Annotated in this window: 42 protein-coding genes and 2 pseudogenes; 21 read left to right on the top strand and 23 right to left on the bottom strand. The window is 70.6% G+C overall.

Going from position 1 to position 57,075, the window contains the following annotated elements:
- Nucleotides 1-326 precede the first annotated feature (326 nt).
- Nucleotides 327-659 (bottom strand): hypothetical protein, encoded by a 333-nt coding sequence (locus tag CA983_RS03455; RefSeq protein WP_086599386.1) that lies wholly within the window; start codon nt 657-659, stop codon nt 327-329.
- Nucleotides 660-728: 69 nt separating this feature from the next.
- Entirely contained in the window at nt 729-1,646 is a 918-nt protein-coding gene (locus tag CA983_RS03450; protein ID WP_208636872.1) for a heme o synthase, read from the bottom strand.
- Nucleotides 1,647-2,029: 383 nt separating this feature from the next.
- Between CA983_RS03450 and tkt the strand changes: the two genes are divergently transcribed.
- From tkt to pgl, 5 genes are read left to right on the top strand one after another with little or no spacing between them, the layout of a single operon-like run.
- Entirely contained in the window at nt 2,030-4,117 is a 2,088-nt protein-coding gene (gene tkt / locus CA983_RS03440; protein ID WP_086599384.1) for a transketolase, read from the top strand.
- A gap of 34 nt (nt 4,118-4,151) precedes the next feature.
- Complete coding sequence (gene tal, locus CA983_RS03435) at nt 4,152-5,270, top strand: transaldolase (protein WP_086599383.1); 1,119 nt, start codon at nt 4,152-4,154, stop codon at nt 5,268-5,270.
- A gap of 4 nt (nt 5,271-5,274) precedes the next feature.
- Nucleotides 5,275-6,798, top strand: coding sequence for a glucose-6-phosphate dehydrogenase (gene zwf, locus CA983_RS03430; RefSeq protein WP_086599382.1), 1,524 nt, complete (start codon nt 5,275-5,277; stop codon nt 6,796-6,798).
- On the top strand, nt 6,795-7,943 hold the full coding sequence (opcA, locus tag CA983_RS03425; RefSeq protein WP_086599381.1) for a glucose-6-phosphate dehydrogenase assembly protein OpcA: 1,149 nt from the start codon (nt 6,795-6,797) through the stop codon (nt 7,941-7,943). Before zwf ends, opcA begins: the two co-directional genes overlap by 4 nt.
- The gene (pgl, locus tag CA983_RS03420) at nt 7,940-8,725 is read left to right on the top strand and encodes a 6-phosphogluconolactonase (protein ID WP_086599380.1); all 786 of its coding nucleotides are present in this window, start codon (nt 7,940-7,942) and stop codon (nt 8,723-8,725) included. Before opcA ends, pgl begins: the two co-directional genes overlap by 4 nt.
- A gap of 66 nt (nt 8,726-8,791) precedes the next feature.
- Here the strand turns inward: pgl and CA983_RS03415 are convergent, their stop codons facing one another.
- A complete protein-coding gene (locus CA983_RS03415; RefSeq protein WP_086599379.1) occupies nt 8,792-13,720 on the bottom strand; it encodes a DUF3320 domain-containing protein in 4,929 nt (1,642 codons plus the stop codon).
- A 158-nt stretch (nt 13,721-13,878) separates the two neighbouring features.
- Nucleotides 13,879-14,718, bottom strand: coding sequence for a carbohydrate ABC transporter permease (locus CA983_RS03410; RefSeq protein WP_086599378.1), 840 nt, complete (start codon nt 14,716-14,718; stop codon nt 13,879-13,881).
- A gap of 179 nt (nt 14,719-14,897) precedes the next feature.
- On the opposite strand from CA983_RS03410, the pseudogene CA983_RS03405 reads away from it, so the two are divergent.
- Nucleotides 14,898-15,980: pseudogene (locus CA983_RS03405) on the top strand (RNA-guided endonuclease InsQ/TnpB family protein); the annotation flags it as partial.
- On the opposite strand, the gene CA983_RS03400 reads toward CA983_RS03405, so the two are convergent.
- The 4 genes from CA983_RS03400 to CA983_RS03385 form a co-directional block, all read right to left on the bottom strand.
- Nucleotides 15,946-17,307: an ABC transporter permease gene (locus CA983_RS03400; protein ID WP_086599377.1), complete on the bottom strand. Its 1,362-nt coding sequence runs from the start codon at nt 17,305-17,307 to the stop codon at nt 15,946-15,948. The pseudogene CA983_RS03405 and the gene CA983_RS03400 sit on opposite strands and share 35 nt — an antisense overlap.
- A gap of 6 nt (nt 17,308-17,313) precedes the next feature.
- Complete coding sequence (locus CA983_RS03395; RefSeq protein ID WP_086599376.1) at nt 17,314-18,639, bottom strand: ABC transporter substrate-binding protein; 1,326 nt, start codon at nt 18,637-18,639, stop codon at nt 17,314-17,316.
- 49 nt (nt 18,640-18,688) lie between these two features.
- Nucleotides 18,689-20,347, bottom strand: coding sequence for a glycoside hydrolase family 13 protein (locus tag CA983_RS03390; RefSeq protein WP_208636871.1), 1,659 nt, complete (start codon nt 20,345-20,347; stop codon nt 18,689-18,691).
- Nucleotides 20,348-20,487: 140 nt separating this feature from the next.
- A complete protein-coding gene (locus CA983_RS03385) occupies nt 20,488-21,759 on the bottom strand; it encodes an ABC transporter substrate-binding protein (RefSeq protein ID WP_086599374.1) in 1,272 nt (423 codons plus the stop codon).
- A 121-nt stretch (nt 21,760-21,880) separates the two neighbouring features.
- Here CA983_RS03385 and CA983_RS03380 point away from each other — a divergent pair, with 121 nt between their 5' ends.
- The 3 genes from CA983_RS03380 to CA983_RS03370 are packed head-to-tail and all read left to right on the top strand — an operon-like array spanning nt 21,881 to nt 25,602.
- On the top strand, nt 21,881-22,396 hold the full coding sequence (locus CA983_RS03380) for a PadR family transcriptional regulator (RefSeq protein WP_086599373.1): 516 nt from the start codon (nt 21,881-21,883) through the stop codon (nt 22,394-22,396).
- A complete protein-coding gene (locus CA983_RS03375; protein ID WP_107500193.1) occupies nt 22,393-23,148 on the top strand; it encodes an ABC transporter ATP-binding protein in 756 nt (251 codons plus the stop codon). The genes CA983_RS03380 and CA983_RS03375 overlap by 4 nt, the downstream gene beginning before the upstream one ends.
- Nucleotides 23,149-23,187: 39 nt before the next feature.
- Nucleotides 23,188-25,602, top strand: coding sequence for an ABC transporter permease (locus tag CA983_RS03370; RefSeq protein WP_086599371.1), 2,415 nt, complete (start codon nt 23,188-23,190; stop codon nt 25,600-25,602).
- A 514-nt stretch (nt 25,603-26,116) separates the two neighbouring features.
- Here CA983_RS03370 and pgi read toward each other — a convergent pair.
- The 12 genes from pgi to uvrC form a co-directional block, all read right to left on the bottom strand.
- The gene (gene pgi / locus CA983_RS03360) at nt 26,117-27,769 is read right to left on the bottom strand and encodes a glucose-6-phosphate isomerase (RefSeq protein ID WP_086599370.1); all 1,653 of its coding nucleotides are present in this window, start codon (nt 27,767-27,769) and stop codon (nt 26,117-26,119) included.
- A 69-nt stretch (nt 27,770-27,838) separates the two neighbouring features.
- A complete protein-coding gene (locus tag CA983_RS03355; protein ID WP_244206612.1) occupies nt 27,839-29,083 on the bottom strand; it encodes an MFS transporter in 1,245 nt (414 codons plus the stop codon).
- A 159-nt stretch (nt 29,084-29,242) separates the two neighbouring features.
- Entirely contained in the window at nt 29,243-29,578 is a 336-nt protein-coding gene (locus CA983_RS03350; RefSeq protein ID WP_003976875.1) for an RNA polymerase-binding protein RbpA, read from the bottom strand.
- 238 nt (nt 29,579-29,816) lie between these two features.
- A complete protein-coding gene (gene secG, locus CA983_RS03345; RefSeq protein ID WP_010039685.1) occupies nt 29,817-30,053 on the bottom strand; it encodes a preprotein translocase subunit SecG in 237 nt (78 codons plus the stop codon).
- 95 nt (nt 30,054-30,148) lie between these two features.
- Nucleotides 30,149-30,925 (bottom strand): triose-phosphate isomerase, encoded by a 777-nt coding sequence (tpiA, locus tag CA983_RS03340; protein ID WP_086599368.1) that lies wholly within the window; start codon nt 30,923-30,925, stop codon nt 30,149-30,151.
- 5 nt (nt 30,926-30,930) lie between these two features.
- The gene (locus CA983_RS03335; protein ID WP_086599367.1) at nt 30,931-32,142 is read right to left on the bottom strand and encodes a phosphoglycerate kinase; all 1,212 of its coding nucleotides are present in this window, start codon (nt 32,140-32,142) and stop codon (nt 30,931-30,933) included.
- Between the two features lie 142 nt (nt 32,143-32,284).
- Nucleotides 32,285-33,292 carry a type I glyceraldehyde-3-phosphate dehydrogenase gene (gap, locus tag CA983_RS03330; RefSeq protein WP_086599366.1) on the bottom strand — a complete coding sequence of 336 codons (1,008 nt, stop codon included), beginning with the start codon at nt 33,290-33,292 and terminating at the stop codon, nt 32,285-32,287.
- A gap of 257 nt (nt 33,293-33,549) precedes the next feature.
- Complete coding sequence (locus tag CA983_RS03325; RefSeq protein ID WP_086599365.1) at nt 33,550-36,504, bottom strand: M14 family metallopeptidase; 2,955 nt, start codon at nt 36,502-36,504, stop codon at nt 33,550-33,552.
- A 151-nt stretch (nt 36,505-36,655) separates the two neighbouring features.
- Nucleotides 36,656-37,645 carry a DNA-binding protein WhiA gene (whiA, locus tag CA983_RS03320; RefSeq protein WP_086599364.1) on the bottom strand — a complete coding sequence of 330 codons (990 nt, stop codon included), beginning with the start codon at nt 37,643-37,645 and terminating at the stop codon, nt 36,656-36,658.
- On the bottom strand, nt 37,636-38,715 hold the full coding sequence (locus tag CA983_RS03315; RefSeq protein ID WP_086599363.1) for a gluconeogenesis factor YvcK family protein: 1,080 nt from the start codon (nt 38,713-38,715) through the stop codon (nt 37,636-37,638). The genes whiA and CA983_RS03315 overlap by 10 nt, the downstream gene beginning before the upstream one ends.
- Entirely contained in the window at nt 38,712-39,671 is a 960-nt protein-coding gene (gene rapZ, locus CA983_RS03310) for an RNase adapter RapZ (protein ID WP_086599362.1), read from the bottom strand. The genes CA983_RS03315 and rapZ overlap by 4 nt, the downstream gene beginning before the upstream one ends.
- Complete coding sequence (uvrC, locus tag CA983_RS03305) at nt 39,668-41,824, bottom strand: excinuclease ABC subunit UvrC (protein WP_086599361.1); 2,157 nt, start codon at nt 41,822-41,824, stop codon at nt 39,668-39,670. The genes rapZ and uvrC overlap by 4 nt, the downstream gene beginning before the upstream one ends.
- A 262-nt stretch (nt 41,825-42,086) precedes the next feature.
- On the opposite strand from uvrC, the gene CA983_RS46590 reads away from it, so the two are divergent.
- The 4 genes from CA983_RS46590 to CA983_RS03290 all read left to right on the top strand — a co-directional run bounded on the left by CA983_RS46590 (nt 42,087) and on the right by CA983_RS03290 (nt 45,634).
- Entirely contained in the window at nt 42,087-42,239 is a 153-nt protein-coding gene (locus CA983_RS46590) for a hypothetical protein (RefSeq protein WP_162501109.1), read from the top strand.
- A 285-nt stretch (nt 42,240-42,524) separates the two neighbouring features.
- The gene (locus tag CA983_RS03300; RefSeq protein WP_086599360.1) at nt 42,525-43,472 is read left to right on the top strand and encodes a hypothetical protein; all 948 of its coding nucleotides are present in this window, start codon (nt 42,525-42,527) and stop codon (nt 43,470-43,472) included.
- Between the two features lie 177 nt (nt 43,473-43,649).
- Nucleotides 43,650-44,732 carry a LacI family DNA-binding transcriptional regulator gene (locus CA983_RS03295; RefSeq protein ID WP_086599359.1) on the top strand — a complete coding sequence of 361 codons (1,083 nt, stop codon included), beginning with the start codon at nt 43,650-43,652 and terminating at the stop codon, nt 44,730-44,732.
- Complete coding sequence (locus CA983_RS03290; RefSeq protein ID WP_086599358.1) at nt 44,729-45,634, top strand: carbohydrate kinase family protein; 906 nt, start codon at nt 44,729-44,731, stop codon at nt 45,632-45,634. Before CA983_RS03295 ends, CA983_RS03290 begins: the two co-directional genes overlap by 4 nt.
- A gap of 51 nt (nt 45,635-45,685) precedes the next feature.
- Here the strand turns inward: CA983_RS03290 and CA983_RS03285 are convergent, their stop codons facing one another.
- Complete coding sequence (locus CA983_RS03285; RefSeq protein ID WP_086599357.1) at nt 45,686-46,549, bottom strand: helix-turn-helix domain-containing protein; 864 nt, start codon at nt 46,547-46,549, stop codon at nt 45,686-45,688.
- Nucleotides 46,550-46,650: 101 nt separating this feature from the next.
- On the opposite strand from CA983_RS03285, the gene CA983_RS03280 reads away from it, so the two are divergent.
- Nucleotides 46,651-47,202, top strand: a complete 552-nt coding sequence (locus CA983_RS03280) for a YceI family protein (RefSeq protein ID WP_086599356.1) — start codon at nt 46,651-46,653, stop codon at nt 47,200-47,202.
- A 96-nt stretch (nt 47,203-47,298) separates the two neighbouring features.
- Here CA983_RS03280 and uvrA read toward each other — a convergent pair whose 3' ends face one another.
- Complete coding sequence (gene uvrA, locus CA983_RS03275) at nt 47,299-50,310, bottom strand: excinuclease ABC subunit UvrA (RefSeq protein WP_086599355.1); 3,012 nt, start codon at nt 50,308-50,310, stop codon at nt 47,299-47,301.
- Between the two features lie 223 nt (nt 50,311-50,533).
- Here uvrA and CA983_RS03270 point away from each other — a divergent pair, with 223 nt between their 5' ends.
- From CA983_RS03270 to CA983_RS03250, 5 genes are all read left to right on the top strand, one after another.
- Complete coding sequence (locus CA983_RS03270; protein ID WP_086599354.1) at nt 50,534-51,223, top strand: maleylpyruvate isomerase family mycothiol-dependent enzyme; 690 nt, start codon at nt 50,534-50,536, stop codon at nt 51,221-51,223.
- Nucleotides 51,224-51,258: 35 nt separating this feature from the next.
- Nucleotides 51,259-51,915, top strand: a complete 657-nt coding sequence (locus CA983_RS03265; RefSeq protein ID WP_086599353.1) for an MBL fold metallo-hydrolase — start codon at nt 51,259-51,261, stop codon at nt 51,913-51,915.
- A gap of 345 nt (nt 51,916-52,260) precedes the next feature.
- Nucleotides 52,261-53,136, top strand: a complete 876-nt coding sequence (locus CA983_RS03260; protein ID WP_086599352.1) for an ABC transporter substrate-binding protein — start codon at nt 52,261-52,263, stop codon at nt 53,134-53,136.
- A complete protein-coding gene (locus tag CA983_RS03255; RefSeq protein ID WP_086599351.1) occupies nt 53,133-54,023 on the top strand; it encodes an amino acid ABC transporter permease in 891 nt (296 codons plus the stop codon). The genes CA983_RS03260 and CA983_RS03255 overlap by 4 nt, the downstream gene beginning before the upstream one ends.
- Nucleotides 54,020-54,772, top strand: a complete 753-nt coding sequence (locus tag CA983_RS03250; protein ID WP_086599350.1) for an amino acid ABC transporter ATP-binding protein — start codon at nt 54,020-54,022, stop codon at nt 54,770-54,772. Before CA983_RS03255 ends, CA983_RS03250 begins: the two co-directional genes overlap by 4 nt.
- Before the next feature lie 31 nt (nt 54,773-54,803).
- Here CA983_RS03250 and aroQ read toward each other — a convergent pair whose 3' ends face one another.
- Nucleotides 54,804-55,277, bottom strand: coding sequence for a type II 3-dehydroquinate dehydratase (aroQ, locus tag CA983_RS03245; RefSeq protein ID WP_086599349.1), 474 nt, complete (start codon nt 55,275-55,277; stop codon nt 54,804-54,806).
- Between the two features lie 104 nt (nt 55,278-55,381).
- Here aroQ and CA983_RS03240 point away from each other — a divergent pair, with 104 nt between their 5' ends.
- Both CA983_RS03240 and CA983_RS03235 read left to right on the top strand, forming a co-directional pair.
- The gene (locus tag CA983_RS03240) at nt 55,382-56,428 is read left to right on the top strand and encodes a S66 family peptidase (RefSeq protein ID WP_086599348.1); all 1,047 of its coding nucleotides are present in this window, start codon (nt 55,382-55,384) and stop codon (nt 56,426-56,428) included.
- A gap of 61 nt (nt 56,429-56,489) precedes the next feature.
- Nucleotides 56,490-57,075, top strand: a pseudogene (locus tag CA983_RS03235) (MFS transporter); the annotation flags it as partial.

Below are 57,075 nucleotides of genomic sequence, written 5' to 3'. Positions count from 1 at the left end.
ATCGAAACGCCGTCCCTAGTGGACCAGTACTGCCACGGAGTACTCCGCACGGAGCTGGGCCTCGAAGGTGCCGAGGCCCAGCTCCGTGCGGAGTACTCCGTGGCAGTACTGGTCCACTAGGGACGGCGTTTCGATCATCCGGGCTCCCCGGTGTGGACCCTGTTGTTTCTAAGGGTCCTAACGGGTGAACCGGGTTCAGGTCGCGGTCCCGAAGGGGGGTGCGGGTGTTCTGGCGACCGCGGGTCGTGCGTGGCTGATCACGCCCACGCGGCGGAGCCGCACATCGATACAGCCCCGCGCCCCCAAGACACAAGAAGGCCGGCTGCTCAGCCGTTCTTGGGGCCGCCCACCTGGATCCCCGCCATGCGCGACCACTCGTAGCGGCCCGTCTTCACCTTCGCGGCGAATTCGCCGTCGAAGGACTCGTGGCGAGTGACGCCGGACTTCTCCACGGCCTTCTCGGCGATCTCGAAGGACGGGGCCACCAGGTCGCCCCAGTTGCCGTCCTCGCCGACCAGGACGATGCGGGCGCCGCGCTCGCCGAGATAGGCGACCTGGCCCTCGGCGCCGCCGTGGGCCTTGGAGAAGGAGCTGATCTGCTGGGCGAGCCGGGCCGCCTTGCGCTCGGCCTTCGGGTCAACCTGCTGCGTGTCTGCCATGACAGGGATGCTACTCACGAGTAGATCGACTGGCGAGAGCAGGGCCCTGTGACGTACGTCAGCGCTGCGTCAGCGCAGGAAGGGGTCGACCGCGACCGCCACGAAGAGCAGCGAGACGTAGGTGATCGACCAGTGGAACAGGCGCATCTCCTTCAGCTTCGCGCCCGTCACCTCCGCCTTCGCGCGGTTCTGGAGGCCGTGCGCCTCCCAGAGCCAGAAGCCGCCCGCCACCAGGGCGACCGACGTGTAGAACCAGCCGGTGTAGCCGAGCGGGGTCAGCAGGAGCGAGACGGCGACCATGACCCAGCTGTAGATCACGATCTGCTTGGCGACCACCTTGTTGGAGGCGACCACCGGCAGCATCGGCACGCCCACGCGCGCGTAGTCCTCCTTGACCTTCATGGACAGCGGCCAATAATGCGGCGGCGTCCAGAAGAACATGACGAGGAACAGGATGATCGGCGCCCACGACATGGAGTTCGTGACCGAGGACCAGCCGATCAGCACGGGCAGGCAGCCGGCGATGCCGCCCCACACGATGTTCTGCGAGGTACGGCGCTTGAGGATCATCGTGTAGACGACGACGTAGAAGAGGAGCGCGCCGAGGGAGAGCCAGGCGCTCAGCCAGTTCACCGTGAGGCCGAACAGCAGCGTCGAGGCGACGGCCAGGGTGATGCCGAAGACGAGGCACTCGCGCGGGCTGACCATGCCGGTGACCAGCGGCCGCTGCGAGGTGCGGTCCATCAGCGCGTCGATGTCGCGGTCGATGTACATGTTGAGCGCGTTGGCGCCGCCCGCGGACATGTAACCGCCGACGCAGGTCAGCAGCACCAGCGTCAGGTCGGGCACGCCCTGCTGCGCCAGGAACATCACCGGGACGGTGGTGATGAGCAGCAGCTCGATGATCCGCGGCTTGGTGAGAGCCACGAACGCCTTGACACGGGCCCCGAACGGCCGGTGGGCCGGGCTCTGGTCCGTCCCGATCATCCCCGCTGGACGGGATTCAACGGCCGTCACGCACACCCCTACAGAGACATCCCAGCAAGCCTCACCCGTGTGAAGTCCCGGTAAAGGCTCGCGCGTACCACGCCACTTTAGACGTTGCCCAGAGTCGGACATTCGCGGGGGTCGGCTCGTGTTGGAGGGCGGCTTCGGAAGGGCGTGCGGAAGCTCGATTGAGCACCCGGATGAGCGGCTCCGTATTCACCTGTCGAATGGGATACGGCCCAGTCAGGAGGCGGATCGAAACGTGTCCCGGCACTCTGGAGTGACTCGAAAGAACGCACGTCCCACGGGGGTAGGCTCGGCTGCGGCCGGTGGACGCCCCGATACACCGGCATCCGACATGTGGAGAGGAGCCCTGACCCAGGGTGAGCACCAAGCCGACCACAACAGACCTCGAGTGGACCGAGTTGGACCAGCGGGCCGTCGACACCGCGCGTGTCCTGGCCGCCGATGCCGTACAGAAGGTCGGTAACGGCCATCCGGGTACGGCGATGAGTCTCGCGCCTGCCGCCTACACCCTCTTCCAGAAGGTGATGCGGCACGACCCGGCGGACGCCGACTGGGTCGGGCGGGACCGCTTCGTGCTGTCCGCCGGCCACTCGTCCCTGACCCTCTACACCCAGCTGTACCTGGCCGGTTTCGGCCTGGAGCTGGACGATCTGAAGTCCTTCCGCACCTGGGGTTCGAAGACGCCGGGTCACCCGGAGTACGGGCACACGACCGGGGTGGAGACGACGACCGGCCCGCTCGGGCAGGGTGTGGCCAACGCGGTGGGCATGGCGATGGCCGCCCGCTACGAGCGGGGTCTGTTCGACCCGGAGGCCCCCGAGGGCGAGTCCCCCTTCGACCACTTCATCTACTGCATCGCCGGTGACGGCTGCCTCCAGGAGGGCATCTCCGCCGAGGCCTCGTCGCTGGCGGGCCACCAGAAGCTGGGCAATCTGATCCTGCTGTGGGACGACAACCACATCTCGATCGAGGGCGACACCGAGACGGCCGTCTCCGAGGACACCGCTCTGCGCTACGAGGCCTACGGCTGGCACGTGCAGCGGGTGGAGCCGCAGGCCAACGGCGACCTGGACCCGGCCGCGATCTTCGAGGCGATCCAGAAGGCCAAGGCGGTCACGGACAAGCCGTCGTTCATCGCGATGCGCTCGATCATCGCCTGGCCGGCCCCGAACGCGCAGAACACCGAGGCCGCGCACGGCTCGGCGCTGGGCGAGGACGAGGTCGCCGCGACCAAGCGGGTGCTGGGCTTCGACCCCGAGCAGAGCTTCGAGGTCGCGGGCGAGGTCATCGAGCACACCCGCAAGGCGCTGGAGCGGGGCCAGGCGGCCCGCGCGGTGTGGGAGAAGGCGTACCAGCAGTGGCGGGACAACAACCCCGAGCGCGCCGCCGAGTACGACCGGGTCGCCAAGGGTGAGCTGCCCACCGGCTGGGAGGAGAAGATCCCGGTCTTCGAGGTCGGCAAGGGCGTGGCCACGCGTGCCGCCTCCGGCAAGGTCCTCCAGGCCCTCGGCGCGGTCGTTCCCGAGCTGTGGGGCGGCTCGGCCGACCTGGCCGGCTCCAACAACACCACGATCGACAAGACCAGCTCCTTCCTCCCGGCGGACAATCCGCTGCCGGAGGCGGACCCGTACGGGCGCACGATCCACTTCGGTATCCGCGAGCACGCGATGGCCGCCGAGATGAACGGCATCGCGCTGCACGGCAACACGCGCATCTACGGCGGCACGTTCCTGGTGTTCTCCGACTACATGCGCAACGCGGTGCGGCTGTCGGCACTGATGCACCTGCCGGTGACGTACGTGTGGACGCACGACTCCATCGGCCTGGGCGAGGACGGCCCGACCCACCAGCCGGTCGAGCACCTGGCGTCACTGCGGGCCATCCCGGGCCTGAACATCGTGCGCCCGGCGGACGCCAACGAGACGGCCATCGCCTGGCGCGAGATCCTCAGGCGCTGGACGAAGGAGTTCGGCAAGGGCCAGCCGCACGGCCTGGCGCTGACCCGTCAGGGCGTGCCGACCTACGAGCCCGACGACGATGCCGCCAAGGGCGGTTACGTCCTGTTCGAGGCCGACGGCGGCGAGCCCGACGTCATCCTCATCGCCACCGGCTCCGAGGTGCACGTCGCCGTCGAGGCGCGCGAGCAGCTCCAGGGCGCCGGCGTGCCCACGCGGGTGGTGTCCATGCCGTGCGTGGAGTGGTTCGAGCAGCAGGACCAGGGGTACCGGGACAGCGTCCTTCCGCCCAGCGTGAAGGCGCGCGTCGCGGTGGAGGCCGGGGTGGGTCTCACCTGGCACAAGTACGTGGGGGACGCCGGCCGCATCGTTTCCCTGGAGCACTTCGGTGCTTCGGCCGACGGCAAGGTCCTCTTCCGCGAGTTCGGCTTCACTGCCGAGAACGTGGCCGCCGCCGCCCGGGAATCGATCGCCGCAGCTCAGCGCTGACCCTCATATACGACACGTAGGAGATGGAATTTCCATGACAGACGCACTCAAGCGCCTCTCCGAGGAAGGCGTGGCGATCTGGCTGGACGACCTGTCGCGCAAGCGGATCACGTCCGGCAACCTCGCCGAGCTGATCGACCAGCAGCACGTCGTGGGCGTCACCACCAACCCGTCGATCTTCCAGAAGGCGATCTCGCAGGGCGACGGCTACGACACGCAGCTGACCGACCTCGCTGCCCGCAAGGTCACCGTCGAAGAGGCCATCCGCATGATCACCACGGCGGACGTCCGCGACGCCGCCGATGTCCTGCGCCCCGTCTTCGACGCCACCGGCGGCAAGGACGGCCGGGTCTCGATCGAGGTCGACCCGCGCCTGGCGCACAACACGCGGGCGACGGTCGCCGAGGCCAAGCAGCTCGCCTGGCTGGTGGACCGGCCCAACACCCTCATCAAGATCCCGGCGACCGAGGCGGGTATCCCGGCCATCGCCGAGACCATCGGCCTGGGCATCAGCGTCAACGTCACGCTGATCTTCTCGCTGGAGCGCTACCGCCTGGTCATGGACGCGTTCCTGACCGGCCTGGAGAAGGCCAAGGAGCGCGGCCTGGACCTGTCGCAGATCCACTCGGTGGCGTCGTTCTTCGTCTCCCGCGTGGACACCGAGATCGACAAGCGGCTCGACGCGCTGGGCACCGACGAGGCCAAGGCGCTGCGCGGCAAGGCCGCCGTCGCCAACGCCCGTCTGGCCTACCAGGCGTACGAGGAGGTCTTCTCCTCGGACCGCTGGAACGCCCTGGAGAAGGCGGGCGCCAACAAGCAGCGTCCGCTGTGGGCGTCCACCGGTGTGAAGGACAAGGCGTACAAGGACACGATGTACGTCACCGAGCTGGTCGCGCCGAACACGGTGAACACCATGCCCGAGGCGACCCTGTTCGCCACCGAGGACCACGGCGAGATCACGGGCAACACCGTCGCCGGCACGTACGAGCAGGCCCGCGCCGACCTCGACGCGGTCGAGCGGCTCGGGATCAAGTACGACGACGTGGTCCAGCTGCTGGAGGAGGAGGGCGTCGAGAAGTTCGAGGCGTCCTGGACCGACCTGCTGAAGTCGACCGAGGCCGAGCTTCAGCGCCTCGCCCCCTCGGAGGGCTGAACAGGTGTCGAGCAGCAACCCGCTGCGTGACCCCGCGGACCGACGGCTCCCGCGTATCGCGGGGCCGTCGGGCCTGGTCATCTTCGGCGTCACGGGCGACCTGTCCCGCAAGAAGCTCATGCCCGCCGTGTACGACCTCGCCAACCGTGGTCTGCTGCCGCCGGGCTTCTCGCTGGTGGGCTTCGCCCGTCGCGAGTGGGCGCACGAGGACTTCGCACAGGAGGTCCACGACGCGGTCAAGGAGCACGCCCGCACGCCCTTCCGCGAGGAGGTCTGGCAGCAGCTCATCCAGGGCATGCGCTTCGTGCAGGGCACGTTCGACGACGACGACGCGTTCGAGCGGCTGCGCTCCACGATCGAGGAACTCGACAAGGCACAGGGCACGGGCGGCAACTTCGCCTTCTACCTGTCCGTGCCGCCGAAGTCCTTCCCGGTGGTCATCCAGCAGCTGAAGAAGCACGGACTGGCCGACCAGAAGGGCGGCTCCTGGCGCCGCGCGGTCATCGAGAAGCCGTTCGGGCACGACCTGAAGTCGGCCGAGGAGCTCAACAAGGTCGTCCACGAGGTCTTCGCCCCGGACCAGGTCTTCCGCATCGACCACTACCTGGGCAAGGAGACCGTCCAGAACATCCTGGCGCTGCGCTTCGCCAACACGATGTTCGAGCCGATCTGGAACCGGTCCCTCGTGGACCACGTGCAGATCACCATGGCCGAGGACATCGGCATCGGCGGCCGGGCCGGGTACTACGACGGCATCGGCGCCGCCCGTGACGTCATCCAGAACCACCTGCTCCAGCTCCTGGCGCTCACCGCCATGGAGGAGCCGGCCTCCTTCGACGCGGACGCGCTCGCCGCCGAGAAGACCAAGGTGCTCGGGGCCGTGAAGCTGCCGCAGGACCTGGGCCGGGACACGGTGCGCGGCCAGTACGCGGCCGGGTGGCAGGGCGGCACCAAGGTGCGCGGCTATCTGGAGGAGGACGGCATCAACGCCTCCTCGAAGACCGACACCTACGCCGCCATCAAGCTGGAGATCGACAACCGCCGCTGGGCGGGCGTCCCCTTCTATCTGCGCACCGGCAAGCGCCTGGGCCGCCGTGTCACGGAGATCGCGGTCGTCTTCCAGCGGGCCCCGCACTCCCCCTTCGACACGACGGCCACCGAGGAGCTGGGCTCCAACGCGATCGTCATCCGCGTCCAGCCGGACGAGGGCGTGACGGTCCGCTTCGGCTCCAAGGTCCCGGGCACGTCGATGGAGATCCGGGACGTGTCGATGGACTTCGCGTACGGCGAGTCCTTCACGGAGTCCAGCCCGGAGGCGTACGAGCGTCTCATCCTGGACGTTCTCCTCGGAGACTCGAACCTCTTCCCGCGTACCGAGGAGGTCGAGCTGTCCTGGAAGATCCTCGACCCGATCGAGGAGTACTGGGACAGCAACGGCAAGCCCGCCCAGTACCCGGCCGGTACCTGGGGGCCCGTCGAGGCGGACGAAATGCTCGAGCGACACGGACGGAGCTGGCGCCGGCCATGAAGATAGACCTCACGGACACCACGGCCAGCAAGATCAACAAGGCGCTGGTGCAGGGCCGCCGGGCGATCGGCACCCCGGCGGTGGGGATGGTGCTCACGCTGGTCATCGTGACGGACGAGGAGAACGCCTACGACGCGCTGAAGGCCGCGAGCGACGCCTCGCACGAGCATCCCTCGCGCACGCTCGTGGTCATCAAGCGCGTCTCCCGCTCGCCCCGCGACCGTACGCAGTCCCGCCTGGACGCGGAGGTCCGGGTCGGCGCGGAGGCCGGCACCGGCGAGACGGTGGTGCTCCGGCTGTACGGCGAGGTCGCCGACCACGCCCAGTCGGTGGTGCTGCCGCTGCTGCTGCCGGACGCCCCGGTGGTGGTGTGGTGGCCGGTGAACGCGCCGCTCGACCCGGCGAAGGACCCCCTGGGGGCCCTCGCTCAGCGCCGCGTCACCGACACCTACGCCTCCGAGCAGCCGGTACGGGACCTGGCCACCCGGTCCGGGACCTACACGCCCGGCGACACGGACCTGTCCTGGACCCGCATCACGCCCTGGCGTTCCATGCTGGCGGCCGCCCTCGACCAGGTCACCTGCGAGGTCAGGGCCGTCGAGGTGGAGGGCGAGGAGTTCAACCCGAGCTGCGAGCTGCTGGCGATGTGGCTCGCGGACCGGCTGGACGTCCCAGTGAAGCGCTCGCTGTCCGGCGGCCCCGGGCTGACGGCGGTCCGCATGGACACCAGCTGCGGCGCGATCACCCTGGACCGTGCCGACGGTTCCCTCGCGACCCTCTCCATCGAGGGCCAGCCGGCCCGTGGAGTGGCGCTCAAGCGCCGGGACACGGCCGAGCTGATCGCGGAGGAGCTGCGGCGGCTGGACCCGGACGACACGTACGCGTCGGCGCTGCGGTACGGGGTGGACCGGCTGAAGGCGTCCTGGCCGGGCAACGCCCCCGCTCCGGCGAAGGAAGAGCCGGTGGCCGAAAAGGAAGAGCCGGTGACCAAAGGGGAGCCCAAAAGTGACGGCCGGGGGCGGCTCGCCCTCCCCGCTCCCGTCGAAACGGCTGCGAAAGCTCCCGCTGCGGAAGCGACGGCGCAGGCACCGGTGAAGCAGGAACCGCCCAGGCTGGAACCGGTACGGAAGGCGACGACGAAGTGAGTACGGCACCGCAGCTCGTCGTCCACCGCGACAAGGAGCTGATGGCCCAGGCCGCGGCGGCCCGGCTGATCACCAGGATCGTGGACGCGCAGGCCTCCCGGGGCTCGGCGTCCGTGGTCCTGACGGGCGGCCGCAACGGCAACGGCCTGCTGGCCGCCCTGGCCGCGGCGCCCGCCCGGGACGCGATCGACTGGAGCCGGCTCGACCTCTGGTGGGGTGACGAGCGGTTCCTGCCCGAGGGCGACCCGGAGCGCAACGTCACGCAGGCGCGGGAGGCACTGCTGGACTCGGTGCCGCTCGATCCGAAGCGGGTGCACGCGATGCCCGCGTCGGACGGCCCCTCCGGCACCGACGTGGACGCGGCGGCGGCCGCGTACGCGGAGGACCTGGCGCGGGCGGCGGGCCCGGAGAACCACGGGCCCGTGCCGACGTTCGACGTGCTGATGCTGGGAGTCGGCCCGGACACGCATGTGGCGTCGCTGTTCCCGGAGTTGCCGGCGGTCCGGGAGACCGACCGCACGGTCGTCGGCGTCCACGGCGCACCGAAGCCGCCGCCGACGCGGGTGACACTGACGTTGCCGGCGATTCGTGCGGCGCGGGAGGTGTGGCTCCTGGCCGCGGGCGAGGACAAGGCCCAGGCCGCGGCGATCGCGCTCTCGGGCGCGGGCGAGATCCAGGCGCCGGCGGCCGGGGCGTACGGCCGCAGCCGGACACTGTGGCTGCTGGACGCGGCGGCGGCTTCGCAACTGCCACGTTCCCTTTATCCGCCGGCTTCGGCGTGAGCTGTGCGGCGGAGGCTCTGGGCCTCCGCCGCACTCTTCGTCTGGTGCGCGCCTGAGGTCCCGTCTTCAGCGAGCCGCTCTGATGCGCTCCGGTCCGCCTTCCAGCCGCCGCTGCCTGTGCAGTTCCTCGATGTCGGCAGCCAGGCAGTCGCGGATGTCCTTGCCCGTGCGGCGCCAGCCGAAGAACTCACAGGCCTGTTTGATCAGCTCGTCGCGCGACATGCCGGGGCATTCGGCGGCCAGCTCGGCCAACGCCACGTACCGCTCGGCCGGGGCGATGTGCACGACCTTGCGCACCGTCTCGCCGTCCCCCGGATGCCGCGCCTTCACCGCGTTGTGGCCTTCCGCGTGGAAGAAGGCATCGTCCGAGACGACCAATCCCGAGTCGGCCAGGGCACGTGCCACCTCCCGGACGTTGTCCCGAATGCGGTTGCCCGCCCGGGCCACGCCCCAGGCCTCACGGGCCCGCTGCACCAGCAGGTCCTCGTGGATGGGCCCCTCGGTCCGGATGACCTGCGTCAGCAGTTTCCGCAGGGCGGGCCGGGCCTCCGGTGTGTGCAGTTCGTACCGCGGGCTGATCACGACCTCGCTCAGCGCGTAGGGGGCGCTCCACTCGCGTTCCCCGGCTGTGTCCACCGGCACCCGCTCGTACTCCACCTCCGCCTGGGCCGGCGTGCGCGGGGACGGCACCGCAGGCAGTCCGCCACCCGCTTCGGCGTCGGCCACAGCCGCCACCGCGCCGGACCCCCCGTCGTCGGGATCAGGCGCCTGCGGCACCGCGCTGCCCGCGGCGAGCGGGCCCTGGGCGATGGCCTGCTCGACCGCCTCCCGCAGCCGGAGTTCGGCGGCCGCACGTCCCCGGTACCAGTCGGTGCCCCAGATGCGGTACAGACGCCAGCCGAGCCCGTTGAGCACCTGCTCGCGCAGTCGGTCGCGGTCCCGGGCGGCCTTGGACGAGTGGTACATGGCACCGTCGCACTCGATGCCGAGGGCGTACGCGCCCGGCAGCTCGGGGTGGCGCACACCGAGATCGATGCGGTAGCCGGCGACGCCCACCTGTGGCTGGACCCGGTAACCCCAGCCGCGCAGGACCGCGAGGACGGACTCCTCGAACGGGCTGTCGGGCTCGGCGTCGGACTGCACCACGTCCCGCGCCAGGACGGCCGGGCCGTTCTCGGCGTACTCGAGGTAGCGCTTGAGGTACTGCACGCTCTCGTTGGGGCTGTCGGCAAGGCTCGTGCCACGGAAGGAAGCGACGACCTCCATGCGGTAGCGGGCGCGGGTCACCGCCACGTTGAGGCGGCGCCAGCCGCCACTCTTGTTGATGGGGCCGAAGTTGAGCCCCACCTTGCCGTGTTCGTCGGGACCGTAACCCACGGACATGATCATCACGTCGCGCTCGTCGCCCTGTACGGATTCCAGGTTCTTGACGAAGAAGCCGTCGAGACGATCCTCGGTGAAGCAGTGGTCCAGGTCGGGTCGCGCCAGCCGGGCCTGCTGTACGGCCTGGTCGATCGCGGAGGCCTGCGCCTGAGAGAGAGCGACCACTCCGAGGGTCTTGCCGGGGCGGGAGTCGAAGTGGTGGATGACGCGTCGGGCGACGAAGTCCGCCTCCGTCCGGTTGTCGCGGCGGCCTCCTCGGTCGTAGACACCGTCGGCCTTCAAGAAGGCGACGCCTACGTCGTTGCCCTCGTCGAGAGCTCCGGGGAAGGTGACCATCGAGTTGGCGTAGAACTCGTGGTTGCTGAAGGTGATCAGGTTCTCGTGGCGGCTGCGGTAGTGCCAGCGCAGCGGCAGCTCCCGCATGGCACCGGCCTTGCAGGCGTGCAGCAGGGACTCGAAGGAGTCCGGGACGTCCTCGGTGTACTCGTCGGACTCGTCTTCGACCGACGCGTCGAAGAACGAGGTCGGCGGCAGCTGCTTGTCGTCACCGGCGACGACGAGCGTGCGCCCCCGGTAGATGCAGTTGACCGCGTCACCGGGCCGGACCTGGGACGCCTCGTCGAAGATGACGACATCGAAGTGGAAGTCGCTGGGCAGGAACTGGCTGACGGTCAGCGGGCTCATCATGAAGCACGGCTTGACCGACTGGACGACCTCGCGGGTTCTGCCGAGGAGTTCACGCACCGGCATGTGCCGGGTCTTCTTCTCCGCCTCGCGTACGATCACCGCGCCCGCGCCTCCGGCGAAGCGCCTGGGCCTTCGCTTGTTGCACGCCGCGATGACGGCACCTCCCGCGGCGGCGATCAGTCGGCGGTCGGCCTCCTGGAAGTCGGCCACCCGCGCGTTCAGGTCGTCGGATCGGGTGCTGCGCAGGCGCTTGTCCGTGGCGAGGAGGTCGTCGGCCCAGGCACGCAGCAGCGCCTGTTCGACGATGTCGGGCAGCCGGTCCGGGTCGACACCCCGCTCGGCCGCGCTCGCGACGAGGCCGCCCGCCCCGTGCCGGGCGAGGACGGAGAAACCGGCGAGGTGGGCGTGCCACTCGTCAGGGCCCTCCCGGTCGGCCCGGAGGGCGTCGACCACCCGCCGGGCCTGGTCGAAGGTGCCCAGCAAAGAAGGTGAGAGCTGGGTGCGGCGGCCGGTGTCGAACAGGTCGAGCAGGGCGGTCACGGAGCGGCTCCAGCGCTCGGCGCGGCCCGTGGCGACCGCGCACCACGAGCCGAGCGAGGTCCGCACGTTCTTCGCCAGCAGGGCCGGGAGATCGTCGGGGTCGGCGCCGTCAGCGAGGCGGTCGACGAGGTGTTCGCGTCGTACGGCTTCGGGGCTCAGCGCGGCGATGCGCTCGGCCGTCGCCAGTGCACGGTCGAGATCCTCCAGCTCGTGCGTGGTCCGCGGCGTGTACCGACCGAGGATCGCGCTGTGTCGGTCGGCCAGCCGGGCCACCTCGGTGGCGGCGTTGTACCAGGCCAGCGCCTGTTCCAGCCGGGCGGCCAGCGACTTGTCCCAGATGCCGGTGCGGGTGAGCGCGGCCACGGACACGCGGTCGGCTTTGTACTGGGCGGAGAAGCGGGCCATCAGTCCGCGGTGCTGCTCGGCGAACCGTCCCGCGATGTCGGGCAGTTCGACGGCGGTGAGGACCTGCTCGCCGAAGACGTCGTCGGCGGCGTCACGGGCCGCCGTCTCGGCGTCCAGTGCCCGGCGCAGTTCCTCCGCGGCCTCGCGGGCCCGCGCCAGGACATCGGCGACGAACCAGCCGTGTGGCGGACGGTGGCCGGAGGCCGTCAGGTCGGCGAGCTCGCACAGGGCGAACGCGGCGTCGGCGCCGTTGGGCTTGGGCATGCCGAAGAGGTCCGCGAGCTGAGCGAGCTGAGCGGACACGTCGTCCGGCAGGCCGCCGTCCGCCGGGACCGTCCCGGTCGGCAGGCCGGCCTGAAGCGTCCGCACCATCTGCTCGGCTTCCCGAACCGAGCGGGGTTCGTCCCGCGTGGCGGGGAAGGGGCGGCGTCCGGTCGCCGTCAGCAGGGCGTCCAGGGCCTCGGCGGCCTCGGACACGACCTGGTGGGCGTCCGTGCCGACCAGTCCACGCCAGGGGAAGGCCTCACCCTCGGCGGCGGGGCGCCAGGCACGGCTGACGGCCTGCGAGGCGGCGGCCAGTTCCAGCAGGGCACCGGCGCTCAGGGACCGGACGGCCTTGGCGTTCTCTGCGGTCAGCGGCAGGTTCGGGGTGCCTGCCTGCTCCAGCTGCACGAGGCGGCCAAGGACGTCGTGCAGGGTGCGTTGCAGCGGTTCGCGAACCTGGTTCATGGCCGCGGCGTAGGCGGACAGTTCCTCGCGCAGCTTCCGGGCCCGCTCCAGCTCGTGTGCGGCGGCCCCGGTGACGCGCGCTTCGGTGGTCAGCACCCGGGCCAGTTCGGTGGCGACGGCCTTCTTGCTCGTGTCACCGCTGTGCAATGCCATGACGAAGTCGCCGAGGCCCACCCCGCGCAGCCGGTTGCGTACGACGTCGAGCGCCGCCGCCTTCTCACTCACGAACAGCACGCTGCGGCCGGCGTGCATGAGCGCCGCGATCATGTTGGTGATGGTCTGGCTCTTACCGGTACCGGGCGGGCCGCTCATCACGAACGACCGGCCGTCCAGAACCGCGGCGATGCATTGACGCTGCGATGCGTCGGCGTCGAGGACCAAGGGCGTCTTCTCGGGCAGTTGGACCTCGTCGATGCGGTCCAGCTCAGGCGGTTCGAATCCGACCAGGTCGTCGGGCAGCCCCGCGTCGGGGCCGAGGGCGGCGGCCCGTACGAGAGGGTGGGCCAGGATCTGGTCCTCGTTCTGCTGCAGGTCCTGGTACATCGCCTCCCGGTGCGAGGCGAACAGGCCGAGTACGACCTGCTCGTGCACGGACCAGCCCTTGAGGCCGCCGGCGACCGAGCGTGCGGCGGAGAGCACGGCGGGCAGGTCACCGACGTCGGTGCCGGTGACCGGGCTCCAGTCGATACCGAGCCGTTCGAGTTTCACCGCCAGTGCGGGATTGTGGATGCGGTCCTGGTCGTCAGCCAGGTGGAGGCGGTAACGGCGGTGGCTGTCCCGGCGCAGCTCCACGGGGACCAGGACCAGCGGCGCGGCGCTGCTCTCGTGGGCGTCGGCCTCGCACCAGTCGAGCATGCCGACGCCGAGCCACAGCACCCACAAGCCGTAGTCGTTGTACATCTGCCCGGACTTCTGGCGCAGTTGGTACAGCGCGCTGTCCAGGGACGCCTGGGTGGTCTTCTGGGTGACCAGCCCGGGACGGTTCCGCCGGTCGGCCGTCCCGGCCCGGTCGTCCTGCGCCTCCGCTTCGAGGACCGGGGCGAACTCCCAGCCCTTCGCGAGGTCCGCCAGGAGAGCGCCGATGCCGGGCGAGGTGATCTCCAGCGTCGACGTCCGGGTGGGACGGAAGTTCAGCAGGCGATTGCGCCCGCCCATGTCCAGCAGGGAGTTTCGCCAGTCGTCGAGGACTGCCTTCAAGCGCCCGAGAGCCGGATCGCCGACGGCGGACACGGGTCGGGACTGGTGGGTCATGCGGTGCTACCTCCTGCGAACGCACAGGGGCAACCAGCCTCACAGCCCCCTGGAGGTATCTACCTATCAGTTCCGATCTTCCCGGACAGTACAGATCACCTACACGATATGCATTAGTTGTGAAACATGTGATCGAGTAGCGGTCTCCTGGGCTGTGATCACTTGACCGACCCCGCCATCACGCCCTGCACAAAGTGCTTCTGGAACGCGAAGAACACGACGACAGGCACGACCAGGGACACGAACGCCCCGGGCGCCAGGACGTCGATGTTGCTGCCGAACTGCCGTATCTGGGACTGGAGTTCCACTGTCAGCGGCTGCGAGGCACTGTCCGCGAACAGCAGCGCCACCAGCATGTCGTTCCACACCCACAGGAACTGGAAGATGGCCAGGGAGGCGATCGCCGGCCGCCCCACGGGCAGCACGAGCCGCGTGAAGATACGCCATTCGCTGCCGCCGTCCATCCGAGCCGCCTCCAGCATCTCCTTCGGCATCTCGGCGAAGTAGTTCCGCAGCAGGAACACCGCGAACGGCAGGCCGTAGGCCACATGGAAGAGGACGACGCCGGGGATCGTGCCGAACAGGCCGAGCTGACCGAAGAGTTTGGCGACCGGCAGCAGCCCGATCTGCACGGGCACCACCAGCAGCGCGACCACGACCAGGAAGACCGCCTCCCGCCCGGGGAAGTCCAGCCACGCGAACGCGTAGCCGGCGAGCGCCGCGATCACCACGACCAGGACCGTCGTGGGCACCGAAATCAGCACCGTGTTCCAGAACGCCTGTGTGATGCCCGAGTTCTGCAACAGCGAGGAGTAGTTGTCGAAGGACAGCTGCCCGGGGGTGGAGAACACCGTCCACCAGCCGCCCTTCGCCGTGTCCTCGGCGGACCTCAGCGAGGACAGGAACAGCCCGGCCAGCGGCGTCATCCACACGAGGCCCACAATGACGAGGAAGGCCTGGACGACCCCGTTGCCCAACCCGCGCCGAACCGCGCTCATCCGGTCTCTCCTTCGTGGATATCCCGGCCTTCAGGCCTGGGAGGAAACGAAGCTCCTGCGGAGCGGGGCAGCGAAATCTGGTTCGCCGCCGGGGCGGACGGGCGTTCACCGGCCACCGACCGACACCCTGCGCTCACACGGAAATTGACAAGATGTGAGGCGTGACGCAGCAGGTCAAGCGGGAGCTGGAGGAGCGCACGCGGGCCTGGTACGGCGAGCAGCGCCGGATCTCCTACGTGCAGTCGTCCGCCGCGCTGACGGAGTGGAAGAAGACCGAGGAACTCGCCTTCCTCGCGGAGGTTTCCTCCGTCCCGCTCCAGCAAGCGCTGAGGCACCTTCAGACAGCGTTCGGGAACTTCTTCGCCAAGCGAGCCAAGTACCCCAGGTACAAAAGCCGGAAGAAGTCCCGCTCGTCTGCCGAGTACACCCAGTCGCGTCCCCTTCCACAAGGCTCGGAGCCGAGGACGATCACCGTATCCCGCGACGCGGCCGGACGCTGGTTCGTCTCCATACTCGTCGAGGACACCATCACCCCGGCACCCGCCGCGAACGCGGCGGTTGGCATCGACGCCGGGATCACGTCGCTGGTGACCCTGTCCATCGGGGAGAAGATCGCCAACCCGAAGCACGAGCGGCGTGACCGCGCTCGCCTGGCGAAAGCCCAACGAGACCTGTCGCGGAAGGCGAAGGGCTCGGCGAACCGGGAGAAAGCCCGGCGTCGCGTCGCCAAGGTCCACGCGCGGATCGCCGACCGCCGTCGGGACTTCCTGCACAAGCTGTCGACTCGGCTCGTCCGTGAGAACCAAACGGTCGTGATCGAGGACCTCACCGTCCGCAACCTGCTGAAGAACGGCAAGGTCGCGCGCGCCATCTCTGACGCGGCCTGGACGGACCTGCGCATGATGCTGGAGTACAAGTGCGCCTGGTACGGGCGTGAACTCGTCGTGATCGACCGCTGATTCCCCAGCTCGAAGCTGTGTGGAACCTGCGGAACGATCCGCGGGAAACTGCCGCTGAACGTCCGCGAGTGGACGTGCGAGTGCGGCACCGTGCATGACCGCGACGTGAACGCGGCACGCAACACCCTGGCCGCCGGGCTGGCGGCGTCTGCCTGTGGAGACGGTGTAAGACCTCAACGGGAGTCCTCCCGGACGGGGCGGTCGTCGGTGAAGCAGGAATCCCAGCGGGCGACCGCTGGAATCCCCCGCCTTCAGGCGGGGGAGGAAGTCAACGCTGCCCCCTTCGGAAACGGCGGACGTTGAACACCATGGCCGGAACCACCAGCAGCAGGAGCAGCACACCGAGCGCGCTGCCGAGCCCCTGGTTGTTGCCGCCGCCGAACGACACCAGCCACATCTGCGTCGCGAGCACGGTCGCGTCCTCCTGCACCGGACCGGGCGCGATGATGTAGACGAGGTCGAACACCTTCATCACGTTGATGACGAGGGTGATGAACACGACCGTCAGCACCGGTGCCAGCAGTGGCACCGTGATCCGCCGGAAGATCTGCCACTCGTTCGCGCCGTCCATCCGCGCCGCCTCCAGCGCGTCCCGCGGCAGCGTCGACAGGCCCGCCCCGATCAGCACCATGGCGAAGCCGGTCCAGATCCACAGGTAGGCCCCGATGATCGCCGGTGTGACGAGCGCCGGTCCGAGCCAGGAGACACCCTCGTAGGGCGGGGCGAAGTTGGACGACGGCAGCTTCACCGCGTACGAGCCCGGTTCGAGTCCGTCGAAGCGGAAGGAGCCGTCGGACGCGGTGGTCGCCGTGGCGACGGCCTTGCCGTCGCGCACCGCCTCGACCTTCATCTGGGGCAGTCCGCTCTCCCGCCGGTCGACCTTGCCCTGCTCCCCTCCCCCGCCGGGCGTGAAGTCCAGGTAGACCACGCCGCGCAGTTCGTCGGGGGCGGCCTTCTGCCCCGCCGCCGCGTACGCGGGCCGGGTCCCGCCGGGCAGGTCACCGGGCAGCACGCCGACCATGCCCAGCGTCACCGCGTCACCCGGGGAGACGCTGGTGGTCGTGCGGTACGAACCGTCCTTGTCCTTCGTCAGGCCCTGTCCGTCGCGCGCCCGGGCCGTCGGGTACGAGGACTGCGCCTTGAAGGCGTCGTGGACGGAGACGACCGCGGCGTTCAGGACGCCCTTGTCCGGGTCCTCGTCGTAGGCGAGCCGGAAGATGATGCCGGCGGCGAGGAAGGACACCGCCATCGGCATGAAGAGGAGCAGCTTGAAGGCCGTGGCCCAGCGGACCTTCTCCACCAGGACGGCCAGGATCAGCCCGAGGCCGGTCAGCAGGGCCGGTGCCACGACGACCCAGATGGCCGTGTTGCGGACGGCCGTGAGGGTCGCCGGGTCGCGGAACATCTCGGCGTAGTTCTCGCCGCCGACGAAGGTCGTCCCGGAGGCGTCGAAGAAGCTGCGGCCGACGCTGAACAGCACGGGGTAGACGACGAGCGCGCCGAGCAGCAGCAGTGCGGGCAGCACGAACAGCAGGGCGACGATCTTGCCGCGCCGCCGCAGCCGCCGGGTGCGGTCGGCGACCGTGACGGGCGGTGGGGGGTTCGTCTCTTTGACGAGGGTCGCTGTCATGGCGGATCAGTCCTGGTACGCCTTGGCCGCCGCGGCCTCCAGCTTCGCCGCGGTGCCCTTCGGGTCGGACGGGTCGCGCAGGAAGTCCTGGAGCAGCTTCCACTCGCCGGTGCCCTTGGTGCCGCCGAAGGACGCCGGGGCCTGGTCGGACATGTCGAAGCGGACCGAGTCCCCGGCCTCGACGAGGGACTTGGCGGTGGCGCGGGTGACGTCGTCGCCGTAGGAGGCGAGGTCGAGCTTCTTGTTCGGGGACAGGAAGCCGCCCGCCTCCGCCCACACGGCCGAGGCCTCGGGGGTCGCCAGGAACTCCAGGAGGGCCTGGGCGGCCTTCTGGTTCTTGCCGTCCTTGAGGACGACGGCCGCGTCACCGCCGCTGACGACCGGCGCCTCGCCATCGGCGACCGCCGGGAACGGGAAGAAGTTGGCGTCCTCGCCGACCTTCTTGCCGAACTGGTCCTTGGCGACGCCGGCGACGAAGTCGCCCTCGTAGACCATGCCGGCCTCGGGCTCCGGCCCGAACACCTTCTCCACCGAGCCGGGGAAGTCGGTGTTCAGGGCGCCCTTCTGGCCGCCGGCGATGAGCTGCTTGTCCTTGAAGAGCTTGCCGAGCGTGGTGAGGGCGTCGACGACGGACGCGTCGGTCCACTTCAGCTTGTGCGCGGCGAGGGCGTCGTACTTCTCGGGTCCGGCCTGGGAGAGGTAGACGTTCTCGAACCAGTCGGTGAGGGTCCAGCCGTCCTGCCCGGCGACGGAGAACGCGGCGAGGCCGGAGTCGGACACGGTCTGCCCGGCCTTCAGCATCTCGTCGTAGGTCTTCGGGGGCTTCACCCCGGCCTGGGCGAGGGCGTCGGGGCTGTACCAGACGGTCGACTTGTGGGCGGCCTTGAAGTAGAGGCCGTAGAGGGTGCCGTCGACGCTGCCGTACTCCTTCCACACGGGGGCGTACCCGGCGTCCACGGACTGCTCGGTCTTCTTCGACAGCGGCTTGAGCCAGCCGTTCTGCGCGAACTGCTTGAGCACGCCGACCTGCGGGACCATCACGACGTCGGGAGCGTTGCCGCCCTCGATCTTGCTGCCGACGACGGTGGAGACGTTGTCGCCGGTGGACGTGAACTGCGTCTTGGCGCCGGTCTTCTCGGTGAAGGCGTCCAGCACCTTCTGGAAGTTCTTCTGCTCGGTGCCGGACCAGACACCGGCCACGGTGATGGTCTGGCCGTCGAGCGCCTTGTCGCCGCCGCCGGCCGCGACGGGGCCGCCGCCGCAGGCGGTGGTGCCGAGCGCCAGGACGAGGGCGGTGCAGCCGGTGAGCAGGGTGGTACGTCGTCGCATCATCGTTGATGTCCCTTCGGGGAGTTGACTTGCGGGGTTGGATTGCGGGCGGTCAGGAACGGATCCACCAGGCGGCCGTCGAGCCGGAGAGCACTCCGGGCGCGCAGGCGCCGCTGGCGAGCAGGGGGGTGCCGGAGACCGGCGCGGGGGTGGGGGCCGTACCGAAGTGGACGGCGCACACCAGGTCGTCGCCGCGGGTGAAGGCCAGCACGCCGGGCGGGGAGTCCAGCCAGCGCAGCGTGCCCTCGCCCAACTGGGGCAGGGCGGAGCGCAGTTGGAGACCGTCGCGGTACAGGTGCCAGAAGGAGCGGGTGTCGGCGAGGGCCCGGTCGGTGGCGTACTCGGCGAAGTACTCCGGCTGGGGCAGCCACGGCTTGGCGCTCTCCTCACCGGAGGTGAAGCCGAAGGGCGAGGCCTGGCCCGACCAGGGCAGCGGCACGCGGCAGCCGTCGCGGATGCGGGCCCGGCTGCCGGTGCGGCGGAAGATCGGGTCGGTGAGCACGTCGTCGGGCAGGTCCACGACCTCGGGCAGGCCGAGCTCCTCGCCCTGGTAGATGTACGCGGCTCCGGGCAAGGCCAGCATCAGGAGCGCGGCGGCCCGGGCGCGGGCGGCGCCGAGTCCGCTGCCCCCGGTGGCGGGTTCGCCGTAGCGGGTGACGGTGCGGACCTGGTCGTGGTTGTTGAGGACCCAGGTGACGGTCGAGCCGGTCCCGGCGATGTCCTGCATGGCCTCGGAGATCACCTTCCGGAAGGCATCCGGGTCCCAGGGGGCGCTGAGCAGGTCGAAGAAGAAGGCCTGGTGGAGCTCGTCGGGGCGGACGTACTGGGCGTGTTCGCGGGCGGTCGGGACGGAGACCTCGCCGACGAGGAGGCGTTCGCAGCCGTCGCGCTCGGTGTACTCCTCGCATATGGAGCGCCAGCGCCGCCACACGTCGTGGACCTCGGGCTGGTTCCAGGCGAGCGGGTTGACCGAGTCACGGGTTCGGGCGTCGGCCTCCGGGTCGTCCGAGTCGGGCAGCTCCGGGTGCTTGAAGAGTCCGGCCGCGACGTCGATGCGGAAGCCGTCGATGCCCCGGTCCAGCCAGAAGCGGAGGATCCGGTCGAACTCGGCGGCGATCTGAGGGTTGCGCCAGTTCCAGTCGGGCTGCTCGGGCGCGAACATGTGCAGGTACCACTGGCCGGGCCGGCCGTCCGGCTCGGTCACGCGGCTCCAGGCGGGGCCGCCGAACATGGAGTGCCAGTTGTTGGGCGGCTCGGCACCGTCCGGGCCGCGGCCGTCGGCGAAGTGGAAGCGGGCGCGGGCCGGGCTGCCGGGCGGGGCCGCGAGCGCCTCACGGAACCAGGGGTGCTCGCTGGAGCAGTGGTTCGGGACGATGTCGAGCAGCACCTTGATGCCGAGCCGCCGCGCGGCGCCCACCAGCAGGTCGAACTCGTCGAGGTCGCCGAAGAGCGGGTCGACGTCGCAGTAGTCGGCCACGTCGTAGCCGTGGTCGTGCTGCGGCGAGGGATAGAAGGGGCTCAGCCAGATCCCGTCGACGCCGAGCTTCTTCAGATACGGCAGCCCGGCCCGGACTCCGGCGAGATCGCCGACGCCGTCACCGGTGCTGTCCAGGAAGCTGCGGACGTACACCTGATAGATCACTGCGTCACGCCACCAGTGGTGCCTGTTCAACCCATCGACCTGTCTCTGAGGAGGGCAGCGGTTATGCATGCATGTTAAGTAGGCGTGTCGAGAGGGTGTCAATGAAAAGGCAGAAGCTACCGAGGAGTTGAAGAGGTGGAAACCTGCACCTACCGGACATATCTCAGCCAGATGAGACGTCCGCGTTACCTAACACGTAAGTAGAAGCGCTACCGGCTTGAGATGACGGCGAGCTCCCGCGCCAGCCGGCGCACCGCCGCCGTGGGCGTCTCGTGCCCGGCCATCGCGTCGTGCACGACCGCCTGCACCACCAGACTGACCTGGTCGTAGCGCGGGCTCTTGGGGCGCGGCTCGGCCGTGCGCACGCTCTCGCGCAGGGTCGGCAGGTAGGGGAACCTGCGGATGAGCGCGGGATCCTCGTAGAGATCGGCCCGGACGGGCGGCAGCGCGCCGCGCGTGAGGACCTGGCGCTGGACGCGCTCGCTGGTGAGGTAGGCGATCAGGCGGGCGGCCGAGTCCGGGTGCCGCGCGTGCGCGCTGACGGCCAGGTTGGAACCGCCGAGGACACTCGTCCCCGGCCCGTCCGGTCCCGGCAGGGGGACGGCGCCGACCTTCCCGGCGACCTCGGAGCCCGGGGCGGAGGCGCCGACGTAGGCGTACGGCCAGTTCCGCAGGAAGAGCAGCCGACCGTCCTGGAAGGCCTGCTTGGACTCCTCCTCCTTGTACGTCAGCGCTGCCTTCGGGATCCAGCCCTCGCGCACGCCACGCGCCAGGAAGCCGATGCCCTCGCGGGCCGCCGCCGAGTCGACGGTGACGCGCTCGCCCTCGTCGCCGAGGATCGAGCCACCCGCCGAGTAGACGGCCTCGGCCACGTTGACGGTGAGACCCTCGTACGGCAGGAACTGCCCGGCGTAGCCGTCGAGGCCGTACTTCGGGGCGATGGTCTTCGCGTACCGCTCCAGCTCCGCCCAGGTGCGCGGCGGCTCCACGCCCTCCTTCGCGAGGACGTCCTTGCGGTAGAGGAGCAGGCCGGCGTTGGTGACGTACGGGACGGCGTAGAGCTGTCCGTCGTAGGTCGCCGTGTCCACGACCGGCGGGAGGAAGGTCTTCAGGGGGAAGCGGTCGCGGGGCAGCGGCCGGATCCAGCCCGCCGCGGCGAACTCCGAGGTCCAGTTGACGTCGATGTTGAGCACGTCGAACCGGCTGCGGTCGCCGTCGCGCAGGTCGGTGGCCATCTGGGCCCGGGTCTCGTCGGCGGAGTCCGGCAGCTCGACGAGGGTCACTTTTTCGCCGGGGTGGGTGCGGTTCCAGCCCTCCAGCAGAGGACCGAGGTAGCCGGTAAGGTCTCCGGCGGTGGCGAGGGTGAGCGGTCCACGGCCGCCGCCGGCGGGCTCGCCCGCCTGCGCCCCGGCGGCGACGTAACCGGTCAGAACCACGACGAGAACGAGAAGGCCCCTACCCGCGGCATGGATCCACCGCATAGGTTCCTCCCTGTACACCGGCGACGGGCTCCTTCGCCCGGAACAGAGGCCATGTATACCTGTTAGGTATGGGCGATACTAGGGCCTGGAGCACATTGGACCGGACAGGAGGACTGCACGCGTGCGCCTGCCCCTCCTGGCCCTCCTCGCCCGCGGACCCGCCCACGGCTACGAGCTCAAGCAGGACCTTGAGCAACTGCTGGGCTCCGCGTACCCTCAGCCGAACGTCGGCCAGATCTATGTGACCCTCGGCCGCCTCGAGAAGTCGGGACTGATCGAGGGCGAGGACGTGGCGCAGTCCAGCCGGCCCAACAAAAAGGTCTACCACCTCACCGACGCCGGGCGGGAGGCGCTGCGCGCCTGGTTCGAGGAGCCCGAGGACGAGCCGCGGGTGCGGGACGAGTTCTTCATGAAGCTGGCGCTCGCTCCGCAGACCGGGCTCGCCGACCAGATCTCCCTGATCAACCAGCAGCGTCGCCAGTACCTGAACACCATGCGGCAGCTGTCGAGGCTGGCCGCCGCCGAAGACCGCGACAACCGCATCGCCCACCTGCTGATCGAGGGCGCGATGCTGCACCTGCAAGCCGATCTCGACTGGCTGGAGCGGTGCCAGGAAGAGCTGGAGGAGCTGGAGTGAGCGACGACCGTCCCGCTCCTGTGCTGCGCGCCGAGGGGCTGGTGAAGACGCACCACGGCGAGGGCGCGCCCGCCCATGCCGTGCGCGGGGTCGACCTGTGCGTACGGCCCGGCGAGTTCGTGGCGATCACCGGTCCGTCCGGCGCCGGGAAGTCGACACTGCTGCATCTGCTCGGCGGCCTCCAGCGGCCGGACGCGGGCAGGATCTGGCTCGACGGCGAGTCCACCGACACCTACAGCGAGGCCCGCTGGGCGGTGGAGCGCCGGAAGCGGATCGGGATCGTCTTCCAGTTCTTCAACCTCGTGTCCAACCTGTCCGTCGCCGACAACGTGGAGCTGCCCGCCCTGCTCGCCGGGACCTCGCCGAAGCGGGCCCGGGCCGAGCGGGAGCAGTTGCTGGCCGAGCTGGGCCTGACGGGCAAGGAGCGCAGCATGCCGGGCGAGCTGTCCGGCGGCGAGCAGCAGCGGGTGGCCCTGGCCCGGGCGCTGGTCAACCATCCGCCGCTGCTGCTGGCCGACGAACCCGCGGGCAGCCTCGACAGCAAGGGCACCCGAGAGGTGATGCGGCTGCTGACCCGCTTCCACCAGCGCGGCCAGACGATCCTGCTGGTCACCCATGACGCCCGGCTGGCGAGCGCCGCGGACCGGGTGATCAGCTTCTTCGACGGCCGGATCGCCGACGACGCGACCCTCGACGGCGGCACCCCGCCGCGCCGCTCCGGCATATCCGGTGTGCTGGAGCTGAAGGACTGACATGCGCGTGTACGACGATCCCCGGAAGGGCTGACCCGTATGCGAGCCACCCTGCGCTGGGCCCACTCCGATCTGCGCACGCACCGCGGCGAGGCGCTGTTCCTCGTCCTCGCCACCGCGGGCATCGTCGCCTCCCTGCTGCTGGCCACGGCCCTGTTCGGATACGCCACCAACCCCTGGCAGCGCGTGTTCACGCAGTCGCACGGCGCGCACGTGTGGCTGCACACCGACACCGCGGCCGACACCGGGAAGCTGGCCGGGCTGGACGGTGTCGACTCCGTCGCCGGCCCGTACCCCACCGCCGCCGCCACCGTCGCCTCGCGCGGCAGCCGCGCCGCCGTGGAGCTGCGCGGCACTCCGCAACGGCCGTCCGTCGGCCGCCCGCCGGTCGTCTCCGGCCGCTGGCTGGACCCCGCGACCCCGAACGGTGTGGTCCTGGAGAGCCGCTTCGCCCGCGCGCTGCTGGCCGAGCCGGGCGACACCCTCACCGTGCCCGGCACCGCCCGGGAACTGACCGTCGTGGGCCTCGCCGACAGCGCCGAGCCGCGCTACCGGCCCGGTGAGCAGCCGGGCCTGGTGTGGGCGCTGCCGTCGGCCGTGCCGGATCCCGGCGGCCAGGTGATCGGGCTGCGGCTGACGGATCCCGGCGACACGTCCTACGTCGTCCAGCGTGCGGTGACCGTCCTGGGCGCCGGGGCGATCGGGGAGGTGTCCACCTGGCAGCAGGCCCGGGCCGAGGCCCAGGGCGACAACCGGCTCCTCGGTCAGGTGCTGGGCCTGTTCGGGCTGGGCGCGCTGGTCGCCGCCGGGCTCGCCGTGCACGGGGCGATCGGCACCCGCATCCGAGGCCACCTGCGGGACCTCTCCGTGCTGAAGGCGATCGGCTTCACCCCCGGCCAGGTGGTCCGCGTCTTCCTGCTCCAGCACCTCGCCTACGCCCTCCTGGGTGCCGTGGCCGCCGCCGCGCTGGCCGAGGCGCTGGGCAGCCGGATCCCGGGGCGGTTCGGGGACGCGGTCGGGGTGTGGCAGGGGCTGCCCGGACACACCGTGGCGCTGTTCGTGATCCCGGTCGGCGCGGTGCTGTTCATCGGCGCGACCACCGGACTGGCCGCCTGGCGCGCGGGCCGCGTGCCGCCGGTGCCGGTGCAGCGGCCCGCGGCGGCGCTCGGCGGGCGCTTGTCCGGGGCTACGGGCCGGCCACCGCGCCCCGCGTCGGCTCCCCCTGGTGGGCGGCTGACCGGCGGCCTGCGCCGCGCCCTCGGGCTGCGGCCCGCGGCTCCCCGGAGCGGGCAGCTCTCCGATCTGGCCCGCCGCGCCCTCGGAGCGCGGATTCTCGGAGCGCGGATTCCGCCCGCGCTGGTGCTGGGCTGGCACAAGGCGTTCACCCGCCGCCCCCGGTCCCTCGCCACCGTCACCCGTCTCACGCTGCCGCTGCTGCTGATCGTCGTGGCGATGAGCGCGTGGACCACCATCGACCGCTTCCACAGCACGCCCGAGCAGGTCGGCCTGCCGACCGCCCTCAGCGTCCGCACCGACGCCGGCCTGAACGAGCGGCAGACCCGCGCTCTCCTGGAACGCGACCCGGAGGTGGCCGCCGCCTACCCCGGCGTCGAGACGGCCGCCCTGGTCCCGGGCCAGACGGCGACCATCGCCCTGCGCGGACTCGGCACCGACCAGGACCCCTACCCGTACACCCTCGCCGAGGGCCGCCCCGCCCGCGGCGCCGACGAGGCGGTGGCCGGGCAGGGACTGCTCGACCTGCTCGACGTGCGCGTCGGCGACTGGGTGCGGATGACCGTCGGCGACCAGCCGCAGATCCTGCACATCGTGGGCCGCAGCATCGAGCCGGAGAACGCCGGCCGGGTCATCTCCACGTCCCTCGACACCCTCCGCGCCAACGACCCCGGGCTCCGCCCGACCCTCTACGAGTTGCGTCTGGATCCCGGTGCCGACCCACGGGAGGTCGCCGACCGGCTGGCCACGGCCGGGCGCGGCCATCTGGACGTGCACACCGTGACCAACCCCGCCGACGGGCTCTCCCCGCTGCGCGCGGTCGTCGCCGGGCTGATCGCCGTCCTCGCCCTCATCGGGCTCATCGAGCTGCTGACCGCGATCGGCGGCACCGTCCGTGAGAGCGAACGGGACCTGCTCGCGCTGAAGGCCATCGGCCTGTCCCCCCGGCAGATCACGGCCATCACGGTCACCGACACCGGCTGTACGGCACTGGCGGCCGTGCTCGCCGCCACCGCCCTGGGCCTGCCGCTCGCCCACTGGCTGATCGACGCCCAGGGCCGGTCGAGCGGCATCGGCGCCGGGATCGCCCAGGGCCCGTCCGCCCCGCTGATGCTGCTGCTCGGTACGGCGGCGGTACTCTGCGCGGCCGCACTGGCCGCCGTGCCCGCGGCCCGCGCGGCCCGCCGCCGACTCGCGGACACGCTGAGCGCGGTCGCCTGACGTCCCGACCGCTCCCGGAGGTCAGCCCGCGTAGTCTGCTGCGGGTTGTACGGCGGCTGCGGGTGCGGGGCGTACGGGCGCTGCCCGCCGGGCGCGTAGGGCCGGCCGTACGGGTTGGCCTGCGGCGGCAGGTACGGCGATGCCGCCGGGGGCGTCCCCGACGGCATCGGCGGGACCGGCCGGGGTGCGGGCGCCGGTGCCAGAGTCGCCGGATGGGCCTTCAGCCGGATCCCGTACCGCCGCTCGACCCGGAACCTCTTCAGCCGCTCCACGGAAGGATCGAGCGGCTGCGGTATCCACGCGGGGTGGAACACCGCCCGCGCCCCGTCCTGGGGCTTCAGGACGGACCGGACCGTCAGCGCGCCGCCTGTCCAACTACCGCGTGTGCGTGCCACTTCGCGCTCCGGCCGAGCACTCGCCGTGATGATCGTCCGGGAGTCCAGGGGAAGCGGAGGGCACGCCGCCGGGCGGTGGGCGGACGGCACGCCGCCGTCCGCCTCCCGCCCGGTCCTCGTCACTGCCTGCCGCGCAGCTCCCGGTACGTGGCGACCAGGGCCTTGGTGGAGGGGTCCAGGCCCTCGACCTCGGCGCCCTCGGTCAGCGCGGGCTCGACGCGTTTGGCGAGGACCTTGCCCAGCTCCACGCCCCACTGGTCGAAGGAGTCGATGTTCCACACCGCGCCCTGCACGAACACCTTGTGCTCGTAGAGGGCGACCAACTGGCCCAGCACGGACGGCGTCAGCTCCGGCGCCAGGATCGTGGTCGTCGGGTGGTTGCCCTTGAACGTCTTGTGCGGCACCAGTTCCTCCGGCACACCCTCGGACCGCACCTCCTCCGGGGTCTTGCCGAAGGCGAGCGCCTGCGTCTGGGCGAAGAAATTGGCCATCAGCAGGTCGTGCTGCGCCTTCAGTTCCTCGCTCAGCTCGGCGACCGGCCGCGCGAAGCCGATGAAGTCCGCCGGGATCAGCTTCGTGCCCTGGTGGATGAGCTGGTAGTAGGCGTGCTGCCCGTTGGTGCCGGGTGTTCCCCACACCACCGGCCCCGTCTGCCACTGAACGGGACGGCCGTCGCGGTCCACCGACTTGCCGTTGGACTCCATGTCGAGCTGCTGGAGGTAGGCGGTGAACTTGGACAGGTAGTGGCTGTAGGGCAGCACCGCGTGCGACTGGGCGTCGTGGAAGTTGCCGTACCAGATGCCCAGCAGGCCCAGCAGCAGCGGCACGTTGGACTCGGCGGGCGCGGTCCGGAAGTGCTCGTCGACGATCCGGAAGCCGTCGAGCATCTCCCGGAAGTTGTCCGGGCCGATGGCGATCATCAGGGACAGGCCGATCGCGGAGTCGTACGAGTAGCGGCCGCCGACCCAGTCCCAGAACTCGAACATGTTGGCCGTGTCGATGCCGAACTCGGCGACCTTCTCGGCGTTCGTGGACAGGGCGACGAAGTGCTTGGCGACGGCGGCCTCGTCACCGAGCGCGTCCAGCAGCCAGCCGCGCGCGGACGTGGCGTTGGTGACCGTCTCGATGGTGGTGAAGGTCTTGGAGGCGATGACGAACAGCGTCTGAGCCGGGTCCAGATCCCGCAGCGCCTCGTGCAGGTCGGCGCCGTCCACGTTCGACACGAAGCGGACCGTCAGGTCGCGGTCGGTGAAGGCGCGCAGCACCTCGTACGCCATCGCGGGACCCAGGTCGGAGCCGCCGATGCCGACGTTGACCACGTTCCTGATGCGCTTGCCGGTGTGGCCGGTCCACGCGCCGGAGCGGACACGCTCGGCGAAGTCGGCCATCTTGTCGAGCACCGCGTGCACGCCCGGCACCACGTTCTCACCGTCGACCTCGACGACCGCGTCCCGCGGTGCCCGCAGCGCGGTGTGCAGCACGGCCCGGTTCTCGGTGGTGTTGATCTTCTCGCCGCGGAACATGGCGTCCCGGAGCCCGAACACGTCGGTGCCGGCGGCCAGTTCGCGCAGCAGCCGCAGGGTGTCGTCGGTGACGAGGTGCTTGGAGTAGTCGACGTACAGGTCGCCGACCCGGAGGGTGTACGCGGTGCCGCGGCCGGAGTCGGCGGCGAACAGCTCGCGCATCTGGACGTCGCCCAGCTCCTCGCGGTGCTTGGCCAGTGCCGCCCACTCGGGCGTCTGGTTGAGCCTGGTACGGCCGTCTGCGTTCATCTCGGAGTTCAGCCTTCTTTCCTGTCCTGCCTGCGTACCTTGCCCCGCTGCCGGTCCCAACTTAATTGATCAGCGCGTGACATCGGCTGTCGTGGCGCCGTCGTCCGGCTCGACAACATCTACGTTCATGTCGAGCCCGGGTATCAGCGCGATGACGGCGAGGACGAAGAAGACGGCCGTGAGCAGGGGCGGGGTGTTCGGCCCCCACGCGGTGGCGACGGCCCCGCCCAGCAGGGCGCCGAGGGGCACGCCGGCGAAGGCCAGGGTCCGGAAGGCCGAGCTCACCCGGCCCAGCAGTCCGGCGGGGCTGCGCTCCTGCATCAGCGTCGTCGTGTTGACGTTCCACACCATGCCCATGAGCCCGAAGACGGCCAGCGCGCCCACCAGCACGGCCAGGCTGCGCACGGTGCCCATGACGACGAGGGCGGCGGTCTGCACCGAGCCGGCGAGCAGCACCGACCGCAGCCGGCCGAGACGCGCGACCAGCCGGCCGTTCACCACTCCCCCGGTCAGGCTGCCCAGGGTGAAGGCCACGCCCGCCGCCGCGTATCCCGCGGGGCCCGCGTCGAGCCAGTCGGTGACGAGGACGACCAGCATGGCGAGCTGGGTGCCCATGCCGATGTTGCACAGGGCGGTGGCGGCGCACAGGCCCCGCAGGGCGCGGTCGCGCCACAGGGTGCACAGCCCCTCCGCGATCTCGCGGCGCAGGGTGCTGCCCGACGATCTGGACTTCCGGCCGGACTCGGCGGCCGGCAGCGAGGCCACCAGCGCGGCGGCCACCAGGAAGGTCACGGCGTCGGCGGCGAACGGCACGGCGGCCCCGGCCGCCAGCAGCAGCGGGACGACGGGCCCGCCCAGCAGGCCGCCCGCGATGCGCTGGCCGGTCATCAGCCGGGCGTTGGCACTGCCGAGGGCGTCCCGGTCGACCAGGGCGGGCAGCAGTGCCGTGGCGGCGTTGTCGAAGAGGGTCTGGAGGGTGGTCAGGGCGAAGGCCAGCACGATGAGCAGGCCGATCGAGGCGTGACCGAGGGCGACGGCCACCGCGAAGGCGGCGACCAGCAGCCCCCGTAAGGCATCCACCCTCCACATGGCACGCCGCTGGTCCACGCGGTCGGCGACGGCCCCGCCGAGCAGGCCGAAGACGATCCAGGGCAGATAGCCGCAGGCCGTGACGGAGGCGACGAGCAGCGGCTCGTCGGTCAGCGTGACGGCCAGCAGCGGCAGCGCGGCCGTACGCAGCGCGTCACCGAAGCTGGACAGCACGGCGGCGCTCCACAGCCGTCCGAATCCCCCGCGCCACGCGGGCGCGCGCATGCTGCCCACCTCGACCGTCGCCACTGCTCCCCCTCACGGTTCACCCGATGCGACAAACCGTAGAGGGCACCACTGACAATCGGTCCGCGAGCGGCGGTCCGCCGGGGACGGAAAGCAGCTCCGGCCGGGCACCCGCTGGTGCCCGGCCGGTCTCAACTCCTAGATCTCGCCCCGCAGTTTGGCGAGCGCCTCGGCGAGGATCGCCTCGCCGTCCGCGTCGCTGCGCCGCTCCCGCACATACGCCAGGTGCGTCTTGTAGGGCTCGGTGCGCGGCGGGTCCGGCGGGTTGTCCCGGTCCTGGCCGGCCGGAAATCCGCAGCGGGGACAGTCCCAGGTTTCGGGCACCTGCGCGTCGCTGGCGAAGCTCGGCTGGGTCTCGTGTCCGTTGGAGCACCAGAAGGAGATGCGCAGCCGCGGCGCGGACTCGCCGCGCTCGGCCTCGCCCATCGGCCCCGCCCCGACCCGGCTTCCCCGGATCGCGTTGCCACTTGCCACGGTCGTAACTCCCTGCGTGATGGTGCCGCGAAGCGAGTCGGCGTTCCGCTTCGCTGCGAGCGCCTCAGTCTACGTAAGGCCCAACGCGCGTCCAGTGATTGGAGTTACAACCCTCCCACCTAGACGCAAGCCCCATGATAGGCCGCGCTTTGCCGCGCGTACCGAACATGGGGCCTTACGTACGTATCGCGTGCGCACGTATCGCGTGCGTACGCACTGCGTGCGGGATGCGGGCCGGTCAGTTGTTCACCTTCATCAGGATGCCGAGCACGACAATGCACGCGAACCAGAGCAGACCGACCACGACGGTGATCCGGTCGAGGTTGCGTTCGGCGACCGAGGAGCCGCCGACGGAGGACTGCATGCCACCACCGAACATGTCGGAGAGGCCGCCGCCCTTCCCCTTGTGCATCAGCACCAGCAGCATCATCAGCAGGCTGAAGACGATCAGGGCGATCGAGAACCCCAAAACCACGGCTGGACCAACTTCCTCGGATTCGGATGGACGACGCGGGGCCCAGCACAGTGCTGGACCCCGCAAGGGTACGACGGATCGCGCCTACCGCATACTCACTGGTCGCGGAAGCGCACGATCTTGACGAACTCTTCGGCGTCCAGCGAGGCGCCGCCGACCAGGGCGCCGTCGATATCGGCCTGCGCCATGATCTCGGCGACGTTGCCGGACTTCACGGAGCCGCCGTACTGGATGCGGACCTTGTCGGCCAGCTCCTGCGAGTACAGCTCGGCGATCTTGCCGCGGATCGCCGCGCAGACCTCCTGGGCGTCCTCGGCACCGCAGACCTTGCCGGTGCCGATGGCCCAGACGGGCTCGTAGGCGATCACGACGGTCTCGGCCTGCTCGGCGGGGAGGTCCTTCAGACCGCCCTCGACCTGGGCGAGGGTGTGGGAGACGTGGTTGCCCGCCTCGCGGACCTCCAGTTCCTCGCCGACGCACAGGATGGGGGTCAGGCCGTGCTTGTAGGCGGCCTTGACCTTGGCGTTCACCAGCTCGTCGGTCTCGGCGTGGTACTGGCGGCGCTCGCTGTGGCCGATGGCGACGAACGTGCACTTCAGCTTGGCCAGCATGGGGCCGGAGATCTCGCCGGTGTAGGCACCGCCGTCGTGTGCCGAGATGTCCTGGGCGCCGTACTTGATCTTGAGCTTGTCGCCGTCGACCAGGGTCTGTACGGAGCGCAGGTCGGTGAAGGGCGGCAGGACGGCGACCTCGACGGCCTCGTAGTCCTTGTCGGCCAGGGCGAAGGCGAGCTTCTGGACGTGGGCGATGGCCTCGAGGTGGTTGAGGTTCATCTTCCAGTTACCCGCCATCAGCGGCGTGCGCGTGCTCATCTAGGTCAGTCCTCCAGTGCGGCGAGGCCGGGGAGCGTCTTGCCCTCGAGGTATTCGAGGGAGGCGCCGCCACCGGTCGAGATGTGGCCGAATGCCGTCTCGTCGAAGCCCAGGGTGCGCACGGCGGCGGCGGAGTCGCCGCCGCCGACCACGGTGAAGCCCTTGGACTCGACGAGGGCCTGGGCGACCGCCTTGGTGCCCTCGGCGTAGTCGGGGTGCTCGAAGACGCCCATGGGACCGTTCCAGAAGACGGTGGCGGCGTCGGCGAGCTTGGACGCGTACAGCTTGCGGGTCTCGGGCCCGATGTCGAGGCCCATCTGGTCGGCCGGGATGGCGTCCGCGGCGACGGTCGTGGGGTGGGCGGGAGCCTTGGTCTTCAGGTCCGGGAACTCGGTCGCGCTCAGGGCGTCGACGGGCACGACCAGCTCGACGCCGGTCTTCTCGGCCCGCTCGAGGTACTCCTGGACGGCCGCGAGCTGGTCCTCCTGGAGGAGGGAACTGCCGACCTCGTAGCCCTTGGCCTTGAGGAAGGTGTAGGCCATGCCGCCGCCGATGAGGATGCGGTCGGCCCTGCCGAGCAGCTGGTCGATGACGGCGAGCTTGTCGGAGACCTTGGCGCCGCCGAGGGCGACGACGTAGGGCCGCTGGAGGTCCTCCGTCAGCTTTTTCAGGACGGCGACCTCCTTGGCGATGAGGTAGCCGGCGGCGTGCGGCAGCCGGGCCGGGAGGTCGTAGACGGAGGCGTGCTTGCGGTGCACGGCCCCGAAGCCGTCGCCGATGTAGAGGTCCGCGAGGGCGGCGAGCTGATCGGCGAAGGCGCCGCGCTCGGCGTCGTCCTTGCTGGTCTCACCGGCGTTGAAGCGCAGGTTCTCGACGACCGCGACCTGGCCGTCGGCGAGGGCGGCGACGGTGGACCGGGCGGACTCGCCGACCGTGTCGGTGGCGAACCGTACGTCCGTGCCGAGGAGCTCACCGAGGCGCGCGGCGGCCGGGGCGAGGGAGAAGGCCGGGTCCGGGGCGCCCTTGGGACGGCCCAGGTGCGAGGCGACGATCACCCGGGCGCCCGCGTCGGCGAGGGCCTTGACCGTGGGCAGCACGGCGCGGATCCGGCCGTCGTCGGTGATGGTGGTGCCGTCCAGCGGCACGTTCAGGTCGGCGCGGACGAAGACCCGCTTGCCGGCCACCCCTTCGGAGAGGAGTTCGTCGATCGTCTTCATGAGGGGACTCCTGGAAGAGCTCGTGATCGCTCGTAAGCGCTCGTGATCGAACAGCTCTGATCTGTACGTGAGTCAGGGCTCGGACAGCGCATTCTCGCGCTGCCCGAGCCCTGTTCTCACATGGACGTGCCTGCTCCGTGGATCAGAGCTGGTTGCCGACGAAGACCGTCAGGTCGACGAGGCGGTTGGAGTAGCCCCACTCGTTGTCGTACCAGCCGATGACCTTCACGTTCTTGCCCTCCTGGACCATGGTCAGGGAGGAGTCGAAGGTGCAGGACGCCGGGGCGTTGACGATGTCGGACGAGACGATCGCGTCCTCCGTGTACTCGAGGATGCCCTTCAGCTCGCCCTCGGCGGCCTTCTGGAAGGCGGCGTTGACCTCTTCCTTGGTGACCTCGCGGCTCAGCTCGATGACCAGGTCGGTGACCGAACCGGTCGGGACCGGGACGCGCATGGCCATGCCGTCCAGCTTCCCCTTGAGCTGCGGGAGGACCAGCGCGGTGGCCTTGGCGGCACCCGTGGTGGTCGGGATGATGTTCTCGGCGGCGGCACGGGCGCGGCGCAGGTCCTTGTGCGGGAAGTCCAGGATGCGCTGGTCGTTCGTGTACGCGTGCACCGTCGTCATCAGGCCCTTGACGATGCCGAAGTTCTCGTCGAGGACCTTCGCCATCGGCGCCACACAGTTGGTGGTGCAGGAGGCGTTGGAGATGACGTGGTGGTTCGCCGGGTCGTAGGTGTCCTGGTTGACACCCATGACGATGGTGACGTCCTCGTCCTTGGCCGGAGCCGAGATGAGGACCTTCTTGGCGCCGCCGGCGATGTGCTTCTCGGCGTCGGCCTTCTTGGTGAAGATGCCGGTCGACTCGATGACGATGTCGACGCCCAGCTCGCCCCAGGGGATGTCGGCGGGGTTGCGCTCGGCGAGGACCTTGATGGTCTTGTCGCCGACGGTGATGGTGTCCTCGGTGTGCGAGACCTCCTGCTTGAGGCGGCCGAGGATGGTGTCGTACTTCAGCAGGTGAGCGGTGGTCGCGGTGTCACCCAGGTCGTTGACAGCCACGATCTCGATGTCTGCACCCTGCTCCAGCAGCGCGCGGAAGTAGTTACGACCGATGCGGCCGAAGCCGTTGATGCCTACGCGGATCGTCACGAACCGATCTCCTCGTTGGTACGCCGGCCATGAAGAGCCGGCGAGCTCTGTTTGGGATGTCCCCGACCGCCTACGACCCTACCTCCCTGAGGCTGCGGTGGTGACATCCAGATGCCCCATACACGGCAGGGCGGTCCGTACCGGCCAGTAGGGGTACGGACCGCCCGCCACCGAGAGCGAGATCACTCGATTTCGCTACGCGGTGTGGTGCCTGTTGACGGAGAGTCCCCAGCGCCTGTGGGGTCACACGTCTGCGGTCACACGTCGAGTGAGGCGAGCGCCTTTCTCATCAGTGCCGCCCGGTCGGCCGCGGTGGCGACGTGCTCCAGGCCGAAGCCCAGCAGCACGGTGTCGTCCGTGGTGACCGCTCCGTAGGTCTGGAACAGGGCCCCGGTGCGGGTCCAGTCCTTGAGGACGGCCGGGCTGCCCGCGGGTGGTCCGGCTGTCTTCCAGGCGCCGAGCGAGGTCTCGAAGCCCTCGGTCTCCTTCGCCGTGCCGCCGACGACGAGCGAGGTGTCGTCGGCGAGGACTCCGTGCCCGCCGGTGCCCGGGTCGGTGACATAGCTGATCGAGACCTCGACCGCCTTGCCGGCGTACGCGCTCAGGTCGAACTCCACCTGCCGCCAGCCACCGGAGGAGCCGGTGAGGCTGTTCCACGACCCGGTGCTGCCGGTCGCGGTGCAGCCGTCGTCCGACAGGGTCAGGTAGTGCTTCAGCCAGGGGTGCTCACGGACGTAGAAGCCGCCCCCGCACTCGGCCGGGACGGTGGCCTTGGTGGCGCCCCCCTTCTCGGGCAGGGTCGTCCAGTCGTCGGCGCCCGCGGTGTGGGCCTCGATCAGGACGTTGTCGTAGCCGGACTCGGTGTCCCACATCAGCTGGGTGCGCAGGGTGGGCTTGTCGGCCGCGGCGACGCCGGTGAGGTCAACGGTACGGGTGAGGCGCTTGTAGGCGTCGTCGGTGTGGACGGCGGCGGCCATCGAGGAGCCCGCGTACGGGCCGTACGGGTTGACCGCGCCGGCGAACTGTCCGGCGCCCTTGCTCGCGAACTGCGGGAACTCGTCGGCGGGCAGCTCGTCGGAGGTGACGCCGTACCGGCCCGCCTTGTCCAGGGGGTTGCCGGGCGCCGCGGTGAGCGGGCCCGTGAAGCCGCCCAGCTCGCCGGAGCCGGTGAAGCCGGTGGCTCCGTCGGCCGAGGTACGGCTGTAGGCGCCCAGGTAGTACTGGCTGAAGTCGTTCGACAGGGTGCCGCCGCCGAGGTCGACGCTGCCGCCGGCCTGCTCGCCTGCCTCGATCAGCCTGCCGCCCTCGTTGAGGAAGGCGCGCAGCTGGAGCTGGGTGGCGTTGCCGGGGACGCTCGCGCCCGTGTAGTGGACGACGGTGTCGAAGTGGCTCAGCACGCCCAGCGCGTCCGGCGCGCCGCGCTCGGCGACGTCCCAGACGAGCGCCCTGCGGCCGCTGGCCTTGAGGGCGTCCACGTACTTCTGTGCCTGCGTGGCGGTCGCGCCCTCCTCGGCGACGACGAGGGTGTCCGCCTTGGGCCGTTCGGCGACGGTGTACGTGAAGCGTTTGCTGGAGACCTTCTTGCCGTTCCTCGTCTCAGCGGTGAACCACACCTCGACCTTGTCGCCGGGATCGCCGTCCCTGACCTTCGCCCGGTACTCGTCGAAGTAGAGGTTGTCCTCACCTCCGTAGGTCTCGCCGCCCTTCCAGGGCCTGAGCGCCATGTCCTCGGTGCGGCCGCCGTTGACCCGGTACTTCAGCTCCTTGTCGCGCAGCGACTTGCGTGCGACGACGGAGACCTCCTGGTCGGCGCCGCGGGAGTACGACACCGGGAACGCGGCCGGGGTGAAGTCGGCGGCGCTCAGTCCGACCGACGAGGACGGCCGGTCGGGGTGGGAGGCGGACTCGGCGACGGACAGCGCGAACGGGACGTTCTTGGCGAACTCCTGCTGGATCAGCTTCTCGTCGTCCGGGAAGGTGAAGATCGACCGGCAGTCCGAGGCCTTCCACTCGTCGTTCGGGTCGGCGTTGGAGGCGGACTGACAGGTCGACATCTCCGGGGTGAACATCGCCAGGCCGTTGACGTTCGCCGCGTGGCCGTCGGCCTCGCCGTTGGTGGTGTACAGCTCGGAGGAGACCTGCGGGTGGTAGCCGGGGATCGCGGGGTTCTCGGGCGTACCGGCGAGCGCTTCGTACACGACGTCGTCGGGGGTGTGCGTAGCCACCTGCCAGCCGACTCCGTAGAGGATCAGTTCGGCGGCGGAGTGGTAGTTGATGCCGTACGTGAAGCCGATCCGCTTCTGGAAAGCATCCAGCGCCTGGGTCTCCGGCTCGGAGTTCGGGCCCGCGCCGCGGTAGGTCTCGCTGGTGGGATTGGGGGACGAACCCTCGTCGTCGTAGCCCCACTTGTAGGCGAAGTTGCGGTTGAGGTCCACGCCGTCGCCGGTGCCGATGACGCCGTCGCCGTTGACGTCCCGCAGGTTCTTGCGCCACAGGCGGTTGCCGTCACTGGCGTGGGTGTGGTCGTAGCCGTCGGGGTTGGCCGAGATGACGAACCACAGTTCGGTGGAGTCGACGATCTTCTTGACGCGCCGGTCCTTCTTGTAGTTGTCCAGGTAGTGGTGCATCAGGCGCCGGGTCATCTCCGGCGTGATCCACTCTCGGGCGTGCTGGTTGGACAGGTAGAGGACCGACGGCTTGGAGCCGTCCTTCGTCTTCTTCGCGCCCTTGGTGAGCTTCAGCGCGAGGATGTCCTGGCCTTTGATCGTCTTGCCGATGGAGACGACCTTGGTGAGGCCGGGGTTGTCCTGCGCGGCCTCGAGGATCTCCTCCTTGATGCCGCCCTTGCCGCCGTACGGGCGGAACACGCCCTCGGCGGCGTTCTCGACGCGGGCTTCCGCCCTGGTGGAGAGGTCGTGCTCGGTGAGGTCGACGCCCTGCCTCGCCAGCTTCTTCGCCTGCTGGTCGGTCAGGATGACCTCGATGGTGGCGGTGCCCTTGTCGGGCACCTGCTCGCTGAGTTCGTGGCCGTCCTGGCCGGCCGCGAGCAGCAGGGGTACCTGCTCGCGGGTGACGTCGGCGCGGAAGACCTTGACTTCGTCCGGGTCGGACGGGGGTGAACTGTCCGGTTGTGCCTGGGCGATGGGTGCGAGGCTCGCTCCGCCGATCAGGAGCGTGCCGACAGCGAGGATCGATCTCGCTCTTCGTCTCATGAACCCCCCTAGCGTGGGTTCGCCACAGCAGCGAACAGATGCCAGGCTCATGACAGTCCATGATCGAGTCAAGAGTGCCCCAACGACACGCGAAAGCCGGTGCCGACCACCCAAGTGGAGGCGGGCACCGGCTTCTTGACGAACTGTGGGATCAGCCTACGAGGTTGTCGGCCAGTTCCTCGGAGAGGTTGGCCTCCGTGCCCGGGATGCCGAGGTCGGAGGCGCGCTTGTCGGCCATGGCCAGCAGACGGCGGATCCGGCCGGCGACGGCGTCCTTGGTCAGCGGCGGGTCGGCGAGCGCGCCCAGCTCCTCCAGGGAGGCCTGCTTGTGATCCATGCGCAGCCGGCCGGCCGCGGCGAGGTGCTCGGGCACGTCCTCGCCGAGGATCTCCAGGGCGCGCTGGACCCGGGCTCCGGCGGCGACCGCCGCGCGGGCCGAGCGGCGCAGGTTGGCGTCGTCGAAGTTGGCGAGCCGATTCGCCGTGGCCCGAACCTCGCGGCGCATCCGGCGCTCCTCCCAGGCCAGCACCGACTCGTGGGCGCCGAGCCGGGTGAGCAGGGCGCCGATCGCGTCGCCGTCGCGGACGACGACCCGGTCCACGCCGCGCACCTCGCGGGCCTTCGCGGGGATCGACAGCCGGCGGGCGGCGCCGACCAGGGCGAGCGCGGCCTCGGGGCCCGGGCAGGTCACCTCCAGGGAGCAGGAGCGGCCGGGCTCGGTGAGCGAGCCGTGCGCCAGGAACGCGCCACGCCACGCGGCCTCGGCGTCGCAGGTGGCCCCCGAGACCACCTGCGGGGGCAGGCCGCGGATCGGGCGGCCCCGCCCGTCGACCAGGCCGGTCTGGCGGGCCAGCTGGTCACCGCCCGCGACGACGCGCACCACGTAGCGCGAGCCCCGGCGCAGTCCGCCCGGTGCCATCACGATCAGCTCCGAGCTGTGGCCGAAGATCTCCAGGATGTCCCGCTTGAGGCGGCGGGCCGCCATCGCCGTGTCCAGCTCCGCCTCGATCACGATCCGACCGCTCACCAGGTGAAGGCCGCCGGCGAACCGCAGAATGGCGGAGACCTCCGCCTTTCTGCAGCAGGTCCGGGTGACGGGGAGCCGGGAGATCTCGTCCTTCACCGCTGCCGTCATCGCCATGGGCCGATCCTTCCATGCATCCGAAAAATACGGTCGTACGCGGCGGCCAACAGCTCCGGGTCGTGCCTCGGGGTCCCGTCGGGCCGGGCCACCGGCGCCAGCTCGACCGCGGCCCCGAACCGTTTGGCGGCATCGGTCAGCAAGGCGCGGTCGGGCACGGCGGCCTCGTCGGCCAGCACCACGTCCAGGGCGAGTTTAGGGGCGTGTCGTCCCAAAACCTCCAAATGACGCTGCGGGGAGAAGCCCTCGGTTTCTCCGGGCTGCGGGGCGAGGTTCAGGGAGAGTACCCGGCGGGCCTTGGTCTGCGTGAGCGCGTCCAGCAGCTCGGGCACCAGCAGGTGCGGGATGACCGAGGAGAACCAGGAGCCGGGGCCGAGCACCACCCAGTCCGCGTCCAGCACGGCTTCGACCGCCTCGGGCACGGCCGGCGGGTCGGCCGGCACCAGGTGCACCGACTGCACCTCGCCCGGGGTGAGGGCGACGGTGGCCTGGCCGCGGACCGTGTCCACCTCGTCCGGGCGCGCCGGGTCGTGGCCCTTGACCAGGGCCTGGAGCTCCAGCGGGACGGCTGACATGGGCAGCACGCGCCCCTGCGCGCCGAGCAGCCGTCCGACCAGGTCGAGGGCCTGGACGTGGTCGCCGAGCTGTTCCCACAGGGCGACGATCAGCAGGTTGCCGACCGCGTGTTCGTGCAGGTCGCCCTTGGACTGGAAGCGGTGCTGGATCACGCGCGCCCAGGTCTGGCCCCAGTCGTCGTCGCCGCACAGCGCGGCCAGTGCCTTGCGCAGGTCGCCCGGCGGCAGCACGCCCAGCTCGTCGCGCAGCCGGCCGCTGGAGCCGCCGTCGTCGGCCACGGTGACCACGGCGGTGAGGTCGCCGGTGATCCGGCGCAGCGCGGCGAGTGAGGCGGACAGGCCCATGCCGCCGCCGAGGGCGACGACCTTGGGCTGGGTGCCCCGGCGGCGGGGTCTGCCGCCCCGGGCCTCGGCGGGCCGGCCGCCCCTTGCGTCGGTGCTGCCGTCGGGCACCACCCGGCGCAGCCGGCTCAGCCGCGGAGTACGTCGTGTCATTCGCGTCCCATGTCCCGGTGTACGACCACCGTCTCCACGCCCTCGGCGGCGAGCCGGGCGGCGAGCTTCTCCGACATGGCGACCGAGCGGTGCTTGCCGCCCGTGCAACCCACGGCGATGGTCACGTAGCGCTTGCCCTCACGGCGGTAGCCGGTGGCGATGAGCTGGAGGAGCTCCGTGTACCGGTCGAGGAACTCTTTGGCGCCGGGCTGGTTGAAGACGTACCCGGACACCTCGTCGTTGAGGCCGGTGAACGGGCGCAGCTCCGGGACCCAGTGCGGGTTCGGCAGGAACCGGCAGTCGACGACCAGGTCGGCGTCGACCGGCAGCCCGTACTTGTAGCCGAAGGACATGACCGTGGCCCGCAGCTCCGGCTCCTCCTCGCCGGCGAACTGGGCGTCCATCTTGGCGCGCAGTTCGTGCACGTTGAGGCTGGAGGTGTCGATCACCAGGTCGGCGTCGCCGCGCAGCTCGCGCAGCAGCTCCCGCTCGGCGGCGATGCCGTCGACGATCCGGCCGTCGCCCTGGAGGGGGTGCGGGCGGCGCACCGACTCGAAGCGGCGTACCAGGGCATCGTCGGAGGACTCAAGGAAGACGATCCTCCGGGTGACGTTCTTCGCCTCCAGGTCGGCCAGCGACTCGCGGAGGTTGTCGAAGAAGCGGCGGCCGCGGACGTCGACGACGACGGCGATCCGGGCCACGTTGCCCTGGGAGCGGGCGCCGAGCTCCACCATGGTGGGGATCAGCGCGGGCGGCAGGTTGTCGACGACGAACCAGCCGAGGTCCTCCAGACACTTCGCGGCCGTCGAGCGGCCCGCCCCGGACATGCCGGAGATGATCACCAGCTCGGGGATGGCCGCGTCCGGGACTCCGGCCTTGTCGTTGGGCGTGCCCGTAGTCACCTGTGCTCCGTCTCCGGCTTGCTCTTCTTGCTCGTCGTGCTCGTTCACATTCATGTCTCCTGCCCCCGTCGTTCGTCCGGGGCGCCCGTCCGCACGGGCTCCCCACCGGCACCCATGGTGCCGGGTTCCTCTTCCATGATCTCTCCAGTCGCCGTGTTGACGGCGGGTGCGGCCGGGGCCGCCTGGGCGAGGGCCACCGCGATCGTCTCGGCGGTCTTGCGGCCTATGCCGGGAACCTCGCAGATCTGGTCGATGGTGGCGGATCGCAGTTTCTTCAACGAACCGAAGTGCTTCAGGAGTGCCTGTTTGCGCGTGTCCCCGAGCCCTGGGACATCGTCCAGCGGGCTGGACCGGAAGCGCTTGGACCGCTTGGTGCGCTGGTAGGTGATCGCGAAGCGGTGGGCCTCGTCACGGACCCGCTGGAGCAGGTACAGGCCCTCGCTGGTGCGGGGCAGGACCACCGGGTCGTCGTCGCCGGGCAGCCAGACCTCCTCCAGGCGCTTGGCCAGGCCGCACACGGCGATGTCGTCGATCCCGAGGTCGTCCAGGGCCCGCCGGGCGGCCGCGACCTGCGGGGCGCCGCCGTCGACGACCACCAGCTGGGGCGGGTAGGCGAACTTCTTGGGGCGGCCGTCGTCCTCGGTGAGGCTCGTTGGGATGATCTCGCCGTTCTCTGTGGGCTCGCCGTTCTGTGTGGGCTCGCCGTTCTGTGTGGGCTCGCCGTTCGCTGTGGTTTCGCCGTTCGCTGTGGTCTCGGTGGTCTCGGTGGTCTCGGTGGTCTCGCCGTCCGCCCACTCGCCCGTCCTCTCCTTCTCGGCGAGGTAGCGGCGGAAGCGGCGGGTGATCACCTCGTGCATGGAGCGGACGTCGTCCTGTCCGGCGAAGCCCTTGATCTGGAAGCGCCGGTACTCACTCTTTCGTGCCAGGCCGTCCTCGAAGACGACCATGGAGGCCACCACGTCGTCGCCCTGGAGATGGGAGATGTCGTAGCACTCGATCCGCAGCGGGGCGCTGTCCAGGTCGAGCGCGTCGGCGATCTCCTCCAGGGCGCGCGAGCGCGTGGTCAGGTCGGAGGCGCGCTTGGTCTTGTGCAGGACGAGCGCCTGCTGGGCGTTGCGCTGCACGGTCTCCATGAGGGCCTTCTTGTCGCCGCGCTGCGGGATGCGCAGGGAGACGCCCGAGCCGCGCCGGCCGGTGAGCCACTCCTGGACGGGCTCCACCGGGTCGGGCAGGGCGGGGACCAGGACCTCCTTGGGGACGGCGTCGCCCGTCTCCTCGCCGTACAGCTGCTGGAGGGCGTGCTCCACGAGGGCGCCGGTGGTGATCTCCTCCACCTTGTCGGTGACCCAGCCGCGCTGGCCGCGCACGCGTCCGCCGCGCACGTGGAAGATCTGGACCGCCGCCTCCAGCTCGTCCTCGGCGACCGCGATCAGGTCGGCGTCGGTCGCGTCGGCGAGCACGACCGCGTTCTTCTCCATGGCCTTCTTCAGGGCCCCGATGTCGTCGCGCAGCCGGGCCGCCCGCTCGTACTCCATCTCCTCGGCCGCCTCGCCCATCTGCTTCTCCAGGCGGCGGATGTACGTGTTCGTACGGCCGGTCATGAAGTCGCAGAACTCGTCGGCCAGTTCGCGGTGCTCCTCGGCGGAGACCCGGTCCACGCAGGGGGCCGAGCACTTGTCGATGTAACCGAGGAGGCAGGGGCGGCCCGTGCGGGCGGCGTTCTTGAAGACGCCGGCCGAGCAGGTGCGCACGGGGAAGACGCGCAGCAGCAGGTCGACGGTGTCGCGGATCGCCCACGCGTGCGCGTACGGCCCGAAGTAGCGGACGCCCTTCTTCTTGTGACCGCGCATCACCTGCACGCGCGGGTACTCCTCGTTCATCGTCACCGCGAGGTACGGGTAGCTCTTGTCGTCGCGGTACTTGACGTTGAACCGGGGGTCGTACTCCTTGATCCACGAGTACTCCAGCTGGAGGGCCTCGACCTCCGTGGACACCACCGTCCACTCCACGGACGCGGCCGTGGTGACCATGGAGCGGGTGCGCGGGTGGAGGCCCGCCAGGTCCTGGAAGTAGTTCGCCAGGCGCTGGCGCAGGCTTTTCGCCTTTCCGACGTAGATCACCCGGCGGTGTTCGTCGCGGAACCTGTAGACCCCCGGCGAGTCGGGGATCTCACCCGGTTTGGGGCGGTAGCTGGAGGGGTCGGCCATGTCTCACACCCTACTGGCGAGCACCGACAGTCCGACGGGACGGCGGGGGACGATCACGGGCTCGGCGAGGGGGCAGTTTCCCATGGCATGCCCCGCCCGGGGTTACGGCACCCCGGGAGCGGGAATGCAGGCTTCCCATGGGGACACGGCGACGTCCGTCGGGCGGAGACCGTGTCGGTGCGGGCACAGATTGTCGGTGCGGACCGGCCGTTTCGGTGGAAACGGGCGGGCCACGGGTCGGAGGGCTGCGCAGATGAAGCGGATGCGGATCGAGAAAACCCGGCGGGCCGTCCGTGCCCGCCGGTACGCGGACGAGCCGTTCGCGCTGCACGACGCCCTCGACCCGCGCGACCCCGACATAGTGCGGGCCAAGCGCCTGGCCGTCGAGGAACGGGGCGGAAGCGACCGCTCCTAGACGGAGGGCCGGCCTCGGCGGAGGCCGGGTGCGCCGGCAGCGGAGAACGCCCGGGGTGTCTACGCCCCGGGCGTTCGCATGTCCGGATCGGCCCGGCCTGGAGTACGTCACTGTCCGGCATCAGGTGTTGTCGGGACCAGGTCAACACGCTTCAATGCGGGGGAACTCGGGGCCCTGAACGACGGCGTACGGATGTGAAGACCTCCCCTGCGCCGGCGGGACGGTCCCGGGCGGCCCGCGCGAACGGTCTGACCAGCCGTCGCCGACTCACAGAGAGGCCCCTGCATGCCGCACGCCCCACAGCACGCGGACGTCGCCACCGCGGAACTGGACTCGGTTCTGCGAGGCGGCCCCTTCCACGTCGCCCTGCGTGCCGCGATAGCCGCCCGCGGGCTGCCGCTGCAACGCGTGCAGCACCATCTTTCCCGCCACGGGGTGAAGGTCGGCGTGACGAGCCTGAGTTACTGGCAGCAGGGGGCCAGGCGCCCGCAGCGCCCCGAGTCGCTGCGGGCCGTGCGCGCGCTGGAGGAGATCCTGGAGCTCCCCGAGGAGTCGCTGATCCGGCTGCTCGCCGAGTCCGGCGAAGGCGCGTCCGGGCAGCGGTCCGCGGCCCGCTCCTACCGCTCCCTCGTCGAGGCCTCCGGGGTCCTGGACCAATTGCTTGCCGGGCTGGACTGCCCGCCGGACGGCGGTCTGCACACCCTCGGCCACCACGAGCGGCTGCGGATAGGAGCCCGGCGCGAGCTGGCCGAGCGGGAGTCGCACCACATCGTGCGCGCCCACCGTGACGGTGTCGACCGCTTCGTGGCCGTCCACCACGGCGACCGGGGGGCCGTACCGGAGCGCATGAGGGTGCACGCGCTGGAGAACTGCCGTACAGGACGCGTCCGTTGGCATGACGACACGGGTCTGCTCGCGGCCGAGCTGCTCTTCGACACCCGGCTGCGGGCGGGCGACACGTTCCTGTTCCGCTTCGGCGTCGAGGACGGCACGGCGGGTGTGTCACACGAGTACCTCCGCGGCTTCGACTCCCCCGGCGGCCAGTACGCGCTCCAGGTGTGCTTCGACGCGGCGGCCCTGCCCGTGCGCTGCCACCGTTTCGCCCAGCACTCGGCGGTCGCCCCGCGCACCGGCTGCCAGGACCTGGCACTGAGCGGACGGCACCGGTCGGTGCACCTGGTCGAGCCGCGGGTGCGGACCGGGTTCCTGGGGATCGGCTGGGACTGGGAGTAACGCGAACATCGCCTCGCCCGCCGCCGGAGCGTCGGCGGGACCGTTTCCGGCTCGTGGCCGCGGTGGGACGTAAACGCTTGCGCAAGCGTTTACGTCCGGCATCGGATGCGATACCGTCCCGGCCGTGGGGCGTCGGACGGCGCACCGGAAGACGGACGGGAAGGCGGAGGGAACGCCATGGCGACCATGGCCGATGTCGCACGGAGCGCCGGTGTCTCCGTGGCGACCGTCTCGCACGTCCTGAACGGCACCCGGCCGGTGCTGCCGCACACCCGCCAGGCGGTCCTGGACGCCGTGGAGGAGCTGGGCTACACCACGAACACGCTGGCGCGCTCCCTGGTGACCGCCCGCACCCGGTCCATCGGGCTGGCGGTGTCGGCGATCAGCAACCCGTACTTCACGGAGATCCTCCAGGGCGTCGAGGCGGCAGCCCTGGAGCACGGCTACAGCCTCCTGATCGCCGATCCGCACGACGACCCGGAGCACGAGCGCAAGGTCGTCCAGCTGCTGCACGAACGCCGGGTGGACGGCATGATCGTCGCGCCCTCCGCGGATCCGCGCGGACTGCTCGCCTACCTGGGGCGGCACGACGTACCGGCCGTGTTCCTCGACCGGCTCGTGGACGCCCCGGACGGCGGATCGCGCTTCGACCAGGTCTGCGCCGACAACGCCGAACCGACGTCCCGGCTGGTCACCCACCTCGCCGGTCTCGGTCACCGGCGGATCGGGCTGGTGGCGGGACGGCCGGGGCTCAGCACCACGAGCGAGCGGATCACCGGCTACCGGACCGGCCTCGCGTTCGCGGGGCTGCCGTACGACGAACGGCTCCTGGTGCACGGCGACTCGGAGTCGGCCGGCGCCGAACAGGCCACCGCCGCCCTGCTGTCCCTCGCCGTGCCGCCCACCGCGCTGGTCGCCGGCAACAACGCGATGACCATCGGAGCGCTGCGGGGGCTGCGCGCACAGGGGCTGTCCGTGCCCGGCGACATCGCGCTGTGCTGCTTCGACGACTTCGCCTGGGCGGACCTGTTCTCGCCCCGGCTCACCGCCGTCGCGCAGCCCAGCAGGGACATCGGCGCCCGGGCCGTACGCGTGCTCCTGGAACGTCTCGCCGAGCCGGACCGGCCCGCCCGGACCGTGCGGCTCCCCTGCACCTTCGTCCACCGCACGTCGTGCGGCTGCCCCGAGGAGCCGGGGCAGTCCGTGCGGCTCGAGCAGCCTGAGCAGTCCGCGCAGTCCGAGAGAGGAACCGTCGCATGATCGTCGTCGCCGGTGAGGCACTGATCGACCTGGTACCGCGGGGCACGGGTGCCCTGGCGGCACTCCAGCCGGCGCTCGGCGGCGGCCCGTACAACACGGCGGTGGCGCTGGGCCGTCTCGGCTCCCCCGCCGCCTTCTGCTCCCGGGTGTCGTACGACGCCTTCGGGGAGGCCCTGCTGGACCGGCTGCGGGAGACCGGGGTGGACGTCTCGTCGGTGCAGCGCGGCGCCGAGCCCACGACCCTGGCCGTCGCCACGGTCGGCGCGGACGGCTCGGCGGCGTACTCCTTCTACGTCGACGGGTCGGCGGACCGGCTGTTCACGGCGCCCGCCGCGCTGCCGCCCGGCACCCGGGCCGTCTCCTTCGGGACCTGCTCGCTGGTGCTGGAGCCGGGGGCGAGCGCCTATGAGGAGCTGATGCGTGCGGCGGCCGCGCAGGGCGTCTTCACCGCGCTGGACCCGAACGTCAGGGCCGGGCTGATCCCGGACGCGGACGCCTATCGGGCGCGGTTCAAGAGCTGGCTGCCGTCGGTGTCGCTGCTGAAGCTGTCCGAGGAGGACGCCCAGTGGCTCGGCGGCACGCCCCAGGAGTGGCTGGCGGCTGGCCCGGCGGCGGTCGTGATCACCCGGGGCAGCGACGGGCTGACCGCCTTCACCGCCGGCGGCGAGTACTCGGTCCCGGGCGAGCGGGTGGAGGTCGTGGACACGATCGGCGCGGGCGACACGGTGAACGCGGCGCTGCTGCACGGGCTCGCGGCACGTGACGCGCTCAGTGCGCGGGCGCTGGCCGCGCTGGGGCCCGACGGCTGGACGGGGCTGCTGGGCTTCGCGGCCCGTGCGGCGGCGGTCACCTGTTCCCGGGCCGGTGCGGAACCGCCGTACGCGCACGAGCTGAAGGGCTGACGCCTCCCGCGATCAGGGCGGACGACGGGGAACGCGCCCCGTGCGCGTCGCTCAGCCGGCCTCCCCCACGGCCCGCAGCGCGCCGGGGCGACGGCCGTTGAGGCGGTCCAGGGCGGTGGCCGTGGCGTCGTCCGCGGGCAAGTACACCATCACGCGCTGGCCTTCGTCGGGCAGCGCGAGCGTCTCGTGCAGCAGTCGCAGCGATCCGGCCTCCGGGTGCTCGATGTGCTGGGAGCCCGTCCGCCGCGGTGCCGCGGCCAGGTCGGCGAACCGGTCGGCGAAGTCCGCCCCGGCCGTCACCGTCAGCTCGTCGGCCAGCTCGGCGAGGTGCGGGTCCCGCAAGGGGACGCCGTGCCGGAGCCGGGCGACGAGGTCGTCGGCCACCCGGTCCCAGTCGCGGTAGGCGCCGCGGGCCCGCTCGTCGGTGAACAGGTACCGCAGCAGGTTGGGGCGCTCGTCATCGAGCAGGCCGAGGGGGCCGACCAGGCGTTCGTAACCGGCCGTGTGGGCGAGGACGTCGCCGATCCAGTTGACCACCAGTGCGGGAGCCGGTTCCAGGTGGTCCAGCACGGCCCGTACGGTGGGGCGCGCCGTGTGGCTGAGCGACGGGGCCGCCGCGCAGATCAGCGGGTCGCCGCCGTCGGCCTCCTTGGTCAGGCGGCGCAGCAGCATCCGGTCGGCCAGAGACAGGTTCAGGGCGTCGGCGAGGGCGCCGAGCACCTGGGCCGAGGGGTTGCGGTCACGTCCCTGTTCCAGCCGGGTGAGGTACTCGACGCTGATGTCCGCGAGGGTGGCCAGCTCGGCGCGCCGCAGGCCCGGGGTGCGGCGCCGGGGGCCGGCGGGCAAGCCCGCCTCGGCCGGGGTGACGGCTTCGCGCCAGGTGCGCAGGAACGTGCCCAACTCGTTGTCGCTCACCCGCCGAACGTACAGCGCCCGCGGGCGCGGAGGGTGGCCCCGTCACTACCAGGCTCGGGCCGGTCTCCCTCAGGGCGCGCGCGGCCTTCAGGGTGGAGGGCATGACGAATGACACCGCCACCACCGCCCTGCCGCTGGCCCCGGGCCACTGGGCCCTCGACCCGTTCCACTCCTCCGTGAACTTCACCGTCCGTCACCTGGGCATCGCCAAGGTGCGGGGGCGCTTCGAGCGGTTGGAGGCCGAACTGTTCGTCGGGGAACGCGTCGAGGACGTGCGGGTCTCCGCGACCGTCGATCTGGCCTCGATCGACACCGGCAACGCCGACCGGGACGCGCATGTACGCGCCTCCGACCTGCTCGACGTCGAGAAGCGCCCGACGATGACGTACCGCTCGACGCGGGTGTCCGGGGAGGGGGAGGACTGGACGATGGAGGGCGAGCTGACCATCGGCGAGGTGACCCGCCCGGTGACGCTCGCCGTGGAGTTCGGCGGGCTGGTCGACGTGCCCATGGACGGCAGCCGGCATGCCGGGTTCGAGGCGACGGGCGAGATCCGGCGCGGCGAGTTCGGGCTCGACTTCGCCCCCGGTCTGCTCGGGGACGTGGTGAAGATCCAGCTCGACATGCAGTTCGTGGAGCCGAAGAACGCCTGACCGCACCACGACGCGCCGTGCCCCACAGGGAGTTCCTGTGGGGCACGGCGCGTCTGCGGGAGCCGTCAGCCCTTGGCCGGTCAGCCCTTGTGTCGGTCAGCCCCTGGTCGTCCGCGTCGTCTTCTTCGCCGCGGCCTTCGTGGACTTCGCGGCTGTCTTCTTGGCCGCGGTGCTGTTGACCGTCCTGGTCGCCCTGGTCTGGGCCGGGACCGTCTTCTTCGCCGCCGTCCTGCGCGGGGCCTTCACCGAGGACGCGTCGCTGATCCGGTCGGCGCCGAGGACCTCGCGCAGGAACTTGCCGGTGTGGCTGGCCGGGACCGCGGCGACCTCCTCGGGCGTGCCCTCGGCGACGACCAGGCCGCCGCCGGCGCCGCCTTCGGGGCCCATGTCGACGACCCAGTCGGCGGTCTTGATCACGTCGAGGTTGTGCTCGATGACGATGACCGTGTTGCCCTTGTCGACCAGTCCGGACAGGACCGTCAGCAGCTTGCTGATGTCCTCGAAGTGCAGACCGGTGGTCGGCTCGTCCAGGACGTAGACCGTGCGGCCGGTGGAGCGGCGCTGGAGCTCGCTGGCGAGCTTGACGCGCTGGGCCTCACCGCCGGACAGGGTGGTCGCGGACTGGCCGAGCCGGACGTAGCCGAGGCCTACGTCCTTGAGGGTCTTCATGTGGCGGGAGATCGCGGGGACCGCCTCGAAGAACTCCGTGGCCTCCTCGATCGGCATGTTCAGGACGTCGGCGATGGACTTGCCCTTGTAGTGGACCTCCAGGGTCTCCCGGTTGTACCGGGCGCCGTGGCAGACCTCGCACGGGACGTAGACGTCCGGGAGGAAGTTCATCTCGATCTTGATGGTGCCGTCGCCCGCACAGTTCTCGCAGCGTCCGCCCTTGACGTTGAAGGAGAAGCGGCCCGGCATGTAGCCGCGGACCTTCGCCTCGGTGGTCTCGGCGAACAGCTTGCGGATGTGGTCGAAGACGCCGGTGTACGTGGCCGGGTTGGAGCGCGGGGTGCGGCCGATGGGCGACTGGTCGACGTGCACGACCTTGTCGACGAGGTCGTCGCCGTCCACGCGCGTGTGCCGCCCGGGTACGTTCCTCGCGCCGTTCAGTTCGCGGGCCAGGTGTGTGTACAGGATGTCGTTGACCAGGGTCGACTTGCCGGAGCCGGACACGCCGGTGACGGCGGTGAACACGCCCAGCGGGAACGAGACGTCGATGTCCTGGAGGTTGTTCTCCCGGGCGCCGTGCACCGTGAGCTGCCGGGACGGGTCGACCGGGCGCCGGATGTCGGGCAGCGGGATGGCCTTCTTGCCGGACAGGTACTGACCGGTCTGCGACTCGGCGTTGGCGAGCAGCTCCTTCAGGGAGCCGCTGTGCACGACCTTGCCGCCGTGCTCACCGGCGCCGGGGCCGATGTCGACGATCCAGTCGGCGGTCTTGATGGTGTCCTCGTCGTGCTCGACGACGATGAGCGTGTTGCCCATGTCGCGCAGCCGGACCAGGGTCTCGATCAGCCGGTGGTTGTCGCGCTGGTGCAGGCCGATGGACGGCTCGTCGAGCACGTACAGCACGCCGACGAGGCCGGAGCCGATCTGGGTGGCCAGGCGGATGCGCTGGGCCTCGCCGCCGGAGAGGGTGCCGGCCGCGCGGTTCAGCGAGAGGTAGTCCAGGCCCACGTCGACGAGGAACCGCAGCCGCTCGTTGACCTCCTTCAGGACGCGCTCGGCGATCTTCTTGTCGCGGGCGCTGAGCTTCAGCTCCCTGAGGAAGTCCGCGCAGTCGCTGATCGACATCGCGGAGACCTCCGCGATGGACTTGTCCATGATCGTGACGGCGAGGACGATCGGCTTCAGGCGCGTGCCCTCACAGGTCGGGCAGGGCACCTCGCGCATGTAGCCCTCGAAGCGCTCACGGCTGGCGTCGCTCTCGGCCTCGCTGTGCCTGCGCTTGACGAACGGGACGGCGCCCTCGAAGGCCGTGGTGTACCGGCGCTCGCGCCCGTAGCGGTTGCGGTAGCGGACCTCGACCTGGGTCTTGTGGCCGTGGAGGAGGGCCTTCTTGGCACGCTGCGGGAGGCCCCCGAAGGGGATGTCCGTCCGGAAGCCCAGGGCGTCGGCGAGTGCGCCGATCAGGCGGCCGAAGTAGTCCTTGGTGTGGCCGTGCGACCAGGGGTGGATGGCACCCTCGTCGAGGCTCTTGTCCGGGTCCGGGACGATGAGCTCCGCGTCGACCTCCATGCGCGTGCCGATGCCGGAGCAGTCCGGGCAGGCGCCGAAGGGCGAGTTGAAGGAGAAGGAGCGCGGCTCCAGCTCCTCGAAGGACAGGTCGTCGTACGCGCAGTACAGATGCTCCGAGTACATGCGCTCGCGCTCGGGGTCGCCCTCGGGGAGGTCGACGAAGTCGAGCACGACCATGCCGCCGGACAGGCCGAGGGCGGTCTCGACGGAGTCGGTGAGACGGCGCTTGGCGCCTTCCTTGACCGTGAGGCGGTCGACGACCACCTCGATGGTGTGCTTCTCCTGCTTCTTCAGCGTGGGCGGGTTCGACAGCTGGATGGTCTCGCCGTCCACCCGCGCGCGGGAGTAGCCCTTGGTCTGGAGGTCGGCGAAGAGGTCGACGAACTCGCCCTTGCGCTCGCGCACCAGCGGCGACAGCACCTGGAAGCGGCTGCCCTCGGGCAGCTCCAGGACCTTGTCGACGATGGCCTGCGGCGACTGGCGCGAGATCGGGCGGCCGCACTCGGGGCAGTGCGGCTTGCCGATGCGTGCGAAGAGCAGACGCAGGTAGTCGTAGACCTCGGTGATGGTGCCGACCGTGGAGCGCGGGTTGCGCGAGGTCGACTTCTGGTCGATGGAGACGGCCGGGGACAGGCCCTCGATGAAGTCGACGTCCGGCTTGTCCATCTGGCCGAGGAACTGCCGGGCGTACGAGGAGAGCGACTCCACGTAGCGCCGCTGTCCCTCGGCGAAGATGGTGTCGAAGGCCAGCGAGGACTTGCCCGACCCCGACAGGCCCGTGAAGACGATGAGCGAGTCGCGCGGGAGGTCGAGCGAGACGTTCTTGAGATTGTGCTCGCGCGCTCCACGAACGATGAGACGGTCGGCCACGCCGGTCCGCACCTTTCTTGAGAGAAGTGACAGGGGCGGGGCCCCCGTGCTTTCTCAGACTAGAGGGAGCCACTGACAACGCCGGTCGGATTCACGGGTTGCCAACAAACCCCGGCTTTCCAGCATGCCCGACGTCACGCCCGACCATATAGCACGTGCTTTCGATTACCGGCACTGGTTCACCACCTTCACCCGAAGGTGTGGCGGGATTAGGGTCAGCACCATGATTGATCACGGTCATGACCTGGCGTGTGTACATGCCGCTACGAAACGGCTGCTCATCGCAGTCGGCAAACTGGACAACGTCTCTGTGACGCAGCCGTCACGGCTTCCCGGCTGGACCCGTGGCCACGTGCTGGCCCACCTCGCCCGCAACGCCGACGCCCTCGTGAACGTCCTGGAAGGCCGGCCCATGTATGTCTCCGGCGAGGCCCGGGACGCCGACATCGAGCGGGACGCCCCGCGCCCCCTCGACGTCCAGCTCGCCGACCTGCGCGAGAGCGCGGCCCGGTTCCAGGAGGCCGGGGCCGCTCCCGCGGACTGGTCGCGCACGGTGGAGCTGCGCAACGGGGTCACGGACTCCGCGTCGCGGGTGCCGTTCCGGCGGTGGGTGGAGGTGGAGCTGCACCATGTGGACCTGGGGATCGGGTACGAGCTGGAGGATCTGCCGGCGGAGTTCACCGAGCGGGAGATCGCCTTCTTGGCCGACCGGTTCGCCGGCCGTCCCGACGTACCGCCCACGCGCCTCACGGACGGCACGCGCGCGTGGAGCACGGGACGGGAGACGGACGACGGGCCCGAGGTGACCGTCACCGGTTCCCCGGCGGACCTGCTGGGCTGGCTCGCCGGCCGCCGCACCGGAGCCGCGCTGACGGTGGACGGCGGCCCGCTTCCCGTGCTGCCCCCGCTGTAGGGCCCGGGCCACTCCCCCGCTATAGGCTGGCGGACATGACGTACAGCGGACAGGTGACGGTCGGCGGGCCTGCCGACGTGCACGAGCTCAAGGACCTGATGATCACCAAGATCGCGGTCGGTCCCATGAACAACAACGCCTATCTGCTGCGCTGCCGGGCCACGGACGAGCAGTTGCTGATCGACGCCGCGAACGAGGCGCAGACACTGCTCGGCATGATCGGTGACGACGGCATCGCGTCCGTCGTCACGACCCACCAGCACGGCGATCACTGGCAGGCCCTCGCCGAGGTCGTGGCGGCCACCGGCGCCCGCACGTACGCGGGCCGGGAGGACGCCGACGGCATCCCGGTGCGGACCGACGTGCTGGTCGACGACGGCGACACCATCCGGGTGGGGCGCGTGGAGCTCACCGCGCGCCACCTGGTCGGGCACACGCCCGGTTCGATCGCCCTCGTCTACGACGACCCGCACGGGCACCCCCATGTGTTCACCGGGGACTGCCTCTTCCCCGGCGGTGTGGGCAACACCCACAAGGACCCCAAGGCGTTCGCCAGCCTCATCCACGATGTGGAGACCAAGATCTTCGACGTGCTCCCGGACGAGACATGGGTCTACCCGGGACACGGCAACGACACGACGCTGGGCGCGGAACGCCCGCATCTGCCGGAGTGGCACGCGCGCGGGTGGTGAGGGGCCGCGCGGGGCGCACGCGCGGGGCCGCTCACGGCGCATGCGTGTGGAGCAGTGGGCCGCGTACGCGCCCCGTGTGAATCGTTCGCACACGCCGGTGTCGTACGTACGCTCCCCCTGCACGTAGTTGCGCAGTCAACTGGTAGCAGCCCCGCGCAGGATGACAGCTCCTGGGCGGACGGGCCGCCGGTCTGTCGATCCCCGCCCTCGACCGGCGGCCCCGGCGACCGCCGAACTCGACGCGGGTCAGGGAGTGTTCACAAGAACGCAACACCCGCTCCCACGATGTGAGCACGTTCCGTCGTGACCTCGACAAACGGGACCGGCGGCTGCCAATCTCGCGCCATGCATCCTGCCCCGCGTGCCCTGCGCCGCGCCGCCGCCGTCACCGCCGCCTTGCTCGCCACCGCCGTCGGCTGTGCGCCGCAGCCGGAGGAGCCGGCGGGCGGCACGTCCTCGGCCGGAAAGACGTGCGAGAAGGGCAAGTTGGCCACCTGGACCGCGGACAAGCTGACGATCGCCACCGACGAACCCGCCTACGAGCCGTGGTTCAAGGACGACGACCCAGCGAGCGGCAAGGGCTTCGAGTCGGCGGTCGCGTACGCCGTCGCCCGGCATCTCGGCTATGGCAAGGACAAGGTCGTCTGGCAGACCGTCCCGTTCAACAAGGCCTTCGCGCCCGGCGAGAAGAGCTTCGACTTCGACATCAACCAGGTGTCCATCAGCGACGAGCGCAAGAAGGCCGTGGACTTCTCGTCCGGCTACTACGACGTGCGCCAGGCCGTCGTCGCCCTGAAGGGCTCCAAGGCGGCGAAGGTGAAGAGCGTCGCGGACCTCAAGGACGTGAAGCTGGGCGCCCAGGTCGGCACCACCAGCCTCGACTACATCGACGACGTGGTGCGGCCCACGCGGGCGGCCGCCGTGTTCGCCAAGAACGACCAGGCCAAGTCCGCGCTGAAGAACGGCCAGGTCGACGCCATCGTCGTGGACCTGCCGACCGCCTTCTACATCACCGGGGCCGAGATCACGGACGCGACGATCGTCGGCCAGTTCGAGAACCAGGGCGGTACGCCGGAACAGTTCGGTCTCGTCCTCGACAAGGGCAGCGCGCTCACCTCCTGCGTGTCACGGGCCGTGGACGCGCTGCGCGAGGACGGCACGCTGGCGAGGATCGAGAAGCAGTGGCTGTCGGACGCCGTCGACGCTCCGGTGCTCAAGTGACGGTGAAGGAGGAGCTCACCGAGGGCTCCGGCGAGCACGACGGTTATGTCCCGTCGCAGCGGCGTCTGGACCGTGAGCGCTACAAGCGCGCCCGCGCCCGGCGCGCCACGGCGATCGGCGCGCTCTCGACCCTCGTCACGGGAGCCGTCGTCTACCTGGTCGTCGTCAACGCACCCGGGTGGCCGCGCACCAAGGAGACCTTCTTCGACTGGGGGTACGCGCGGGAGGCGTTCCCGAAGGTCCTCGAAGGGCTGTGGCTGAACGTCCGGCTGCTGCTGGTCTGCGGGGCCGCCGTGCTCGTCCTCGGCATGCTGATCGCCGTGGCCCGTACGCTGCGCGGCCCGGTGTTCTTCCCCCTGCGCGTCCTGGCCGCCGCGTACACCGACTTCTTCCGGGGGCTGCCGCTGATCATCAACCTGATGATCGTGGTCCTCGGCGTGCCGGCACTACGGCTCCAAGGGGTGACCGTCGACCCGGTGGTCCTCGGCGGCACCGCGCTCACCCTGACGTACTCGGCGTACGTCGCCGAGGTCTTCCGGGCCGGCATCGAGTCCGTGCACCCCTCGCAGCGCGCCGCGGCCCGCTCGCTCGGACTCGGCAACCGGCAGGCGCTGCGGTACGTGGTGCTGCCCCAGGCGGTGCGCCGACAGGTGCCGCCGCTGCTGAACGACCTGGTCTCGCTCCAGAAGGACACCGGGCTGGTCTCGATCGGCGGTGCGGTGGACGCCGTACGGGCCGCCGACATCATCGTGGGCCGCAGCCTCAATTACACGCCGTACATCGTCGCGGGTCTGGTCTTCGTCGCGCTGACGATTCCGATGACCCGCTTCACGGACTGGGTGACGGCACGGATGGACCGCCGGCGGGCCCAGGGAGGAACCACATGAGCGACGCGCCCGTGCTGCGCATGGAGTCCGTCCGCAAGTCCTTCGGCGGTTCGGTCGTCCTGCGGGACGTCGACCTGGAGGTCGCCCCGCACACGGTCACCGCGCTGATCGGCGCATCCGGATCCGGCAAGTCCACGCTGCTGCGGTGCGCGAACCTGCTGGAGGAGATCGACGACGGGGCGATCTGGCTGGACGACGAGGAGATCACCGACCCACGCGTCGACCAGGACGCCGTACGCCGCCGGATCGGCGTGGTCTTCCAGGCCTACAACCTCTTCCCGCACCTGACGGTCCTGGAGAACATCACGCTCGCGCCGCGCCGCGTGCACGGTGTGCCGCGAGCCGAGGCCGAGGCACGCGCGCGTGAACTGCTGGAGCGGCTCGGGCTCGGCGGGAAGGCGGGCGAGTACCCGGACCGGCTGAGCGGCGGCCAGCAGCAGCGGGCGGCGATCGTCCGTGCCCTGGCCGTACGGCCCCGGCTGCTGCTGCTCGACGAGATCACCGCCGCCCTCGATCCCGAGCTGGTGGGCGAGGTCCTCACCGTCGTCCGCGGCCTGAAGGACGAGGGCATGACCATGGTGCTCGCCACGCACGAGATGGGCTTCGCGCGGGAGGTCGCCGACCAGGTGTGTTTCCTGGAGGGCGGTGTGGTGCTGGAACGCGGCACCGCCGAGCAGGTCTTCGGGGAACCACGGCAGGAACGCACGCGGCGCTTTCTGCGGCGGATCGTGCAGGCGGGGCGGTTGTAGCCGACCGTTGTAGCGGGGCGTTCGAGAAGGATCAGGCGTCGGCGTGCCCCGCCCCGGCCAGCGCCGCGACCCGCTCCACGCCGAACACGTACCCCTGCACGCCGCAGCCCGCGATGACCCCGTCGGCGCGCAGCGAGACGTAGGAGTGGTGCCGGAACGACTCACGCTTGTGGATGTTGGAGATGTGGACTTCCAACACTGGCATGCCGTCACAGGTGTTGAGGGCGTCCAGGATGGCGACGGAGGTGTGCGAGTAGGCCCCCGGATTGATCACGATGCCGCAGTGGTTCAGCCGCGCCTCGTGGATCCAGTCCACGAGTTCGCCCTCGTGGTTGGACTGGCGGAAGTCGACCGTGCCGCCGTGCGCGGCCGCCGCCTTGGCGCACAGGGCCTCGACGTCGGCGAGGGTGTCGGAGCCGTAGATCTCCGGCTGACGCTGGCCGAGCAGGTTCAGGTTGGGGCCGTTGAGGATCATGATCGGGGCGTTGGCCAGGGTGCGGGGCACGGTTCCTCCGGTCCGTTCGGGGTCGGGCGGCCCGTGGCGGACCGCTGCTCGGACCCGGTTTATCACGGTGCGCCGACAGCCCGCCGGGCCGTAGCCTCCCCGGCATGACGAGCCTCTCCTACCCGCCCAAGCCGTCCCCCGGTGACAGCATCGGCGTGCTCTCACCCTCCTCCGGCCTGCCGGGGCTCTTCCCGCGCCCCTACGAGCTGGGCCTGGAGCGGCTGCGCAAGGAGTACGGGCTGGAGCCGGTCGAGTATCCGGCGACCCGCAGGATGGGCTCCACGCCCCAGGAGCGGGCCGTCGACATCCATGCGGCCTTCGCCGACCCGGACATCAAGGCGGTCATCGCGTCGATCGGCGGGGGCGACCAGATCACCGTGCTGCCGCTGCTGGACCGGGAGTTGATCCGGGCGAATCCGAAGCCGTTCTTCGGGATGAGCGACAACACGAACCTGCTCGCCTACCTCCGCAACAGCGGCATCGTCGCCTTTCACGGGGCGAGTGTGATGTGCGAGCTGGGCCGCCCGGGGGCCATGCATCCCGAGACCGCCGAGTCCCTGCGCGCGGCCCTGTTCACCTCCGGCCCGTACGAGCTGCGGCCCGCCGAGCGGTGGCGTGACATCGACCGGGACTGGGCGGACCCGGCGACCTTCGACGCGGAGCCGGAGACCCGGCCCGGGACCGGCTGGACGTGGATCAACGCCGACCGGGTGGTCGAGGGCCGCAGTTGGGGCGGCTGCCTGGAGATCATCGGCTGGCTGCTGATGGCTGACCGCGAGATCGCGCACGACCTGTCCGAGTACGACGGAGGCGTGCTGCTCCTGGAGACCTCGGAGGAGATGCCGAGCGCCACGGAGGTCTTCCGCACCCTGCGCAACATGGGTGAACGCGGGCTGCTCCAGCGCTTCTCGGCCCTCCTCATGGGCCGCCCGAAGACCTGGTCCTTCGAGCACCCCAACAGCCCCGAGGAGGCCGCTCGTCACGCGTCCGACCAGCGTCAGGCCGTCCTGAGCGCCATGCGGGCCTACGCCCCTGACGTCACGATCGTCTTCGACGTGGACTTCGGGCACACCGATCCACAGTTGGTGATCCCGTACGGCGGCACCGTGCGCGTGGACGGACCGGCCCGGCGCATCACGGTCACCTACTGAGTGCCCCGGGGCCTCCGCGCGCCCCCCGTAACCGGCTGTCACTGTGGGTAGTTCACGCGGCATGCACGACGTACGCACTGTAAAGGCCCCGTCCATGCCGCGCCTCGCGGCCGCCTCGCTCGCCGGCACGGCCATCGAGTTCTACGACTTCTTCGTCTACGGCACTGCGGCGGCCCTGATCCTGGGGCCGCTGTTCTTCCCGACCTTCTCGCCGGTGGCGGGAACACTGGCCGCCTTCGCCACCTTCGGCGTGGGCTTCCTCGCGCGGCCGCTGGGGTCGGTGCTGTTCGGGCACATCGGGGACCGGCGGGGGCGGCGGCCGGTCCTCGTCGCCTCCCTGCTGCTGACCGGTGCCGCCACGGTCGCGGTCGGCTGCGTGCCGACGTACGAGACGATCGGCGTGGCCGCTCCCCTGCTGCTCCTGGTGCTGCGTTTCCTCCAGGGGCTGGGGCTCGGCGGGGAGTGGGGCGGGGCGGTGCTGCTGACGGTGGAGCACGCGCCCGCCGGGCGGCGCGGGCTGTGGTCGAGCTTCCCGCAGGTCGGGCCCGCGCTGGGGTTCCTGCTCGCCAACGGTGTGGTGCTGGGGCTGTCGGCGACGCTGTCCGAGGCCAGTTCGCCTCGTGGGGGTGGCGGGTGCCGTTCTGGGC

The organism is Streptomyces swartbergensis (assembly GCF_002148965.1).
In the GTDB taxonomy this organism is placed as follows: domain Bacteria; phylum Actinomycetota; class Actinomycetes; order Streptomycetales; family Streptomycetaceae; genus Streptomyces; species Streptomyces swartbergensis.
This window is presented reverse-complemented; position numbering and strand designations above follow the sequence as displayed.

What these genes read in the sequence shown, in the direction of transcription:
- CA983_RS03325 (WP_086599365.1), bottom strand. Translation starts at nt 36,504, where the DNA reads ATGAGACGAAGAGCGAGATCGATCCTCGCTGTCGGCACGCTCCTGATC.
- CA983_RS03265 (WP_086599353.1), top strand. Translation starts at nt 51,259, where the DNA reads ATGACGTACAGCGGACAGGTGACGGTCGGCGGGCCTGCCGACGTGCAC.
- CA983_RS03370 (WP_086599371.1), top strand. Translation starts at nt 23,188, where the DNA reads ATGCGAGCCACCCTGCGCTGGGCCCACTCCGATCTGCGCACGCACCGC.
- CA983_RS03315 (WP_086599363.1), bottom strand. Translation starts at nt 38,715, where the DNA reads ATGACACGACGTACTCCGCGGCTGAGCCGGCTGCGCCGGGTGGTGCCC.
- whiA (WP_086599364.1), bottom strand. Translation starts at nt 37,645, where the DNA reads ATGGCGATGACGGCAGCGGTGAAGGACGAGATCTCCCGGCTCCCCGTC.
- CA983_RS03450 (WP_208636872.1), bottom strand. Translation starts at nt 1,646, where the DNA reads ATGATCGGGACGGACCAGAGCCCGGCCCACCGGCCGTTCGGGGCCCGT.
- CA983_RS03260 (WP_086599352.1), top strand. Translation starts at nt 52,261, where the DNA reads ATGCATCCTGCCCCGCGTGCCCTGCGCCGCGCCGCCGCCGTCACCGCC.
- tal (WP_086599383.1), top strand. Translation starts at nt 4,152, where the DNA reads ATGACAGACGCACTCAAGCGCCTCTCCGAGGAAGGCGTGGCGATCTGG.
- CA983_RS03295 (WP_086599359.1), top strand. Translation starts at nt 43,650, where the DNA reads ATGGCGACCATGGCCGATGTCGCACGGAGCGCCGGTGTCTCCGTGGCG.
- CA983_RS03300 (WP_086599360.1), top strand. Translation starts at nt 42,525, where the DNA reads ATGCCGCACGCCCCACAGCACGCGGACGTCGCCACCGCGGAACTGGAC.
- CA983_RS46590 (WP_162501109.1), top strand. Translation starts at nt 42,087, where the DNA reads ATGCGGATCGAGAAAACCCGGCGGGCCGTCCGTGCCCGCCGGTACGCG.
- CA983_RS03250 (WP_086599350.1), top strand. Translation starts at nt 54,020, where the DNA reads ATGAGCGACGCGCCCGTGCTGCGCATGGAGTCCGTCCGCAAGTCCTTC.
- CA983_RS03335 (WP_086599367.1), bottom strand. Translation starts at nt 32,142, where the DNA reads ATGAAGACGATCGACGAACTCCTCTCCGAAGGGGTGGCCGGCAAGCGG.
- opcA (WP_086599381.1), top strand. Translation starts at nt 6,795, where the DNA reads ATGAAGATAGACCTCACGGACACCACGGCCAGCAAGATCAACAAGGCG.
- CA983_RS03240 (WP_086599348.1), top strand. Translation starts at nt 55,382, where the DNA reads ATGACGAGCCTCTCCTACCCGCCCAAGCCGTCCCCCGGTGACAGCATC.
- CA983_RS03400 (WP_086599377.1), bottom strand. Translation starts at nt 17,307, where the DNA reads ATGACAGCGACCCTCGTCAAAGAGACGAACCCCCCACCGCCCGTCACG.
- CA983_RS03415 (WP_086599379.1), bottom strand. Translation starts at nt 13,720, where the DNA reads ATGACCCACCAGTCCCGACCCGTGTCCGCCGTCGGCGATCCGGCTCTC.
- pgi (WP_086599370.1), bottom strand. Translation starts at nt 27,769, where the DNA reads ATGAACGCAGACGGCCGTACCAGGCTCAACCAGACGCCCGAGTGGGCG.
- CA983_RS03270 (WP_086599354.1), top strand. Translation starts at nt 50,534, where the DNA reads ATGATTGATCACGGTCATGACCTGGCGTGTGTACATGCCGCTACGAAA.
- CA983_RS03290 (WP_086599358.1), top strand. Translation starts at nt 44,729, where the DNA reads ATGATCGTCGTCGCCGGTGAGGCACTGATCGACCTGGTACCGCGGGGC.
- uvrC (WP_086599361.1), bottom strand. Translation starts at nt 41,824, where the DNA reads ATGGCCGACCCCTCCAGCTACCGCCCCAAACCGGGTGAGATCCCCGAC.
- CA983_RS03390 (WP_208636871.1), bottom strand. Translation starts at nt 20,347, where the DNA reads ATGCATAACCGCTGCCCTCCTCAGAGACAGGTCGATGGGTTGAACAGG.
- tpiA (WP_086599368.1), bottom strand. Translation starts at nt 30,925, where the DNA reads ATGAGCACGCGCACGCCGCTGATGGCGGGTAACTGGAAGATGAACCTC.
- CA983_RS03385 (WP_086599374.1), bottom strand. Translation starts at nt 21,759, where the DNA reads ATGCGGTGGATCCATGCCGCGGGTAGGGGCCTTCTCGTTCTCGTCGTG.
- CA983_RS03280 (WP_086599356.1), top strand. Translation starts at nt 46,651, where the DNA reads ATGACGAATGACACCGCCACCACCGCCCTGCCGCTGGCCCCGGGCCAC.
- CA983_RS03410 (WP_086599378.1), bottom strand. Translation starts at nt 14,718, where the DNA reads ATGAGCGCGGTTCGGCGCGGGTTGGGCAACGGGGTCGTCCAGGCCTTC.
- rapZ (WP_086599362.1), bottom strand. Translation starts at nt 39,671, where the DNA reads ATGAATGTGAACGAGCACGACGAGCAAGAAGAGCAAGCCGGAGACGGA.
- CA983_RS03355 (WP_244206612.1), bottom strand. Translation starts at nt 29,083, where the DNA reads ATGCGCGCGCCCGCGTGGCGCGGGGGATTCGGACGGCTGTGGAGCGCC.
- CA983_RS03455 (WP_086599386.1), bottom strand. Translation starts at nt 659, where the DNA reads ATGGCAGACACGCAGCAGGTTGACCCGAAGGCCGAGCGCAAGGCGGCC.
- CA983_RS03395 (WP_086599376.1), bottom strand. Translation starts at nt 18,639, where the DNA reads ATGATGCGACGACGTACCACCCTGCTCACCGGCTGCACCGCCCTCGTC.